The following is a 55,669-nucleotide window of genomic DNA, read 5'->3' on the forward strand; positions in this document are numbered from 1 at the left end:
CGTGTTCCGTCGGGACGCGGGCCAGCCGTTCGACGATCGGTGCTTGTCGTGGCAGGTCGATCGATCGACGGTGTCGATCTGGACGTGCGCGGGCCGGATGCGCGACGTCGGATTCGTGTGCGCACCGGATCAGCTGGTCCCCGCCGACGACCCCACCGGGTGGCTGGGTGTGGACTTGGGGATCGTGAACCTGGCTGTGACCACCGCAGACGATCCGGCCGACCTCGACGTCCGGTGGTCCGGTGGTGCGGTCACCGCCCGCCGGAAAAGGAACGGAGCCGCCACCCCTCTAACAGCCAGTTAGAACGTGAGCAGCAAACCCGCGTCCTTCAGGACCGGGTAGTTGATACCGAAACCCGCCACAACGCTTGTAGGTTCCGAAACGTGAGGCGCGGAACCTACGCATGGCGTTTTCACGAGGGCCCAGAGCGCCGTGGCGGGTTACTTCTGGTTTGTGCGCGGTTGGTGACGAGAATTTCGCGTCCCGCACCGCCTTCCGGGAAGGCGGTAGGTCAACGTGATGCCCGCGGTCAGTGTTTCCTGTTGTCGAGTTCTCGGGCACTGCAAGCTATGCCCGGCCGGAGAATCTCTGGGGGCACGGTGTGTCGGTTAGGTCGTTCGACTTTCTGGTCCCAGAATTGCGGGTATGGCCGAGATCGTTGCGTCCGGCCGCCGAGGGCGGCCCAGTAAGGGAACCCGTGCGGTGGTCAAGGCGCTGGTGCCACCGGAGCTCAAGGAAGCAGCTGCCAGCGCCGCGAAGGCGCACGGCATGACCGCGAACGACTACATCGCGGCGCTGATCGCGGCCGACACCGGCCTGACCGAGCTGATGGCATCGATTCGGGAGAAACAGGACGCCACACAACGATCCGCGGAATCCTGCAGATCAGGACCGTGACAGATCACCGGTCTGGGCAGTGTGTGGCGGCCTGTGTGCTCGTCGCGACAGTGACAGGAGATCGTCCGCCGTCAGCGATGATCGCAGGACTCCGCCGGGAACGAAAACGTCAACGCGACACTGAACCCCCCACGGGTCAGTGCAAGTTACGTCACTATCTTTTTGCACGAAGGGACAGGCCCATGACCCGCACCATCGCGGTGGTCAACCACAAAGGTGGTTCCACCAAAACCACGAGCACCGTCAACCTCGCCCAGGCCCTCGTCGAAGCCGGCTACACCGTCCGCGTCGTCGACCTCGACCCGCAATGCAACGCCACTACCTGGCTCGGCGCCACGCCCGAGGCGGTCGACAACGATGTCCTGTCGGTGTTGATGATGGTGGCGAGCATCGACGATGCCACCACCATCACCGCGTCCGGGATCCACCTCGTTCCTGCCACGAAGGAACTCGATTCGGTCGGGCCGTACTTTCTCAAGAAGCCCGGTGCGCACGGCGTCCTGCGCAAGGCCCTCGCGGGCGCCCCCGACGTCGACTTCAACCTCCTCGACTGCCCCGGAGACTTCGACCACCTGACCATCAGCGCACTCGTCGCCTGCACCGACGTGCTCGCCGCTGTCATGACGGGCGCGATGGAACTCGAAGCGCTCATGCGGATCGAGAACTACATCAGTGAGCAGGTCGAGTTGCTCAACCCCACTGCACGGCTCAATCACATTCTGTGTGGCCGCGTCGAACTCGGCCAGGTCATCGACCAGCAGGTCCTCGCCGCGCTCCGCGAGACCTACCCCGACCAGACGATGCGCACCATCATCCCGAAGTCCGTCCGTGTCAGTGAGAGCTACAGCGCCGAAGAACCCGTCGTCAGGTGGGCACCGTCGTCGTCGGCGGCCCGCGCCTACCGCGATGCCGCCCGAGAACTCGTCGAAAGGATGCCCTGATGACCGCGACACGTAAACCCGGACTTGCCAACAATCCGCTCGACCGCCGTCCCCAGCCTCGCGCAGGTACCCATCAGGTCGGGACGTGCTCGAGAACTCGTCGGAAGGATCTCCTGATCAGCGTGACACGTGAGCCCGGACTCGCCAACAGCCCCGTCGAACGCAAGCGGCGCTTGCCGAACCTCGTCGAACAGGGCGTGGACGTCACACGGGAAGCGGCTACCAAACAGGTCCCGGCGGACGAGACGCTGGAATCGGTCTACATCGACCGCGCCAAGGTCGAAGACGGCAAGAACGCCGTCGCCGCGATCGGCCACATCGCCGGCGCCCCCGACAGTTGGTCCGGCCTCGTCGACGAAGCCGTCGCCCGCTACCTCACCGTTCTCGAACGCGAATACAACAATGGCGAACCCTTCCCGCCGCGCCACGCCGAACGCGTCCGGGGGCCACGCATCAACTAGCCCGCCCAGGCGGTCAGTACACTCAGTTCCACCTGGTCTCGAGCGCATTCGCGAAGCCGAGGGCGTGCCCGCGGGGCGTACCGTTGAAAGGTTCGAATTCGCAGACTCCGCGATTCGATATCGACTAGTTTGCATAATATTCAATATTGAACACATGGAAAGCGTTGGATGCCAGTGAATTTGGCTTGCAGCAGGTCCTGAGTTGATAGCGACTCGCGGCGGTGCGCGGGAACACTGCCGGAATGATCGTGTTCGGCGAGCATCAGCCCGACCTCGGCGGCGACGAGTGGGGTGAACCGGTAGCCGGGTGGGACCGGTCGCTGCACACGCGGTCGTGGACGTTCGAGGTATGGGGTGCTTCTATGCGATCGAACTCGCCACAACCGAGCCGGACGGCGAACGCTTCTCCGACGGAAAGATCGTCATCTGTACGGGGATGCGCAGGCACGGGGTCGACGCCGTCCTCGCCGCAGGCGCCACGGGGCGCATCTTCAACCTCGGGCACGGCGTCCTGCCCGATACCGACCCGGGCGCGCTGACCGCGCTGGTGCACTCGCTGTAACCGATGCATCGCCACACGCGCGTCATTGATCGCTCAATGTCCGAATCGGAGGTTGCGGCGGTGAGGACGACCGAACCCCAGTCGAAGTGGGTTGGTTGGTTCCGGTTTGGTCCTGGGCGGATGCGTGCGCGGTGTAGGGCCGCGGAACCGAGAGATCTTCCTCCCGCGCGAGGGCGAAGCGTATGGTGCCCGCATCCGCGGGGCCTCAGTGCCTTTTCGTTCGAGAGCGGGCCTCGCGCAATGCGGTGCGCAGTCCCGTTCGCCGTCCGGTGCATGCGCCGGAAGGCGCGGTGAGGGGGGTGCGGAATTTCAGTTCGGACGCGGTCTCGGGAGCGTCGTCGGCGGTCGCGGACAGGAACCGGTCCGGGAACGCCAGCTTGTGGATGGTGCGCAGGGTCAGGAAGTATTGCTTCGCAAGCGAACCGGTGGTGTAGGGCAGATCGTATTTCTCGCACAGTGCGCGGACCCTCGTCGCGATTTCCGCGTAGCGGTTGCTGGGAAGGTCGGGGAAGAGGTGATGCTCGATCTGGTAGCAGAGGTTGCCGCTCAGGAATGCCAGCACCGCACCGGCGCGGAAGTTGGCGGTGCCCAGCATCTGGCGTAGATACCACTCCGCTTGGGTCTCGTGTTCCAATTCTGCGGGCGTGAATTTCTCTGCGCCGTCGGGAAAGTGCCCACAGAAGATCACGACGTAAGCCCACAGGTTTCGCAGCAGGTTGGCCGAGAGGTTCGCCGTCAGCGTCCGTCGCCACCGCCGCCCGCTGACGGCGGGGAAGAGCACGTAGTCTTTGCCGGCCTGGCGAACGATCTTGCCGAGCAGTGCCCGGGTGTGGGCGCTCTTCTCGGCGGCGGTGTCGACGCGGTCCCGTTCGGAATACAGTCCGTGCAGGGCGATGCCCCATTCGAATATGAATGCCAACAACAGGTTCCGCAGCGGCTGCAGTAGATGTTCGGGTTTCCACGGCTGGTCGCGGGTGATGCGGATGACGCCGAACCCGAGGTCGTCGTCCATCCCGACCACGTTGCTGAACACGTGGTGACGATAGTTGTGCGAGTACTGCCACTGGGACGACACCCCTGCCATGTCCCACTCCCACGTGCTGGAGTGGATTTCCGGGTCGTTCATCCAGTCCCACTGGCCGTGAGACACGTTGTGCCCGATCTCCATGTTCTCCACGCTCTTGGCCAGGGCCAAGGCCGTCGTCCCGAGGATCCACCCGATTCGAGCCCGGCTGCAGTGGATCACCAGGCGCGCAGCGGCATCCAGCACGCGTTGGAACGCGATCGTGCGACGGATGTACGTGGCGTCGCGCTCACCGAGCGAATCGGTGACGTCCCGCCGGATGGCGTCGAGTTCGGAGTGGAGCGACTCGACATCCTCCTCGGTGAGATGTGCGTATTCCTTGATGTCGGATATCGCCATTCTCGACTCCCGATTTCCCGACCCGCTCCGTGCCTCACTGTGAAGTGAACGCCGCATTCCGCAGACTGTCAACACTGTAGATCTACAGTTCAGGCCTACAGTGTTGGTGGAGGTGTCGTGATGGCCGATGAGCCCGAACGTCGTTCGTCCCACTCCGACGGCGGCCCTATCACCCGGGAGCGGATACTCGAGGCAGCGCTCGCGATCGTCGATCGCGACGGAATCGACGGTCTTTCCATGCGCCGCCTCGGCAAGGCGCTCGGCCGCGACCCGATGACTCTGTACCGCCACGCCCCGAACAAGGCCGCGTTGCTCGACGGTCTCGCCGAGCGGGTACTCGACGACCTGGAGGTCGATACCGGCGACGGCGACTGGGCCACCCAGCTACGGGAGGTCGCGCGGGGCTTTCGCCGACTGGCCCTCGCCCATCCGCAGGTGGTGCCGCTCCTGGTCACCCGGCCGTTGTCGACGCCGCTCGGGCTCAGGCCGCTCGGCACCCTGCGCCCCCTCGAGGACATCCTGACCCTGCTGACCCGCGCGGGTTTCACCGACGCCGACGCCCTGCACGTCTATCGGGCGCTGTTCGGTTTCCTCTACGGCCACATCCTCAACGAATTGCAGGAACTCGTCGAGCGACCCGACGAATCCGACGACCTCCTGCGCCTCGGGCTGCACCGTCTGCCGATCGGTGAATTCCCGCTCCTGCGAGGTCTGGCGCCGGTGCTGGCGTCCTACGACGGCGCCGCCGAACTCGAACGTGGAGTCGACATCCTCCTGGCGGGCCTGACCGCGACGCTGAAGCGCCGGGACGGCTCACCTCCGGAATGAGCGAGCATCGGTGATCGGCTCAGTCGACGCCGACGGTCTGTCGCTCGGGCTCGATCACGCCCACGACGCGCTCTTCCTCTCGGGGGTACGGCGCACCGGTGTACTTCGTGGACAACTCGTCGATGATCTCCCACGCGGCATCGCCGTCGAGCCATTCGACTACCCGCCCGCGGACGACGACGGGCTCGAACGGATTGTCGACGGGCGCGATGGACAGTGCGGCCCGCGGGTCGCGGCGCAGGTTGCGCGCCTTGCGCGAGCCGGGGCCGGTGAGGAAGACGATTCGGTCGCCGTGCGCGCCGATCCAGAGGGGAACGGTATGCGGAGAGCCGTCGGGGAGGGTGGTGGCGAGGTGAGCGATCGAGGTGCCGTCGAGTACGCGGCGCACGTCGGGGTCAAGCATGGATCTGCTCCTTCATCTGAGGGTGCCGGCGCGAGGCCGACGTCGTGGGGTAGGCGGCGAGGGTCATCGGACCACCGCGTAGTGGAGATGGGTCACGCCGGGCGCCGGGACGACCTCCAGCAAACGGAGTTGCACGTGGTCCGGGAGTTCCTGGAAGAAACGGCGACCGGCGCCCAGTAGGACGGGGGCCTGGTGCAGGACCACCTCGTCGACGAGTCCGGCTTTCAAGGCCGCGGCCAGGACTCCGCCGCCCATGAGGCTGACGTCCTTATCGCCGGCGGTCTCGCGCGCCGCCGCGACCGCGTCCTCGATTCCGCCGGTGACGAGTGTCTGCTGCTCGGACAACTCCGGCGCAGGCCGATGGCTGAGGACGAACACGCGAGCCGTCGGGTGTGGGCTGCCGCCGCCGAAACGACCGGAATCCTCATAGGTGTTGCGTCCCGCAACGACCGCACCGACGCGGCCGGCGAGGGTGTCGAAGATCCGGGCGCTGGGCTCGCTCAGGCGGAACCCGTCGAACAGCCGACTGGCGGTGTCGCCGTCGCCGTACCAGTCGAACAGGGAAGTCCCGTCACCGATTCCGCGGCCGGGTCCCGGATTTCGGCCGGTGATGTAACCGTCGACCGAGACCGCGTGGGCGCTGAAGACCTTGCTCATCTTCGTGTTCCTTTCGGGGTTCCTTCAGGAGACTTCATGAGCGTAACAGTCTGAGTTCCTTCAGGGAACCCCGGTTGTTAGACTGGCTCCATGCAACGCACAGATTTCGGTGGGATGGCGTGCTCGATCGCGCGAACGCTCGACGTCATCGGGGAGCCCTGGTCGCCGCTGATCCTGCGTGACGTGTGGGCCGGATTCACCCGATTCGAGCAGATTCAGGCCGACCTCGGCATCTCACGCAAGGTCCTGACCGAACGACTCAACCACCTCGTGGAGCGCGGAGTGCTCGAGCGCCGGCCCTACGACCGACGGCCGCGGTACGAATACGTCCTGACCGAGAAAGGCGTCCAACTCCTCGACGTTCTGATGGCAATGGCCACCTGGGGCGACAACTGGCTCGCGGGGGAGGCGGGCCCGCCCGTCCTCTACCGCCACCACGCATGCGGCGAGATCAGCACGGCCGATCTGCGTTGCGCACACTGCGGCGAGTCGATGCACGCCGGCGACGTCGAGTTGCTTCAAGGGCCCGGCGCCGCCGTGTGAACGGTGCGGCCCTGTCAGATTGTGAGCATTTTCGGCCTAGTAACTATGTGCCGCAGAAGGTTTGGAACGTTTGGCTGAACGAGGGCGGGGCGGGTGTGGTGTAGTCGGACCATGCGTCGCGGCGGTCGAACGGACGGGTGACGACCTCCAGTAGCTTCTCGAATGGGGCGAATTCACCGTCGGTCGCGGCCCGCAAGGCAGCATCGAGTTGATGGTTGCGGGGGATGTAGAGCGGGTTGACGCGGTCCATCGCGTCCGCGGTCTCGGCCGCCCCGCGCCGGTGCTTTGTCAGGGCGCCGCGCCAGCGCTGCAACCACGGCTCGGTGTGCCCGCGCGGTGCGAGGCTGTCGAGAGGTGCCGAATTTCCGCGTAGTTCGTCCGCGAGGGCACGGAAACCGCTGGTCCAGTCGACGCGGTGTTCCTGCATCAGCGTCAGAAGGTTGTCGATCAGTGCTCGGTCGAGGGGGGCGCCGGCCATACCGAGCTTGGCCGCCATGCCGGCAGCGTAGTGGCCGTCGTAACGCTCGTCGAAGGTGTCGAGGACTGCCGATGCCGCGGTGATCGCGCCATCGGGCGCCTGGTCGAACAGCGTGAGCAGCGTTTCGGCAAAGCGCGCCAGGTTCCATTTCAGGACGGCGGGTTGGTTACCGAATGCATAGCGGCCGCCGTGGTCGATCGAACTGAACACTGCTGTCGGGTCGTAGGTGTCGAGGAAGGCGCACGGACCGTAGTCGATGGTCTCCCCGGAGAGGGTCGTGTTGTCGGTGTTCATCACCCCGTGCACGAAACCGGTGAGCATCCACCGTGCCACCAGTGATGCTTGCGCCTCGACCACGGCCTCGAAGAATGTCAGGTAGCGGTTGCCGTCACCGTTCGCCGGCAGTTCGGTCAGCTTCGGGTAGTGGCGGGCGATCGCGTAGTCGGCGAGCGGTTGCAGCAGATCGCCTTGCCGCGCTGCGTATTCGAAGGTGCCGACGCGCAAGTGGCTGGCTGCGACTCGGGCGAGCACGGCGCCGGGTTCGGTGCCGTTTCGGTGAACGGGCCGGCCCGTCGCGATCACCGACAGTGCGCGGGTGGTGGGGATGCCGAGGGCAAACATGGCCTCGCTGACGAGGTATTCACGCAGCATGGGGCCGACGACCGCGAATCCGTCGCCGCCCCGGGAGAACGGCGTTCGCCCCGAGCCCTTGAGGTGCAGATCCACGCGCTGACCGTCACTATTGGTCAGTTCGCCGAGCAGCAATGCCCGACCGTCTCCGAGGAGCGGCACGTATCCGCCGAACTGATGGCCCGCGTATGCCATCGCTACCGGTTTGGCCCCGGTCGGTGCCGTCGATCCGGACAGGACGCCGACCCCGTCCCCGCTGCGCAGTGCGTGGACGTCCAACCTCAGCGACGCCGCGAGCTGCTCGTTGAGCACCAGCATGGTGGGGTCCGGCGCAGGGGTGCCCTGCCACGGCACCGTCAGGGCGCCGAGCTCGTCGGCGAAGTTGTTCGCGAGGCCGGGCAGCGCGGTGTTCGTGCCCACGGTGGAATCGGGGATTGCAGCCATCAGGTCAGGGTAATCGCCGCACGACCGGCGGTTGCCTCGCCTCCTGACCCGGCCGCTGGTGCATGGTAATGCTCGCTCGGGACTGGCTCACGCGGTCGTCTCGGTGAAGCGTTTGTCGATCGTGCTGCGATCGGCTCCGGACGCGAGGAGCAGAGTCAGCAACAGCCGCGCCTTGAACGCGTCGAGGGTCCCAGCACTGACCAGTCCGCGTTCGAGGAGATCGCGTTCGGATCCGGGGAAGGCGTAGGTGGACTCATAGATCTCGCCGGCGCCCGTACGAGTCGCCAGGATCACCGGCTTGGTGGCGGCGATCGATGCCAGGGACTGCACCATCATGCTGGGGACGTGGCCACCGCCGAACGACTGCACGACCAGTCCGTCGTATCCAGCGACGAAACTCGGATCCACAGGTGGCGAACCCAGCCCGATCGAGATGATCCCGACGTTCGGGAGCGTTCGCAGGTGCGCACGCTCGAAGGTGGCGGTGTGGGTGCCCGGGCGCAACACGATCCGCACACGATCTTCGTTGATCCATCCGATGGGACCGGCGTTCGGGGAGTTGAATGCCGCGACGTTCGAACTGTGCATCTTGCGGACGAACCGTGGGAGATGAATCTCGTCGTTGAACACCACCAGCGGGCCGACGCCACGCGCCTGCGGTGCGAGGGCCACCCGCAGCGCGGCGAGCAGATTGGCGGGACCATCCGCGCCGGGCAGGCCGGAGTTGCGCATCGCCCCGGTCAGCACGACCGGCCGATCGGTGTCGAGCAGAAGGTCCAACAGGAACGAGGTTTCCTCGAGGGTGTCGGTGCCCTGGGTGATGACGAAGCCGTCGATCTCGGGGCCGGTCGAGTCGATGCGCCCGGCCAGTTCGATGATGTCCTCGGGTGTCAGGTCCCCCGAGGGGTACTGGCGAAACGAGGTCAGTTCCAGCTCGGCGAGATTGCGGGCCTGGGGGATGGCCGCGATCAGCTCTTCCGCGCTCAGCTTGGGGACGGCGTCGGCGACGCCGGACTGCGGCACCGAAGCGATCGTCCCCCCGAGGGTGAAAACGGCGATACGCGGGAGACGGGCAGACATGTGGGAGATATCCATTCTTCTACAGTTCCCTAGTGGGTCAGGGGAGTTCGCGGTCGAAGGGGTAGCGGGAGTTGCTGGTGAAGGGGTAGCGGGTGCGGAAGTCTTCGGCGATGTTTTCGAAGGTGTCGACGCTGACGCCGGGGTGGCGGAGCATGTGTTCGAGGAGGCGTTCGAGCATGAGCAGGACCTGGGGGCGGCCGGAGACGTCGGGGTGGATGGTGATGGGGAAGATGGCGTAGTCGTACTCGCGGTAGACCCAGTCGAACTGGTCGCGCCAGAGTTCTTCGATGTCGCGGGGGTTGGTGAAGCCGTGACTGTTGGGGCTGGACTTGATGAACATCATCGGGGGCAGGTCGTCGATGTACCAGCTGAAGTTGATTTCGACGAGGTCGATCTCTTGGCCGCGTTCGAGGGGCTTCATCCAGTGGTCGGCGGACTTGGAGTAGTCGATCTTGGTCCAGCTGTCGCCGGTGCGGGCGTAGAACGGCTGGAAGTCGTGGAAGGCCTGGCTGTGGTCGTAGCGGAAACCGTTTTTGAGCAGCAGGTCGGTGGTGATGGGGGACAGCTCGCACCAGGGGGCGATGTAGCCGCGGGGGCGTTGGCCGGAGTACTTCTCGATCAGCTCGATGGATTTGTTGAGTACGTCTTCTTCCTGCTGGGGGCTCATCAGGATGGGGTTTTCGTGGGAGTAGCCGTGGGCGCCGATTTCGTGGCCGGCGGCGACGATCTGCTCGATGCGGTGCGGGAACGTCTCGATGGAGTGGCCGGGGGCGAACCAGGTGGTGGTCAGGTCGTACTTGCGGAACAGGTTCAGCAGCCGGGGGATGCCGACCTCGCCGGCGAACATGCCGCGCTGGATGTCGGCGGGGGAGTCCTCGCCGCCGTAGGAGCCGAGCCAGCCACCGACCGCGTCGATGTCGGTGCCGATGCAGATCTTGATGTCCTTCATGGGTTTCTTCCTGTTCTTGTCTGTCGGGGGCCACCGACGGCGGCGGTCCGGTGTCGGTGCGGATCTCCGGTGCCGGGCTTGCGCCATCGGACACTTGCGGATTCTGCGGTGACTCACATCACGCATTCGATTGCGCAAAGCGTACGTCCATTCTTGGCCGTCAGTCAACATGAGAACGATTAATGCGCTATTAGCTGCATGTCTACCCTTGCGCATGGGCACCCTGGTGATGAACAATCGGTTGCACAAAGAGATGGTTGTTGCGCACCCGACGGCAGAGGAGACCCGGATGTGTGGTGGATGCCGATCCGCGGAAGTCGATATCGACTGGTACTCGGTCGGTGCCGGCGAGGAACTCGGCGACCGGCGTCGTGCACGGCTCGACCTTGCACGGGCGGCCACTCGGATGTTCGCGTTGTCGGGGATGACAGTCACCGCCGATCCCGGCATGCCCATGCTGGCAGTGAAGACTCGGACCGGAGCCACCCAGATGATCACCAGATTCAACGCCCTGGCGCGAACGACCGAAAGGGCCGGGAAGGTCGTGGATCCGCTGTCGGACGCGGCGATCGACGCCGTCCAGCGATGGGACGCCACCCATGGTTGACGTGTTGATCGTCGGTGGGTTCCTCGGTGCCGGCAAAACCACGTGGTTGGCCAATTATCTTGCCCGGCAGTCCCAACGCAGTACCACGGTCATCGTGAACGAGTTCGCGAGCACGGATGTTGATGGCACCACACTCGGCGACATCGATGTCACCGCGCAACTGCGGGAGTCGGTCTCGATCGTGGGTGGATGCATCTGCTGCGAAAGACTCGACGAGCTCCGCCTGGCACTGCACGCGGTGGTCACCACAATCCACCGACTCGGCGCCGACGCCGACCACGGAAGTGGTGATCTCGTCGTCATCGAGACCACGGGTTTGGCCGATCCCGCACCCCTGATCGAACTCCTCAATTCCGACCGGCTACTTGCGGTGAACATGGTTCTGCGTGAGGTCGTGGTGGTCGTCGATGCCATCGACGGCATCCGGCACCTTCAGCACCGTCGGCTGGCCCGTCGGCAGGTCCAGGCGGCAGGTCGGGTCGTCGTGGCCAAGGCGGATCTGGTCGATGCCGAGCAACTCGACGTCGTGGCCGGGACGGTGCTGCGCATCAATCCGGGCGTGCCGGTCACCGCCGCCGCCGACGGTATCGAATCCGACCTCGTCGTGACCGACCCCGGGCCGGGCCTGCTCGCCGTCGATGACGAAGATCGGGACAGCGGCGCCGCGCCGGCCGCGGTCACTGTGCGCATCGACCCGGAGGTTTCCTGGGCGGAGTACGCGTTGTGGCTCGAAGCCGTCACACGCCTGCACCCGGAGAAGTTCCTGCGCACCAAGGGGACAGTCCGAACACCGTCCGGCCCGTTGATTGTGCAGTCCGTCGGGTCGACCATCGCCCGACCACAGCACACCACCACGGCCACCGACACCACCATGGTGCTGATCTATTGTGGGATCGAACGTGAGCGGGTACTTCGTTCCCTGCAGACGTTCGTTGCCGGCGTCAGTGTCGTGGACCGGGTCGAACTCACCCCGTGTTAGACAAGTAGGTATTCGAGGCAGCACGGAGGAGGACCATGGTCCGGCGAGCACATGTCACCATCGCGGAGATCGCCAAACGCGCCGGTGTGCATCCGTCCACGGTCTCACGCGCTCTTACGCCTGCGCCGGGTACTCGCCTGAGCAACGCCACCACCGAGCGCATCGTCGCGATCGCCGCCGAGCTGGGATACCAGCCCGACCAGGCCGCCGCCGCATTGCGCACCGGCCGCAGCGGCGCCCTGGGGGTCATCGTGCCGCGTCTGACCGACTACGTGCTCGCCCGCATCTACGAGGGAATCGACGAAGCCGCCCAGCGGGCCGGGTACCAGACCGTCGTCACCAACAGCAATGACGACGCCGCCCTGCGGCTGACCAAACTCGACGAACTCCTCGCCCGGCGCATCGAAGGCGTCATCGTCGGCGACGCCCGGCTCGACGGGGACGACCTCGCCCAGACCCTGGACCGCAAGTTCATCCCCCACGTACTGGTCAACCGGCGCCTGCGTGGACATCTGTCGGTGACCACCGATGACGTCCTCGGTGGCAAGCTCGCGGCCCGCCATTTACTCGACCTCGGCATCACCAAACCGGCAGTGCTCGCCGGCCCCAGCTATGTGAGTACCTGTGTCGAACGCACCCACGGGTTCGTCGGCAGGTTCCTGTCCTCGGGTGTGGATGTCGATGACGACTGCGTCGTCGAGTCGGCGCCCGACGCCGAGGGCGGCTACGTCGCCGCCGGGCAATTGCTCGATACGCATCCGGAGATCGAGGCGATCTTCGCCATCAACGACTTCGCCGCGATCGGGGCGATGGGTGCCGCACGCGAGCACGGCCGCACCCCGGGCCGGGACATCGCGGTCATCGGGTACAACGATATTCCCCTCGCCCGGCACCTGCCCGTTCCATTGACGTCGGTCACCTCGCCGATGCTGCAGATGGGGATCGAAGGAGCCAACCGGCTTTGCCAGCTGCTCGCCGGTGAGCACGTTGAATCCGTCCGTCTGCCACCAACATTGAGTGTTCGCGAGTCCACCGAAGGCTTGCGGCACCCGAACGAAAGCCCTGTCCAGCAGTTCGGCTGATCCCTCACCGAGGAGCGAACGCACATCTGGGCGGCACGTGCCACCCCGTTCAGTGCAGCAGCGAGGGCCTGCCCGGATCGTCGCGACCGGGCAGGCCCTCGTTCAAGACATCGTTGGTCCTAGAACCGTTGGTCTTAGAACTGTCGCTGCAACTCCCAGTCCTTGATGTCCGCCAGCGGACCCAGCGGAGACGGGTGCAATTCCTTCGCCAAGGGCTGGGCGGCGCGCACCCGGGCCGGCCAGTCCCGGTTCGCCAGCGCGGGCTTGCCCAACGCGACCACGTCGGCCGACTCGGTGGTCAGCACCGTCGACGCATCGGCCGGCTCGTCCAACTGTCCGTTCGCGATGACCGCCACTCCCGCATACTTCTTCGCCAATGTTGCCAATGACCGTGGTGAATCCGCGAATGCGGGCTCCAACGCTCGATACTCGGTGGTGTGGATGTAGTCGACACCGGCCGCAGCGACCTCCCCGAAGATGATTTCGGCGTCGGCTTCGCCACCGGTCCAGCGGTGGTGCGGATCGCTGACCTTCGCCTGCGAAATTCGCACTCCCACGGTCAGGGTCGAGCCCACCGCCGCCCGCACCTCGGTGAGGATTTCGCGGATCAACCGCACCCGGTTGGTCACCGATCCGCCGTACTCGTCGGTGCGCGCATTCAGATAGTCGGTGAGGAATTCGTCGAGCAGATACCCGTTGGCACTGTGGATTTCGATGCCATCGAACCCGGCGTCGCGGGCCAACAGCGCGGACTGCACGAACCCGCGCCGTACCTCGGCGATCTCCTCGGCGGTGATCTCCCGCGGCTGCGGGTATGGGCCGTCACCCCGATACATCGCCAGCTGGCTGCCCTTCGGGGCAATCGCCGAGGGTCCTACGGTGACGTCGGTGTAGCGGTTGCCCTGGGACTGTGCACCGGCATGCATCAGTTGTGCAACCACTTTCGCACCCTGCGCATGGATACGGTCGACGACCGGTGTCCAGGACGCCGCGTGCTCGGCGGTCGCCAGGCCGGGCTGATACTCATAGCCCTGACTGAACCGGGTATCGGTGTAGAGACCTTCGGTGATCACCAGCCCGAACCCGCCGGCCGCGAACACCTCGTAATACGCGGCCATGGTGTCGGTGGCAGAACCGTCCTCCGCGCCGCTCACCCGCGTCATCGGGGCCAGCGCGACCCTGTTGGGGAGCGTGGTCGGGCCCATCTGAAGCTGATCGAACAGGTGAGAGTAGGCGTGGTCGGTCTGGGGGTCGGACATGGTGGAGCCTTTCGCTGTCGAGACATCGGGGTATAGCGGGTGCAGCACTCAGAATCCGCGCGCCGGAACATGAGGGGCAGACCGACAGTGGCCTGCCCGTCACGCTCGGTCACGGCATCACATCACCACTATTGGGGCCAACGGTTTGCCCGACGTAGAGATTCCCGCCCGGATCCGACGCCAGCAGTACCGCGGTCGGAGCCACCTCCTCCGGTAACCCGAACCGACCCAACGGAAGCTCGGCGCACTTGGCCCTCTTCCATTCCTCACTGACCCTCCCCACGAGAGGGGTCTCGATCGGGCCGGGCGCGATGGCGTTTACCAGGACGTTGTCCTTCGACACCTCGAGTGCCAGCGACTTGGTGAACGCAATCACACCGGCCTTGGCCGCCGCGTAGTGTGACAGCTCCACGCCGCCCTTGATCGCCAACTGGGAGGCGATGTTGATCACCCGCCCGGACCGGGCCTGCACCATGTGCGGCACCACACCCCGGCACACCAGGAACACCCCGGTCAGGTCGATCTCGATGGTGCGCCGCCACTCGTTCAGCGACATTTCACACAGCGGTGCCTGTTCGAGGATCCCGGCCGAGTTCACCAGGACATCGATGCCACCGAGAGTGCGGCGGGCCGCATCGCAGCCGGTAGCGACCGATTCCTCGTCCGTGACATCCATGCCCACCGAGGAGGTGGCACCGATATCGGCCGCGGACTGCTTCGCCAGGATCTCGTTGCGGTCGGCGATCACCACCGAGGCGCCCTCGGTGACGAACGCCTGCGCGATCGCCCTACCGATACCGCTGGCACCCCCGACGACCATCGCTCGCCGTGATTCGAGTGCTCCCATAGCCGGTCAATCCTTCATGTAGGTGGTCAGGCCGCCGTCGACGACGAGTGCCTGACCAGTGATGTACCGAGACTGGTCGCTGAGCAGGAACCGGATCACCGATGCCACCTCGGAGGCGGTGCCCACCCGGCCGAACGGAATCTCCTTACCGGCCTCGGTCAGGCCGTCCGGTCCGAGGGAGTTGACGGGATCCGAGGACTGCGGTGTTTCGATGATGCCGGGAATGATGGCGTTCGAGCGGACGCCGCGGGGCGCGAGCTCCACGGCCACCGCCCGGCTCAAACCGAGCACGCCAGCCTTCGCGGCGGAGTAGTGCGCATACTCGGCCCACCCGTAGATGGGACCGATGAAGGACGAGACCGACACCAGGGAGCCAGGGCCCTCGACCCGCTTCGCGGCGGCCCGCAGGGTGCGCATCACCCCCGTGAGGTCGACGTCGACGGTGCCGTCCCAGGCCTCGTCGGTCAGCTCGGACAATGCATGTCGACGTAGTACTCCGGCGTTGGCGACTCCGTAGTCCAAGCGGCCCCACTGCGACAGCGCGGTCTCGGCGAAGGCTTCGACGGAGTCCGTGGAGCGGACATCGACTTCGGCGATGACCGCTGTTCCACCAACCTGGTGCACGGCTTTGAGGGTCTGCTCCGGATCGTGCGGATCCCCCGCATAGGTGCCGATGACGGATTTGGTGCCGGCTTCGGCCAAGGCGACTGCGGTGGCGCGTCCGATGCCGCTCGCGGCGCCGGTGACGATGGCGACCTTGTCCTGCAACTCATTCAAGGCGAACACGATAGTAGGTTCCTTCGTGAGGGGTGACAGAGGCTGAGATCTCAGGCTTTGGCGGCGATCTTCCTGGTTCCGAGCATCAGCAGGCCGGAAGCGAGGATTCCGATGCACCCCACGAACAGCGCGGCACTGCCGAATCCGATGTTGATTGCCACGAGCCAGGTCAGCAGGAAACCGCCGATGATCGCCCCGGGCTGACTCATCGCGCCGATGAACGTGGCTCCAGTCGCGCGGCAATCGGTCGGGTAGCACTCGGCCATGAAGAAGTTCAGTGCCGCGTACGGACCCATGAGGAAGAACAGGGCGAACATGTACACCGGGAGCACGAATCCGGCAGTGGACGGGCCGAGCAGAAGCACGACGAACAACAGCGCCGAGATGGTCCACGACACGATGATGGTGTTCCTTCGGCCGAAGCGGTCTCCCGCCCACCCACAGAACAGATATCCCAGGGCGCCGACCGCATTGGCGAGAACGACCAGAACCAGTGTCGAGTTGCTCGAGAAACCCTTTGCCTCTTCGAGCACGGTGGTTCCGAGCACACTGAAAACCTGGATGCCAAACCAGTTCATCGTCCACACCAGCGACAGCACGATCGTGTTGCGGCGGTTCGACGAATCGAAGATCCGCTTGAACGACGACGACCGGTGCACGTCCAGCCCGTACGCCCGGGCGAGGACATCGGCTTCATCATTCTTACCGCTCTTCTGCAGGCGACGGATCCGGTCCTGCAACTCGAACTGCGGGGACTCCTCGAGGCGGCTGCAGATCACCGCGATGACAGCGGCCGGGATGGTGGCGATCAAGAACGCGATACGCCAGTTCTCCGGACCGAAGAGACTGCCCACGACCGCAACGAACCCGGCGGCAAGGAGTGCACCGATCGGCCACCCGGACTGCACCAGCGAGTAGATGAAACCCCGGTTCCGGCGAACCTTCTCACTCTCGGAAACGTCATAGATCTCGTTCAGATAGGTGGCGTTGACGGCTTGCTCGGACAAGCCGAGACCGCCGATGGATTTGGTCAGAACCAGGCTCAGAGCACCGCCGGAGGCCGCTGTCGCAACGGACGACAGTGCGGTACCGCCGACAGTGAACATCATGCCCTTACGTCGACCGAGCTTGTCGACGAGCGGCCCGACACCGAGGACGACGACCGCCGTTCCAATGCTGACGAACGTCGAGATGAGTAGAGCCTGGGAACTGCTCCAGCCGAAATCCTCGCGGATGCGGGGCAGCATGGTTCCGAACAGGATGTAGTCGTACACGGCCACGGTCCACGCGAGGAAGGCGACGATCGTCGACTTGCGGGTCTCACGGACCGAGAAGCGGGGAAACGTCTGCAATGTCGTACCGGTCTTCGAAACCGGATCCGGCACGTTTTCGGTGATCTGAGTCATCATGGTGGCTTTCTGAGTCCATCGGCGACCGCGACGGGGCATCGGGGGAGCGCCGCCGTCGTTGTCGTCGAAAAGTGCGCTAGGTCAGGGGAGTTCGCGGTCGAAGGGGTAGCGGGAGTTGCTGGTGAAGGGGTAGCGGGTGCGGAAGTCTTCGGCGATGTTTTCGAAGGTGTCGACGCTGACGCCGGGGTGGCGGAGCATGTGTTCGAGGAGGCGTTCGAGCATGAGCAGGACCTGGGGGCGGCCGGAGACGTCGGGGTGGATGGTGATGGGGAAGATGGCGTAGTCGTACTCGCGGTAGACCCAGTCGAACTGGTCGCGCCAGAGTTCTTCGATGTCGCGGGGGTTGGTGAAGCCGTGACTGTTGGGGCTGGACTTGATGAACATCATCGGGGGCAGGTCGTCGATGTACCAGCTGAAGTTGATTTCGACGAGGTCGATCTCTTGGCCGCGTTCGAGGGGCTTCATCCAGTGGTCGGCGGACTTGGAGTAGTCGATCTTGGTCCAGCTGTCGCCGGTGCGGGCGTAGAACGGCTGGAAGTCGTGGAAGGCCTGGCTGTGGTCGTAGCGGAAACCGTTTTTGAGCAGCAGGTCGGTGGTGATGGGGGACAGCTCGCACCAGGGGGCGATGTAGCCGCGGGGGCGTTGGCCGGAGTACTTCTCGATCAGCTCGATGGATTTGTTGAGTACGTCTTCTTCCTGCTGGGGGCTCATCAGGATGGGGTTTTCGTGGGAGTAGCCGTGGGCGCCGATTTCGTGGCCGGCGGCGACGATCTGCTCGATGCGGTGCGGGAACGTCTCGATGGAGTGGCCGGGGGCGAACCAGGTGGTGGTCAGGTCGTACTTGCGGAACAGGTTCAGCAGCCGGGGGATGCCGACCTCGCCGGCGAACATGCCGCGCTGGATGTCGGCGGGGGAGTCCTCGCCGCCGTAGGAGCCGAGCCAGCCACCGACCGCGTCGATGTCGGTGCCGATGCAGATCTTGATGTCCTTCATGGGTTTCTTCCTGTTCTTGTCTGTCGGGGGCCACCGACGGCGGCGGTCCGGTGTCGGTGCGGATCTCCGGTGCCGGGCTTGCGCCATCGGACACTTGCGGATTCTGCGGTGACTCACATCACGCATTCGATTGCGCAAAGATTAGGTCGAGATGCCGCCGCTAGTCAACAGCCGGTGTGTGTCGATGCTGTTAACCCGGATTCCCAACAGGAAAATTGTGGAAATCGATTGCGCAAATGCGGCGTGTGGTGCGAGGCTGGGACCTCGCCCCGGAAAAGTTTCCCCGGGGCATCGAGCCGAGACACGCAGGCCAGTGCGCGACGACCGGGGCGCATGCAGGCGTGAACGAGCCAGCAGCACCCCCGGAGGGCTTGCCCCGCGGCCACCGCTCGGACGGCGTCGCGGCCAGGCGCCACCTCCGCGTAGTGCGGATAACCTGCAATAACCGATCTGGCCTGTCGCGAACCAATCTCAGGAGAATACTGATGCAGATCGATCACCTCGATCACCTCGTGCTGACCGTCGCAGACCCCGAGACCACTATCGAGTTCTATACGACGGTCCTCGGAATGACCGCACATACCTTCGGGAACAACCGGCGCGCTTTGCTGTTCGGAGTCAGCAAGATCAACCTGCACGAAGCCGGGCGTGAAATCGACCCGAAGGCACAGCACCCCGCACCGGGAAGCGCGGATCTCTGCCTCATCGTCAAAGACCCCATCGACGAGGTTCTCCGGCAACTCACCGACCATCAGGTGCCGGTCGAGTTGGGGCCGGTCACGCGAACCGGAGCCCAAGGCCCCATCGACAGCATCTACATCCGCGATCCCGACCGGAACCTGATCGAACTATCGAACTACATAGCGCCGCCATCGGCCGACCGAATCGAAACGCCTGCATCGCTATGACGTGGGATTTCGCGGCTCCAGCGTGTCGAGAACAAACCGGTGAAAGCCCTCCGCGGCCATGGACGTGAAGTGTCGATCGGCCCGAATCACACCGATCGATCGCCACGCATCACGATCGCGAAGGTCGACCAGCACGGTCCCCTCGGGAGCGCCGGCGGCCGCGGGAGGGGCCGGCACCACCGCGACACCAACTCCCGCGGCAACCATCGCGGACATCGTGCCGACCTCGGTGACCGAGAACGCGATGCGCGGAGTAAATCCGGCGGCTCGGGCGAGCCGATCGCTGAGCTGGCGCAGCCCGTACTCCGGCGTGAGCGCCACGAAATCGTCCTCCGCCACCTCGGCAAACCCAACCGATTTGCGGCGGGCAAGGCGGTGCCCGGCAGGAACGAGCAAGCGAACCGGCTCGGCGGCGACCGGCGTCCACACCAGATCGTGGACAGGCGGCTCGGGCGCTACAAAACCAAGATCGGACCGGCCGGCCCGAACATCGTCGATGACCGAATCGGCGGCAGCACCACGCAGTTCGAACCGGACCTTCGGATGTTCGTCGCGGAACCGGCTGATCAGATTCGGCACCAGCCATTCCCCCAGGCTGTGTAAAAAACAGACAGACACGGTGCCCTCGCTCGGGTCCGCGAGGGTGGTGATCCGACGTTGCGCCGTGTCCACCTCGCTCAATGCGCGCAGCGCATGCGCGCGCAGAATCTCGCCGTATCGGTTGAGATGAAGCCGATTCTGCCGACGATCGAACAGCTTCACTCCGACGCTAACTTCTAGCCGGGATATGGCACGAGACAACGTCGGTTGCGTGACATGCATCTCCGCGGCGACTGCAGTGATGTTCTCCGATTCGGTGATCGCGACGAACCACCGCAGCTCTTGCAAGTTCATCACCACAGCTTATGCGCCGCATGTATGAAGACCCGACAACATCGGAATTTCACAAACTCCCGTCGAGACGCGACAGTGAGTATGAACCAGCGCGACCTACCAGCAAGGAGAATGACGTGACCACCGAGAATATGGATTTCGCCTCGGTACCTCCGCATCGGCCATTGGCTGGTGTCGTAGTGGTCTCTCTCGAGCAGGCGATCGCTGCACCCTTTGCGACCCGACAACTCGCCGACCTCGGTGCGCGGGTGATCAAGATTGAGCGTCCGGGCGTCGGAGACCTTGCCCGCGGATACGACCGGACAGTCCAGGGCATGGCGAGCCACTTCGTGTGGACGAACCGCGGAAAGGAGAGCATCGAGCTCGACGTCCGGTCCGAGGACGGAAATCGGATCCTGCACCAGCTCGTCGACCGCGCTGACGTCCTCGTTCAGAATTTAGCCCCTGGCGCGGCAGGACGGTTGGGTATCGGAGCCGAGCGACTGCGGGAAACCCACCCACGCCTGATCACCTGTGACATCTCCGGATACGGCCGCGGGGGCCCCTACGAGGCACGCAAAGCCTACGACCTGTTGATCCAGTGCGAGGCCGGGCTGGTCTCGATCACCGGAACCGAGAACGAGCCCTCGAAGGTCGGACTTTCCATCGCGGACATCTGCGCCGGCATGTACGCCTACTCCGGGATTCTCACCGCCTTGCTCGATCGTGAGCACACGGGCCGCGGCGCCAACCTGGAGATCTCGATGCTCGAAGCCCTCGGCGAATGGATGGGGTACGCCGACTACTACACCCGCTACGGCGGATCGGCGCCGAAGCGGGCGGGAGCGAGCCACGCGACCATCGCACCGTACGGGCCGTTCACTGCCGCCGACGGAGAGGTCGTCAACCTCGGGCTGCAGAACGAACGCGAATGGGCCGTCTTCTGCCGCGTCGTGCTCGAGGCACCGGAACTGATCGACGACCCCCGGTTCGTCACCAACGCTGACCGGGTCGCACACCGCGCCGACCTCGACCGCATCATCGACACCGTTGCCGCCGGCCTGACCGGTGCAGGGCTGGTCAACAGGCTGGAAGCGGCGCACATCGCCTACGCCCGCCAGCGCACGACGAACGAATTTGCCGAGCACCCGCAGCTCGTAGCCCGCTCCCGATGGGCGCAATTCGACTCCCCCGTCGGCCAGCTCGAAGGGCTACTCCCACCGGTGACGGTGATGGGCTCCGAACCTGAGATGCGCCCCGTTCCCGGCTTGGGAGAACACACCGACAGCATCTTGGAGTGGCTCGACAAGCAACCAGCGCTCAGGACCTGACGCACACCTTTCCCCAACCCGGCGGCTGACCGGCGCCGCCCCGCATGAACTACTGAAGGAGCGAATTAACATGAGCAGCACTGAAATTGAGGTAGAAACCCCGGCGCCGCCGGTGACCGGCTGGCCCGGCCGCTACTTCGAAGACTTCGAGATTGGAGACGTGTACCGGCACCCCCTCGGTCGCACGGTGCTGCCCGTCGACAACTCGTGGATGACTCTCCTCACCCAGAACACGGCCCCGATCCACTTCGATGCGCACTACTCGAGTCAGACGACATGGGGCAAACCGCTCGTCGACTCCACCTTCACCCTTGCCCTCGTCACCGGACAGAGCGTCAGCGACATTTCCCAGCACGTGCACGCCAACCTCGGCTGGGACCGAGTTCGCCTGCCCAATCCGGTCTTCGAGGGCGACACCATCTACTCCCAATCGGAAGTGCTCACCAAGCGCGAATCCGCATCCCACAAGGACATCGGCATCGTCACCGTGCGCACCATCGGTTACAACCAGGACGGCACCATCGTCATCACCTTCGAGCGAACCCTCATGGTGTATCGAAAAGGACACGGACCGCACACGGCGGGTGTCGACCCGAAGTGGGATGACCGGTCACGACGCGCGGCCGGAATCGAGTAACAGGTCGCGCGGAGCACCGCTTCTCGCACTCCTTGCTGGTCGGCAACCCCGTGCGGCGGAGTGCGCCAAGTGATGACTCGGCGAAATTGGCAATTGATTTCGCAAGCGCGCAAGGCCTTTCGCCGTGGTTCGAGCGCTCACACCTGACAGTCGAGATGGGCTCTCTGTACGAGAATTGCCGATGGACCGCTACGGAGATCGCCGCGCTGTCCGCGTCGCGGTCTCGGCCCTCGACCACGAAGCGGACTGGTCGGGCCTCCCACCGAGCGAATCTCCTGTGCAGGAGAGAATGTCAGTGCACGATCCGAAACCGCTGTTCCGCCCCGCGCAACATCCAGAGGAGAGTTCATGAGCGTCCACAACTTCACCGTCGCTACTGCCGACGGCACCACGGAGGAGCTGAGCACCTACGCCGGCAACTACCTGCTCGTCGTCAACGTCGCCAGCAAGTGCGGCCTGACCCGCCAGTACGAGGGTCTCGAGGAACTGAACCGCAAGTTCGACGATCTCGGCCTGCGCATCATCGGGTTCCCGTGCAACCAGTTCGCAGGCCAGGAACCCGGCACCGACGCCGAGATCCAGGAATTCTGCCGCATCAACTACGACGTCACCTTCCCGGTGTACGGCAAGATCGACGTCAACGGTGACGACGCGCACCCGCTGTACCAGCACCTGCGCGCCGAGGCGCCCGGCGACTTCGGCCCCGACAACGGTCCCCTGTTCGAGCACGTCAGCAAGACGATGCCCGAGTCGATCGGCACCGACGCGGTCAAGTGGAACTTCACCAAGTTTCTTGTCGACCCCGAGGGCAAGGTTGTGCGGCGCTTCGAGCCGACCGCCCTTCCCTCGGAGATCGAAACGGCTCTCGCCGACCTGACGTAGAAGAACTTCCGCGTCCAGCTCACCCGCTCCCGGGAAACCGGTCCACACCGGTTTTCCGGGGGCATCCTGTAGGTAATCTGCCCATAACAGCGCGCCGGGGACGTGAGCATTTATCAGTTTCGGCGGCACCCGCACCACCCGTTCACCTGCGGCCAACAGGTCCCGCTCCACGTGGCGGCTCATCGAAGCACGACAGAGGGCGGAGGATTTTGGAGTGCTGGCCACCCTGCTACACGATCGAGATGCACTCGTGCGTGGGTTCCCCTGATGGTGATCGCCGGTCTGGCCACCCACTTCAACGCGCGGGCGCCGCTGGCGAGACAGAGCCCGGACGCAGCCGCGAACAGTTACCCGTCGAAATCGCTGAAGAGGTAGTTGTCGATGTTCGGCCCCACTCGCCGAGCGAGGATTTCGATGGGGGCATTGGCGACGTCGGGGAGCAGGAGGATGTATTTCGATATCGCCAGCCCGGCGGTTTGGCGGACGACCAGAGCGTAGCGCTCGTCCTGGTGATCGCTGCGGACGACATCGCCGAGTGCGCGTCGGACGAAGATCTCACCGGGCGCGTCGGTGTCGGGGGTGATTCCGGAGAATACGGTCTTCGCGTCGACCTCCGGCTGCAGGGCGGCTACCAGCAGCGCATCCTTGTTGCCGAAGTAGTGATGGATGAGCGCCGGGTCGACTCCGGCCTCTTTGGCGATGGCGCGCATGGTCGTTCGATCGAATCCTCGATCGGAGAACAGCTCTCGTGCCGACCGCAGGATGGTGTCGCGCTTGTCGGCGGAGTCGGCGAAGACCTTCGGCCGGCCGGGCGCGCGACTATCCATGTGCTCCGGCACGCGCGAGCACCAGCATGCGCTCTTCGATGGTGGCGCGCACGGGCCGGATGTCGGCCGCGAGGCCGGCGGAGTCCAGTACGGAATCGATCGTCGCCGGATCGGTGTCCGGAACTCGGATCGCACGGCCGTCCAGGATCACGGGGATTCCGGCATCGTTCAGTGCCGCGAATGCCTGCGCCCATTCCGGAGTGTGCACCGCGACCGCGCGGGTGTCGCCGATGATGTCGTCCTCGCTGCCGGCTCCGACGAGTTGCCCGGAGGACATCAGCAACAGGCGATCACATTGCTGTGCTTCTTCCATGTAGTGGGTGGTCACCAGGACGCCGACGCCGTTGTCGGCCTGCTGCCGGATCGTGTCCCACAGTCGTGCCCGGGACAGTGCGTCCACGCCGGAGGTCGGCTCGTCCAACACCAACACGTCGGGTTCGTGTGCCAGGGCCACGACGAACGCCACCTGTCGTTGCGAGCCCAGGGCCAGTTCGCGGACGAGGGTGCTGCGCGCGTCGTGGAGTTCGGCGGGAACCCCGGGCGCGGGGACACCGTAGGCCTCCGCGCTGAAGGCCAGGTTCTCTTCGACGGTCAGATCGCGGTAGAGGCCGAGGTTCTGGGGCACGTAACCCATGTGCGCCCGGCGCGTTCGGTCCGGCGGGCCGCCGAGCAACTCGACCGCACCCTCCGTCGCCGCGAGCAGACCCAGGAGCATACGGATCAGCGTGGTCTTCCCGGCCCCGTTGGCCCCGAGAAGACCGACCACCTCGCCGGGGGCGACGGTCATCGACATCGAGTCGACGGCCGTGAAGTCCCCGAACTTCCGGGTCACCGAGCGTGCGCGTAGTACGTCACCGGTCATGATGCCCCGACCTCCCGCCGACGGGTCAGCGACAACGCGATGACGATGTCTTCGAGGTCCGGCGTGATGGTCGCGGCGTCGGTGCCGGGATATCCGTCCTCCCAGTACTCGTGACGTTCCCGGCCGCGTCGCCACGACCACTCCGGTCGCACCGGATCCGCTGCCGAGGTGATGGTGCCGGTGAACCCGGCGCGCACCTCGTCGTAGGAGCCCTGGGTCAGGATTCGGCCGGAGTCCAGGACGACGAGGTGCCCGGCCCGCTCGGCCTCGTCGAGGTAGGTCGTCGACATCACCACGGCCGCCCCGTCCGCGGCGGCCTCCGAGATCAATCGCCACAGGTCGATGCGGCTCACGGGGTCGACGCCGGTGCTCGGTTCGTCCAGGATCAGCATCGTGGGTCGGTGCAGCATCGCCATCGCCGTGCCCAGCTTGCGCCGCATCCCTCCCGACAGCGCCGAGGCGAGTCGGTCCGCCGCATCACTCAACCCGGCCCGGTCGATGAGTTCCTCGCGCCGCTCGGCCAATTCGTTGCCGCTCAGGCCATAGATGCCGCCGACGAAATCCATGTTCTGCCGAACCGTCAGGGCCGCCCAGCTCCCCGGGCCCGCGCAGAGGAACCCGATTTCGTGTTTACCCGGGGCGTGAACGGTCCCACTGTCGGGCAGGACCTCTCCCACGAACGTCCGCAACAGGGTCGACTTTCCCGCCCCGTCTCCGCCGACCAGGGCCACCACCTGACCGGCAGGCACGTCGATGCTCACTCCGTCGAGGGCTGTCCGGTCGCCGAACCGGACGACGACGGACTCGGTCGCGGCGATCACGAGGCGTCCGCACCGGTCGGATCGACCGATTTCGACGCCGCCGGCTTGCTCGCCTTCGAGACGTCGGGCGCGAGATCTCGGCGGAAACGAAGCGTCGACCCGGTGAAGACCACGATCGCCATCACGGCCAACACGACCAACGGCAACCACAACGACGAGATCGGCGCGTCACGCAACATCACGCCCTGCGAGATCATCGTGAAATAGGTCAGCGGAAGCAGGTAACCGATCCAGCGAACCCCCGCCGCCATCGCATCGAGCGGAAAAATCATGCCGGACAACAAAATCTGTGGCATCAGGAACAGGAATGCCGTTTGGATCGCCTGTCCGGTGGTCTGCGAGATCGTCGATATCAGCACACCGAGGCCGAGGACGACGAACAGGAAGAGCGCGGCGCCGAGCGCGAACACCAGCACGTTGCCGTTGAACGGCACCCCGAACAGCACCATGCCCAGCACCGTCACGACGGTCATGTCCAGTGCGGCGAGCAGGTAATAGGGCACGATCTTGCCCAGAATCACCTGACTCGGCCGGATCGGCATGACCGCGAGTTGTTCGAGGGTCCCGGCCTCGCGTTCCCGGACCAGACCGATGCTGGTGACGATCGTGCCGATGAAGGTGAGGATCAGGCCGATGATCGCGGGCACCATCACCCACGACGTCTTCAGGTCGGGATTGAACAACACCTCGGTGCGGACCCGGTCGCCGAGTTTGTTCAGGATCGACACCGTCGACTGGGCAGCGAACAGATTCGAGCCGTCGACCAGTGCCGTCGACTGCTCGGCCGGGGTCGACCCGGTCACCACCACGACGTCGACCTTGTTCTCCCGCAACAGATCCGTCGCCTGGGCGGTCGAGCCGTCGACGTCTGTCTGCGTCACCTCGAAGAACGGCGGCAACGACGTGCTCACCTGCTGAGCCGAGGGGCCCATGACCGCCGTTTCGACCGAGGAGACATAGAAATTGGCCGCGTAGCCGAAGATGACGAGCAGGAGAAGCGGCAGCGCGATCAACATCGCCAATGTGCGGGGGTCCCGCCGAAGTTCGCGAAATTCCTTGAGAATCATGGCGCGCATATTCGATGCTAGGCACGCCGAGTAGCCAGGGTCAACGGTTGATGAATTAACCGCTTTGTCGGCGATCCGCAGCGTCTGTCACTGCCGAAGGGTGGCGTCCAGCATGCGGATCAACTCGCCGACCCGTCCGCCGCCACTCGGTGCCGGCGGGAAGCGTCCGAGTACGTCGACGACGACGGGTGTCGCACGCTGAGCCGCTTGCTCGACGTGTTCGGCGCCGACGGTCCGATCGTCACCGGCGGCGAGTTCGGCCGCTCTGGCGGCGTACGCGGCCGCTCCGAGAATGTGCTTGACCTGGGTGGCCTTCGCCAAGGGATGTAGGTAAGCGGCGCCCGCCGCAGCCATCGCCGCCCACGCCGCCTCGCGCGCGGCCTCGGTTGCGGTGCCCTTGGCGGCCGCGAGCGCCGCCCACGCTGCGTCGCGCAGAGGTTTCCCGCGCTCACCACCTCGAGCGAACTCTCGCGCGGTAGCGATTGCGTCGCGAGGGCGTGCGTCGTCCGGCTGATCGGCCTCGAATATCTCCAGTACCCCCTCCGCGCACCCCGCGGCGAACGCGGTGACCTCGCGAAGGTCTTGGTTGCTCAGAACGATTTCCGTTGCTTCCCCGGCCATGGATCCATTTTCGACCACCGGACGACCGGGCATCGGAGACTGTCCCCCAAAGTGGACTGTGGCGCACGACACAGCCGCTCGTAGCCTTCCTGGCACCGACGAAAGTGCGTGTTCAAGACGATCCCACGCCCACGAATGGGCCGAACGGAGTATGTGATGAGCGGAGACCTGAACGAGGTCGGGACCGGTGTCAACCTATTCACCGCAGGGGGGGTTCGAGGTACCGCGAGGTGGTTCAACGACACGGCCGACGTGCTGTCGATCGACGACGACGATCTCGAGGACACGATCGCGTTCGTCAGCAAGGGTGGGATGACCTTCCTGTCGCCGATCCTGCCTGATCTGCGCGCGATCGTCTGTACAGCCGGGAGCCGGGAATCGCACCTCGCGATCCTGTCGCGAGAGTCCGACGTGCCCTGCGTGCTCGCCGCGGAACTGACCGGAACCGTCGCAGACGGCGACACCGTGGTGCTGGACCTGTCCGATACCGAGACCGCACGCGTGGCCGTCGCGGCGGGGGCGGTGACGGCGTGACCGCGCAACTGACCACTCCCGTGAACGTGGAGGCTCTGTACACAGACCCGGCCTACGAGCCCACACTCGAGGAGTGGAACTGGCTAGTGCACGCCGCGGGTGCGGCCTACAAGTCCGAACTGTCGGCGCGGACCGTGTTCGAGTCGGAACTGTTCGGCATGAACACCTACATCCTGATGTCGATGATGGAGGACTACCTCAGGGTGCCGGAGCGCATCCGTACCATCCGGCAGCACGCCACCCCCACCGAGCTGGTGCGCAAGGCTCTGCCCATCGGCAACAAGCGCAGCTTCATCAACCTCGCTGCCACCCCGCTGCACTACCTCACCGGACGTGAGCTGTTCGTCGACCTCGGAGAGAGCACCCTGTCGGACGGTCTGGAGGATCAGCTCGAGGTGCTCCGCTTCTGGCGCGAGGCGACCATCGCCATGCGCACCGACAACGTCCTGTTCAACATGGACGCGGAGCCGGAGAACAGTTCCCATGTCATCGACGACGACGTGCTCGCGCAGATCCGCTCCCACCTCGTCCCCGCCGACGACGAGGTCAAGGCGGGGATTCGGAAATTCGGTGCGCGGCTGACCGCGTACGCGTTCCTGGAGAACTGCGACGCGCGGACCGCGGTGTGCGACACCGGGCCCTATCAGCTCGAGGACGGCACGTTCCTCGCGCTGCGCGAGACCTGCACGGACGGCGACGGAGACTTCCCCTGGGTCGACGGCATCCGGGAAACGCTGCCCTACCATCATTTCGTCATCGTGTACCGGCTGCCCGCCACGGTGAAGATGGACAACAACGTCTGGGGCACTGCCTGGTTCACACCCAGCGACTACCAGGCCGACATCATCGAAACCCGGGTGTTCTGCACCGACGACGGCACCCTCCGCCCGCTCGGTGCCGACGAGGTCGAGGAGGCCACCAAGGCGATCCGCAAGGCGCATCGAGCACTGTACCAGCGGTTGGCCGAAACCGATGCCGAGGAACGCAACCTGTACGCCACCGAGATGTACGCGTGGAAGCTCAAGGCGTGGGCGCGACTCGCCGGCTGCTACGACGAGATCGATTGGGCCATAACGCCGCGGATCGCCGAATCCTTTCAGAAGTTCAGCGACCCCGACCTCGCGCTGCAGTTGATCGGCGGCGTCTTCGTTCCGCAGGACCGCGACGGTTGTTTCCGACCGCTGGGAGGTTAGACCATGTCGATTCTCGGGAAGGGACATCCGTCGTACGCCTTTGCACCGGTCACCGGAACAGTGCGCCATTTCCGGTCGCCGGACGACGTGATCGCCTCGCTCGACAGCGACCTCGAGTCCACGATCGCGCTGGTCGCGTCGGGCGGCACAACATTCCTGTCACCGATCCTGGGCCGGCTCGGGGGAATCGTCTGTCTGGATGGAACACTCCGCTCGCACCTGGCGATCGTGTCGCGAGAGTTCGAGGTCCCGTGTCTGGTCGGTACCGAACTGTCCGAGGACATCCCCGACGGCACCGAAATCACGCTCCGTATCGACGAGCAGACGGGGGTCGTTGCTTCCCCGGAGCCTGACACCGCACCGGACCCGCCCGCGGATGTGAGCGCCGCGTGGTGGGACTACATCCGGCGCGTGGGAGACGAGATCGCAGTCAAGGACTTCACGGTCGACGTCTCGGGCGCTGCGCTCGAGGCACTCCTCTCCGAGGAACTCACCGACGACCGCCTCGACGACCTCGTCCAGCACATGGGCAGGGCCATGAAACCCGAATTGACGCGCCGATCCGGGTTTACCTCCGAACTGTTCCCGATGCTGCCCTACATGACGCTGTCGGTCATCGAGGATTTCCACAGCTACGTGGATCGGATACGCGTGATCGACGCGGCTGTGCCGGCGGAAGAGCTGGGTCGCCGGTTGCGTGAGGGGCCGAACAAGGTCAGCCCGCTGTGGATCTGGATGATCGGCTACCACTTCCTCTGCGGTCGAGAGTGCATGATTCAGATGGGCGCCATCGAGCCCGCTGACCATCGCGACGACATTCGCACCGTCGTGGACTTCTGGCGCCGGCTCACCCTGGCGCATCGTGGTGACGGCACACTCGACTACAAGGACGCCGGATTCACCAACCGGTACCTGTCGACGGCCGTTGTCGACGAGCTGGTCGGCGCGGCAACGGCGTTGGATGCGACCACCGCGAAGAGCCTCAAGCGGCTGAACGCCACGGTCTCGGGATACTCGTTCCTGTACTTCTGTGATTCACGGGTCGGCATCTGCGACTCCGGTCCGTATCCGCGGCCGACGGGAAACCGGCAGACGATCGTGCGCGACTATCTCTCTCTCGGCCCCAGTGCATGGGCGTATCCGTGGGCGGACGATCTGGACCCGCCCTACACGGGATTGACGATGGTCCTGACGTTCGACCGCTCGAAGTTCACCGAGTTCGAAATCAACGACTGGGGAACGACGTTCACCGAACCGGATCAACTTCTCGCCGTCGTCGACGAAGCTGCCGTGTACGGGTATCGGGCCGACGGCACCCGTGAGCTGCTCGCGCCGGAAGACTGGCCGAATGTTGCGGCGGATCTCAGCCGATGCCACATGGGCCTGTATCAGAAATTCGCCACCATGGACCGGAGCGACCGAATCATGGCCGCCACCACCATGTACACCTCAGGGCTTCGCCCCTTTGCCGCCCAGGCCGGGGTGACGGATCGGGTCGACTGGGCGATGTCGCCGAAGACCCTTGCGCTCTATCCCGATCCATTCGACGACGACGACCGGGCCGCGGCCGTATTCGGAGGTGCCCTGGTGGCACACGACATGCCCGGATCCTTCTCACCCATTCGCTGAACCACTCGAGAGGAGGCGCTCACATGCGCCAATCGATGCAGAAACTCATCCACGCCGACGAGCTGTTGTGTCATCAGACGCCCGAAACCTTCGCGACGATCAGCCATGCCGACACGTCCTGGACGGAGAAGCTGTGGTCTTCGCTCTTCGCTCGTGACGGGTCCATCCAGGTCGACATAGGTCTCGGGAAATACCACAACCGGAACGTGATGGACATGTTCGCCGGCGTCTCGCGGGGGAAGGAGCAGTTGACGGTCCGGGCCAGTCGCCAACTCGATCTCGACGGCGAGCGGATCGGTGTCGGACCTCTGGACTACGAAGTCGTCGAACCGCTCCGGAAGGTGCGCTGGGTCCTGCAGGAGAACGACGTGGTCCCACTGCGATTCGACCTCACCGTCACCGGAGTGCTGCCGCCGTTCCTCGAACAGAAGGATGCCCAGCGCGAGCCGCAGGGATTCCGGGTGCAGTCCGACCTGCTCCGGTACCACCAGGCGTCGACAGTCAGCGGTGAGATCTGGCTCGACGGCGAGCGCATCGAGGTGCGCGACGAGGAGTGGTTCGGCTTCCGCGACCACTCCTGGGGAGTGCGGATGGACGTCGGCGAGCCCGCACCGGATGTCTTCAAACCTCAGCGGCTCGATGGCGACTTCATTCTCACCTGGAGTCCGATGTGGATGCAGCGTCCCGACGGGTCCAGCTACGAGATCCACCACTATCTGCAATGGGTCGACGGTGCGGTGACCTACTTCTCGGGCTTCGAAAATCTTCCCGACGGAACCCAGCGCCCGCTGCAAGGGTTGAGAGACGACCTCAAGTACGACCCCGACAACAGGCGACTCCTCGGTGGGACGCTGACCTTCGATGCGGGGTGGGGCGAGACGCGCACCCTCGAGATCGAACCGGTCAGTGACACCGGGTTCCACCTCGGCACGGGACTGTACTTCGGGTTCAAGGGCCAGCGGCACGGGCAATGGCAGGGGCCCGAACACCTCGACGGTGAACGGTACGCGGACGTCTCCGATTCCGATACCGCGCGAGAGGTACACCAGTTGCGGGACTGCGTGATCCGCTGCCGCGAAGGCGACGCCGTCGGGTACGGCATCTTCGAATCGATGGTGATCGGTGAACATCCCCGCTACGGGCTGACGAAGGAGACGTCCTTCCTCTGACCGGAGCGTGACGGGGCCGCGGACGAATAGTCCGCGGCCCCTTTCTCATATCCGCTGCGCCCGCGCCAGCAGCGCCAGTTCCATCCGTGACTGGCAACCGGTGGTCGTGAGGATTCGGGTGACGTACTTCTTCACACTGTCCTCGGCCAGGGAGAGGATCTCGGCGATCTGCGCATTCGACAATCCGTCCGCGACGAGCCGGACGACCTGCCGCTGCCGCACGGAGAGCCGTGCAAGGGCGGCCTGCGACTTCGACGCGGGCAGGCCGCGAGCCATGGCGGACATCTGCTGGCTCAGCAGGCGTAGCGTGGCCGCCTCGGAGGCGCCGATCTTGCCGGGCTCCGGGTCGAACATCCCCAGCAGTGCCGTGTGTCCGGCGCTCAACTCCAGGCGCAATGCGGCAGCGGTCTGCATGCGCCACGTGGAGGACAGGAAGTATCTGACGTAGGCGTCGGCCGCCGCCGGCAACTGGCCCATCGACTGCAGTTCGTCCAATGACGACACCCCGCTGGAGACGAGTTGCCGCATCGCCGCCGGCGTGCCGAAGATGTCGTAGCGGGCCCACCGGTCTTGGTACTCGGGCAGCATCTTGGCGGTTTTGCCCGCCGTCAGGGGCGCTGAGTCCTCGAAGACGGTGTGGAAGGTCGCGCCGGCGAAGAACGAGACGTGTTTCAGGGCGAAGTGCTCACTGATCGCCTCGACGGCCCGTTCCTTGAAGTCGGGAAGGCAGGCCGCGCCGGAGCACTGTTCGAGGATGTCGAAGGCGCGCTCGTAGTCGGCCTTGCTCAGGTTGGCTCGGAACGGGGAGCGGTTTCGGGACGAGGACTTTGCACTCGGCGTTGTCCCGGAAGTGTCCCCCAACGTGGACTGGATCACACCACGGAGCGTAACTAGTTTTAGGTCACAACGCCAAGAAGCCGGAGAAAAAAATACCAGGTAGCCACCTGTTTCCGGCCGCGTCGGCGGCTGCGTCCGTCCCGAGGAAACGTGAGGTGACATGTCCGACTCCGTGGTTACGCCCCCGAAATGGGGATCGACCGAAATGCTCCCATTGCCGGGCCGCTTCAACACCGCTGTGCGGTCGTTGGCGGCGCAACGATTCTCCGCCACCGGCGGGCGGTGGAAAGACACCGTGTTCGAACGCCAGTTCGAGATCTTCTCGATGGAGGATGCGCGAGCGATCGAGCAGGAGGCCCTGGATTCCGGGTACCGGTTCGAGTACTCCGCGACGGTCTCGCTCGAATCCGAGCCGCACAAGTACAAGCGAACCGACCGAGAGGCGCGGGAGTTCTCGGAAGACCGGGACTCGGACGGTCGCCGTCACGTGGGTATCGGCGACAACGTGATCAAGAAGCCCCAGACGGTCATCGGACCGGTGGCGTTGATCTCCGCCGTCGAGCAGGTCATGGAATTCCTCACCGACGGCATCCCGCCCGGCACGATCGCCGTGATCGACGACTCGGGCGGCACCTTGACCGCACCGATCATCGAAGGGTTCGCCGGCGTCATCTGCCTCGGCGGCACCGTGCGCTCGCACCTGGGCATCCTCGCCCGGGAGTACGACGTCCCCACGCTGATGAACTGCAAGATCAACGACCTGAAGAACGGCGACCTGGTCGAACTCGAAGTGACCGCGGCGCCCCCGGCAGCGGATGCCTACGAGACGGGTGACACCGGGCATGCCCGGATCTGGCTGATCGAAAGCGAGAGCTGAGACCATGGCGAATCTGAACTACCGGACCCTGCTGGAGACCAACAATTACCTCCGGAGTCTGTCCGACACCACCTACTGGCTGTGCATCACGCGGACGGTGCAGGAGTCGAAGCTGTTCCCGATGAACCCGTACATGCTGGTGAGCTATCTCAACAGCTTCTACCGGTTGCCGACCCTGCTGCGCGAGATCGACGCGGCGACGCCCGCCGAGGAACTCGGAGACCGCGCCCGCGAGGTCAGCCTCAAGGTGGACACGGTCAACGCGGCGTGGGGCATGCCCGCGTTCTACCTCATCGGCCGGGAGATGCTGATGAACTGGGGTCTCCTGCGGCCCACCGACGCGGTCGACGACGTCGTCGACGTGCTCGACTTCTCCCGGCGGTTCAATCTGGCCTACCACCGCAACGACGGACACCTGACGAACAAGGAATTCGGCGACCGCAGCCAGTTCCTGCCCGAACGAACCCTGCAGGTGTTCGAGTCCGACCTGCACGGTGTCGTGCCCGGTGACCGGCTGCACACCGCCGCAACCAAACTCGTCGCCCAACTGTCGCAGTACGCGTTCCTCGCGCACTGCGAGTGCCGCATCGGCCTGCACAACAGCGGCCCCTACGACTTTGGCAACAACCGGCAGATGATCATGCGGGACTTCTTCGACCTCACCGAAGGCGACTATCCGTGGTTGGACGGCATCGCCACCCAGTTGCCGTTCAACAATCTCACGATCCCGATCGTCTTCAAGGGCACCAATTTCCACTTGATGGACGACTGGGCGTCCTTCGAAGCCGAGCCCGGATACAACGCCGCCAACATCGAGGCGGTCGGGATGTACACCTCGGATGCGTTGACCGACGGATACATTCCGGTCGGCATGGACGACGCCGACACCCTGGCCGACACCATGGAGCAGTACCGCGAGATCCTCAACGAGGCGACCACCGACCTGTGGAAGCGGATCGCGACCTGGTCACGCGAGCAGATGATCGACGCCGGCGCCCTGGTCTACTCCTCGGTCGGCAAGGACTTCGCTCATCTCGCCGGAACCTACCGGCAGGACGACTGGTTCCAGGTCGACGAACGAGTGCAGCGGTTCAAGCCCCTGCTCAACGACGAATACGGACGCGACAACCTCGGCGAGATGGTGGGCCTGCTGGGATTGCCCCACCAGACGAGCAACGAGTACACCATGGCCCGCTACTCCGACCTGAACCGCAACATGCTCACCGGCATCCCCTACTCGGTGCTCACCGACGACGACTACGCACCTACCGCCGGTGACCGGTTCACCGGCTCGTCGAGCCTGCCCGGCAAGACCGGTGTGTGGACCACCAGCGCCGGACGCATCGACATCGACGACTACAACACGCGCGCACAGGGATTCACCCCCGCCGTGCTCGACGGCGGCAACCGCTACCTCGACGAGGAATGGGTGAAGTGGAACCACGGGACCCCGCAGGCGGACGAGCTGTACCGCCTCACACAGCGAGGCTCACGGAACCTGGAAGGCCGCGGATCCGGGCTGCGTCGCGCCGACCTGCCCGCCACCGACGACACGAAGGGAACCGGCGATGCAGATCGGTGACCTGATCCGCCGCGCCGGGCGGCAGTACGGTGCCGCCCCCGCGCTGATCGACGGCGACCGGGTGGTCAGCTTCGCCGAGTTCGACGAACTCACCGACCGGCTCGGCCACGCACTGCTGGCCCGCGGCCTCGATGCCGGTGACCGTGTCGCGGTGCTCATGCCGAACGGGATCGACGGCGTCGTCGTCTATTACGCACTCGCGAAGGCCGGGCTGGTCCGGGTTCCGCTCAACGTGCGCGAGACGGCCCGCGAGCACGCCTACAAGGTCGAGGATTCGCAGGCGCGAGCCCTGGTCTACGCAGGGGATCCCCCTGCCCGCGTCGAGGTGATGATCACCGCCGACGAGCTGCCCGGACTCGTCGCCGGCGCGCCCGACGGCCCGTGCGACGTCCGGCGCGACCAGGACGAACCGCTGCGCTTGGCCTATACCGGCGGCACGACCGGCAAGCCCAAGGCGGTGGTCCTCACCACGCGCAGCGAGCTCGCCGAAGTGGCGAACTTCCTGGTCGACCTGCTGCCCAACCTGCGACCGGACTCGGTGATGCTGCACGCCGCACCGATCACCCACGGCAGCGGCGCGTTCTTCCTGCCGCACCTGGTCAAGGGCGCCCCGAACGTCATCGTGTCGAAGTTCTCGCCCGGCGCGTTCCTCGAGGCCGCGCGGAAGTACCGGGCCACGTCGACGTTCATGGTGCCGACGATGATCGCGATGCTGCTCGAGGATCCCACCACGGCAACAGCGGATCTCGCCCTCGAGCGCTTGTGCTACGGAGGAGCCCCGATCGCGACCAGTGTGCTCCGACGCGGAATCGATATCCTCGGACCGGTTTTCGCGCAGCTCTACGGTCAGGCGGAGGCGCCGCTGGCGATCACCTGCCTGCAGCCGTGGGAGCACACACCGGAACGACTGACCTCCGCCGGTAAGCCCTACACATTCGTCGAGGTGCAGGTCCGGGCCGCCGACGGCACCGTCCTCGGACCGGACGAGGTCGGGGAGGTCCTGACCCGGGGGCCGCACACGATGAGCCGGTACTGGCGTCGCCCGGACGCCACCGCCGAGACGATCGAACCGGACGGCTGGTTGCACACCGGCGACATCGGACGCTGGGACGACGACGGCTACCTGCACCTGCTCGACCGCAGGCACGACGTCATCATCTCGGGCGGCTTCAACGTCTACCCGCGCGAGGTCGAAGACGCCCTGCTGACACACCCCGCGGTCGTCGAGGCCGCGGTGGTGGGCCTGCCCGACGAGAAGTGGGGCGAACGGGTCGCCGCCGCTGTCGTCACCCGCTCCACCGCCGAGCCCGACGAGATCCTCGAGTTCTGCGCCGATCGACTCGCCGGTTTCAAACGGCCTCGTTCCCTGGAGATCTGGCCGAACATCCCCACCAGTCCGGTCGGGAAATCCCTGCGCCGCGAAGTGCGCGACCGCATGGTCGCCGCGCAGGTGTGACCCCGACACCGAAAGGACCCATCATGCTCGACCCCAACGAACTCACCGTTCACACCCTGACCCTGCGTCAGCTCGGATCCGCCGAGCAACTCGCCGAGATCAACGCCCTGCCGATCGCCGACGTCGAGGCGGCGCTGGAGAAGGCCGTCGCGGATGGCGCGGTGATGGCCGCGCGCGGCAACTACATGATCACCCCGGTCGGCCGCGAATTCCTCGACGACGTGTACGCCCGCGCCTTCGCCGGTCTGCGGGCGGACCCGGCCGTCACCGACGCGATGGACTCCTTCGAGACCGGCGTCAACAAGCAGGTCCTCACCCTGACCACCGACTGGCAGACCATCGAGGTCGACGGCGCCCGCGTCGGCAACGATCACGCCGACGCCGACTACGACGCCAAGATCGTCGACAAACTCGGCCGCGTGCACGAGAAGACCCAGAAGGTCCTGCAGCCCCTGGTCCAGCAGAACCCGCTGATCGATCGATTCCTCGACCGGATCGGCGCGGCGCTGATCCGCGCAGAGGGCGGCGAGACCGACTACGTCAGCGGTGTCCGCGTCGACTCCGTCCACACCGTGTGGTTCCAGATGCACGAACACATCCTCCGCCTCACCGGACGGGAGCGCCCCGAATGAGCACCGCAACGGGTCTTCGCTGGCTGGTCGTCCCCGACGAGAACGCCGCCGAGCCGAGCCGCGATCTGGTCGGCGGGAAGGCATGGAGCCTGTGGCGGATGCGGTCACTGGGCCTGCGGGTGCCACCGGCGTTCGTCGTCACCACCGCGGCCTGCGAGGCCTACTTCGCCGACGGCGGTCTGCCCGAGGGCCTGGCCGACGAACTGATCACCGGAATCCGCTTGCTGGAGAAGCAACTCGGCCGCACGTTCGGCGGCACCGAACGCCCGCTGCTGGTGTCGGTGCGCTCCGGCGCCGCGATCAGCATGCCCGGCATGATGGACACCATCCTCGACCTCGGCTGCAACGATGAGGTCGAGGCCGCCCTGGCCGCCGAAAGCGGCGACCGCGACTTCGCCGCCGAGGTGCATCGCCGCTTCACCGGCTTCTACGGCCGTCTCGTCCTCGGCTGCACCGAGGAACTCGAAGACCTGCCCGATACCGCGTCGGTCCGGGCGGCGATCTCCTCCGACGTCGGTGACGCCGTGCCGGCCGACCCGTGGGAGCAGCTACGCGCCGCGGTGGCCGCGGTGTTCGCATCGAGTCGATCCCGGCGTGCCCTCGCCTACCGCAAGCACTACGGCATCCCGGACGACCTCGGCACCGCGGTCACCGTGCAGGCGATGGTGTTCGGCAACCTCGACGACGATTCCGGCACCGGGGTGCTGTTCACCCGCAACCCGGTCGACGGCGCCCGCGAACCGTACGGCGAGTATCTGCAGCGCGGGCAGGGCGAGGACGTCGTGTCCGGCCGGGTCACCCCGAAACCCCTGACCGACCTGGAAGAGCGCTGGCCGGCCGTGCACGCCGAATTGCTCGACGCCGCCGAGCAACTCGACCGTGAAGGCCGCGACGCGCAGGACGTCGAGTTCACCGTGCAGAGCGGCGAGCTGTTCCTGCTGCAGTCCCGGCCGGCGAAGCGCACCGCCCGCGCCGCCGTGCGGATCGCCGTCGAACTCGTCGACGAGGGTGTTCTCGAACCCGGAGAGGCCCTGTCCCGGGTCACCGCAGAGCAGATCCGCACTCTGCTGCGCCCGGAGATCGCACCTGGCGCCGCCGGCACCGCAGAGGTACTGGTGACCGGGGTGGCCGCCAGCCCGGGCGTCGCCACCGGTGTGGTCGTGGACACTCCCGAAGCGGCACAGGCGAACCCGGGAAGCATCCTGGTCCGCAAATCGACCAGCCCGGACGACGTCCACGGCATGATCGCGGCCGCCGCGGTGGTCACCGAGCAGGGCGGCGCAACCTCACACGCCGCCGTCGTCAGCCGCGCCCTCGACACCCCCTGCGTCGTCGGCTGCGGCACCGACACCGTGGCAAACCTGGTCGGCCGCACCGTCACGGTCGATGCGACCACCGGCCGGGTCTACGCCGGCGTACTGCCGACCTCGGCGGTCGACGAGAGCGAGGACGAGGATCTGCGCCGCCTCACCGAGTGGGCAAGCGGTGCCACGTCTTTGCGAGTGGGTCCCGACGTGGTGGCGGAGCCGGTGTTCGATGCCGACTCCCTTGCAGCCGAAGAGATCGGTGAGCAATTACCCGACATCCCACCGGGAACCAAAGCCGTTCGTGGAGCGGTGTTCTGCGCTCCGGACGGAGTCCGGGCAGCCCTCGACGCCGGGGTCGAAGCAATTGTCACTACCCACCGGCTGCCGGTGCTTCTTGCAGCCATCGCACACCAGAGGAGCACGTCATGACCACGGCGGATCGTGTGACCCATCGCGAGGTGCAGGAGATTCTCCGTACCTTCCAAGAGTCGGGATGGGCTTCGATGACCCTCGAACTCGACGGTATTCGCGTCACCGTCGGCAAGGACGGCCCGCCGGCCCCGGCTCCGACCGCTGTGGCTCCGACGGCTGTGGCTCCGACGGCAGTGGCTCCGACGGCAGTGGCTCCGACGGCTGTGACTCCATCCGCGCCGGCGGCTGGCCCTGCCCCTGCGGCAGCGTCGTCTGCGGCCGCGCCCGACCCGGCGGCGCCGCCTGCCGTCGACACCACCGGCTGCATCGAGGTGCGAGCCCAGACCGTCGGCGCCTTCTGGGTGGCCCCCGGACCCGGCGAGCCGCCGTTCGTGCAGGTCGGGCAGACCGTCGAGGCCGGGCAGCAGATCGCCATCGTCGAGGTCATGAAGTTGATGAACCCGGTGGTCACCCCGCACGGCGGAGAGATCGTGCAGATCTGCGCCACCAATGCGGACCTGGTCGAATTCGACCAGCCGCTGTTCCTGATCAGGCCGACCGATGGCTAGCCCGTCGACCCTGTCCACCGAGTCACCGCGCCGCACCCCGCTGCGGCGGGTCCTGGTCGCCAACCGCGGGGAGATCGCGGTCCGCGTGATCAAGGCCTGCCGCGCCCTCGGCATCGAAACGGTCGCGGTGACCTCGACCGTGGATCGCGACGGGCTCGCCGCCCGGATGGCCGACCGCGCCGTGTGCATCGGCCCCGCCCCGGCAGCGCAGAGCTACCTGGCGATCCCCGCGGTGCTCAGCGCCGCGCTCGGCGCCGGGTGCGACGCCGTGCATCCCGGCTACGGGTTCTTGTCGGAGAATCCGGAATTCGCCGCCTCCTGCGTCGGCGAGGGACTCACTTTCGTCGGCCCGCGGCCGGAAGCGGTCGCGCAGGCCGGCGACAAGGCCCGCGCCCGTGAGCTCGCCCGCTCGGCCGGCATCCCCGTGCTGTCGGGGTCGCCGGTGATCGACTCGACCGAGGCGGCGGTCGCCGCGGCCGCCGAGCTCGGCTACCCGGTACTGGTCAAGGCCGCCGCCGGCGGTGGCGGGCGGGGAATGTCGGTGGTCGAGAACGAATCCGAGCTGAGGGCCCGCTGGTCGTCGGCCGCGGCGGAGGCCCAATCGGCGTTCGGCGACGGACGTCTGTACGTCGAACGATTCATCCGCAACGCCCGCCACATCGAAGTCCAGGTGCTCGGGGACAAACACGGCAACGTCATCCACCTCGGCGAACGCGACTGCACCCTGCAACGGCGTCACCAGAAGGTCGTCGAGGAATCGCCGGCACCCAACCTGCCCGAGAAGATTCGTCAGGACATCCGACGCAGCGGGGTTCTGTTCGCCGAGGCGCTCGGGCTCGACAGCGCCGGAACCGTCGAATTCATCTACGACGCAGACTCCCACGAGTTCGCGTTCCTCGAGTTCAACGCCCGAATCCAGGTCGAACACCCGGTGACCGAGATGGTCACCGGCGTGGACCTGGTCGCCGAGCAGCTGCGCTCGGCGGCCGGTGAACCGCTCCGGTTCACCCAGGCCGACATCGACCTGACCGGGCACGCCATCGAGGTCCGCATCACCACCGAGGACCCGGCCCGCGGCTTCATCCCCAACCCCGGCACGGTGCAGAGCTGGAATCCCCCGGAGGGGGACGGCATTCGTGTCGACAGCCATTGCGAACCTGGCTACGTCGTCACCCCCTACTACGACTCCCTGCTCGCCAAGATCGTGGCACACGGGCCCGACCGGGACGTCGCAGCGGACCGGATGGTCGCAGCCCTGGGTCGGCTGGGGGTGACCGGAGTTCCCACCACCGCCGATTTCGCGCGGGTGGCGCTGGATCATCCGGACTTCCGGGCCGGCACCGTCACCACCGACTGGATTGCCTCTCGGGGCCTCCCCGATTACATGGAGAAGATCTCATGAGTTACCTCGACTGCGCCCCGCGCAACGCCGACGGCAGCCGGCGCAAGATCGACATCGTCGACCAGACGCTGCGCGACGGCCCCCAGAGTTGGTGGGGCATGCGGCTGCGCAAGGACATGGGCCTGCCCATGGCGTCCGAGCTGGACCGCACCGGTTTTCACACCATCGACCTCGCCGGCAGTTCGATCTTCGAGGTGCTCGTGCGGCACTGCAAGGAAGATCCGTGGGAGCAGTTGATCGCGCTGTCGAAGTCGATGCCCGAGACGACGGTTCGAGCAGGAACTCGCAGCAACGGCATCGTCACGTTCGGCCTCACCGCCGACAGCGTGATGGACCTGTGGGTGCAGCGGCTCAGCGCTCACGGCGTCGGCAGCTTCTGGATCTACGACGGACTGTTCAACATCGACAAGATCGGCCGCCTCGTCAAGACCGTGCAGGCCGAGGGTGGTCAGGCGCTGCCGTGCATCCTCTACGCCGACACGCCCTACCACACCGACGAGTACTACGCCGCCCGCACCCGGGAGCTGGTCGCGACCGGTGCGGACGGTATCGAACTCGAGGATGCCGCCGGCCTGCTGACCCCCGAGCGCACCCGCTCGCTCATTGCGGCCATCAAAGGTGCGGCCGGAAATCTGCCGGTGGAGGTCCATTTTCACAGCAACAACGCGCTCGCGCCGCTGAACTACCTCGAAGCCGTCCTCGCCGGCGCTGATCGTGTGCACACGGCAAGCCGCCCGCTCGCGGCGGGGGTGTCGCTGCCCTCGACCGAGAACACGGTGGCGAACCTGCGCTACGCCGGCTTCGACGTCGACGTCGACGAGTCCCGTTTCGCCGCAGTCGAACAGCACCTGCTGCGCGTCGCGGAGTACGAGGACCTGCCGGTCGGCCAGCCGGCCGAGTACTCCCTGTTCCAGTACCGGCACCAGCTTCCGGGCGGAATGGCGGGCACCTTCAAGGCGCAGCTGCGCGACCGCGGCATGGAAGATCGATTCGAAGAGGTTCTCGACGAGATGTCCCGGGTGCGAGAAGAACTCGGCTACCCCGTCATGGCCACCCCGTTCTCGCAGCTGGTCGGCACGCAGGCGGTGCTGAACGTGGTGACGGGATCCCGGTATTCCGTGGTTCCGGACGAGGTGATGATCTATTCGCAAGGCTTCTACGGCAAACCCGTCGCCCCGATGGATCCGAACGTGTACGACACCATCATGAGCTCGCCCAAGGCGAAGAGCTACGAGAACTGGGAACCTCCGCAGCCGAGCCTGGGCGAACTGCGGAAGAAGTTCGGCGAATCGATCAGCGACGACGAGTTGCTCCTGCGACTGCTCGTCCCGGCGAACGACATCGACGTCATGCGCGCGACCCCGCAACGCAACCGCGACTTCGCCCCGACCAGCAAGCAGATGAAGTACATCCGTGAACTCGTCGAGACGTCCGTGGGTGCCTACCTGCACATCGAGGCCGACGACTTCTCGCTGACGCTGGAAGGCGATCACCGATGAGCGAGCTGGGTGTGGGGCGGCCGACCAAGCGCCGCGCCGGCTCCGCCGTCGGGGGCCTTCCGGTCGCCGACTCGCGGCCGGTTCTCGACGGCGATGCCGTGCTCGGCTCCCGGTGCACGGTGTGCCGGTACCCGACCGCACAACAGCATCTGCCGTGGTGCCCGGTGTGCTACGCCGCCACCGAACCGGCCCGCTTCGCCCGCACGGGTAAGACCTGGTCCTCCACCGTCGTTGCGATCCCCGTGGGCACCCGCCGGCCACCGTTCGGGCTGGCGTACGTCGACCTCGACGACGGCCCACGGGTACTCGTTCACCTCGGCGAACCCGCGATACTCGAGATCGGTACACGCCTCGAGATCACCGGAACAGACGACGGCGACCTCGTCGCCACTTCGGAGGTGCTGCGATGAACCAGGCCATGTTGTGGGGCGTCGGAACCTCGTCCTACGGCCGATTCCCCGACCAGCGAGTCGAGTCACTCGCCTGGACCGCAGTCGCCGAGGCGGTCCGGGACGCCGGCATCCGGCCCGACGCGATCGACGCCATCATCGTCGGATCCGTGTTCGGCCCGCCCGGGGTGGCCACCCGCATCCAACGCGGACTCGGCATTCCTTCCGTGCCCATGTGGACCGTCGAGAATGCCTGCGCCAGCGGCACTGCCGCCTATCACGAAGCGGTGGAGGCCGTGCGGCACGGGCGATTCACGTGCGTTCTGGTTCTCGGGGTCGATCAGATGTCGACCCTGTTCTCCGGGGCCATCGTGCCGGAGGCGACCGACCCCGAAGGCGCTGCGTCGCTGCCGTTGCCGGGGCTCTACGCCCTGCAGGCGCAGCGGTACGTCGGCGAATTCGGCGTCACCCCGGAACAACTCGCGGCCATCGCGGTCAAGAACAAGACCAACGGGATGGACAACCCCCGCGCCCAACTGCGCGACACGGTGCCCACGGTTGAGGAGGTGCTCGACTCCCGCATGATCGCCGAACCGCTGACGTTCCTGCAGTGCTGCCCGACCAGCGACGGGGCCGGCGCCGCCATCGTCGGCGGCGACCGCGGCAACCGCGACGACCTGCGGATCGAGGCCTCCGCGATGGTCTCCGGTGCCTTGTGGGACCAGCGCAGCGAGGACGTCTGGGGCTTCGCCAGCGTCGCCCGCGCCGCCGAGAAGGCCTTCGCCCAGGCCGGCCGCACCCCGCAGGAGATCGACGTGCTCGAGGTGCACGACGCCTTCACCATCGGTGAGATCATCACCCTCGAGGCGCTCGGCATCGCGCCCCGCGGCAAGGGCGCCGAACTCGCCCCCTCCGGCCACACCACCCGCGATGGGGCGCAACCGGTCAACCCGAGCGGAGGGCTGCTCTCACGCGGGCATCCCCTCGGCGCCACCGGAATGGCGCAGCTCGCCGAAATCGCATGGCAATTGCGCGGACAGGCCGGACCGCGGCAGGTCGCCCGGCACCGTGTCGGGCTCGTCGAGACGATGGGTGGGGGAGCGGCCGGAATGGACGGCAACGCCTGCGTGGTCACCATTCTGTCCACACAGTCATGACCGCGGCCTACGCAGGGCTTCTCGGGTTTCGCGACGTCGGCGGACTGCGAACCCGGGACGGCGGGCACGTACGATCCGGAGTGCTCTTCCGCAGCGGGACACCCCAATTCCTGGACGAGCAGTCGGGGCGGGCACTGATCGCAGACACCGGGATCCGGGCAACCATCGATCTGCGGCTGCCCCACGAGGTCACGGTGGAGGGGCGAGGACCTCTCGACGAGTTGGGGGTTCGCCATTTCCGCCACCCGTTCAGCATCGGCGACCGCGTGGCCGAGGACTCGGCGGTTGCCCCGATGGACGGCGACGATCCGCTGGTCACCCGCTACATGAAATACCTGGCCGAGGACGCCGCCGGGGTCGTCTCCCTCGCCACGCGGCTTCTCGAACCCGCCGTTCTCCCGGTCCTGGTGCACTGCACCGTCGGCAAGGACCGGACCGGGGTGGCCATTGCACTGCTCCTCGACGCCATCGGGGTGCTCCGCGAGGACATCGCCGCCGACTACGCGGCCGCCCCCGGCGACATCGCCGTATCCATGCGGCGTCTGCGGCAGATGACGTCGTACGGCCCCGCAGCCGACCTCTACCCGCCGGAAGCATGGACGGCGCCTGCGGATGCGATGGAGCGATTCCTCGACAACGTCGACCGGCGGTACGGCGGTGTCCATGCTCTGCTGCGGGACAACGGGATAGGGCCCGGCGATGTGCGCCGACTGACGGAACTGCTCATTACATACGACCGTAAGGACACCTCATGCGAGTAGTCGAGACCCGAATCATCGGAGCACCACCGGACGCCGTGTGGAAGGTCGGCGGCGACACCGCCAACGTCGCGAACTGGATCCCTGCGCTGGAGAAGTCCCGCCAGCAGGACGATCTGAGGTACGCCACGTTTGCCAACGGAGGAGGCGAGGCGACGGAGCGGATCGTCGCACACGACGACGCACAGCGAAGCTACACCTACGAGTACTTCGCCGGGCCCCTGCCGCTGTCGTTCTATTCCTCGACCTTCACCGTCAACCCCCATCCCGACGGCGCCGAAGTCGTGTGGAGTGCCGAGTTCGCCTCCACTTCACCCGAGAGTGAACCCGAACTCGCAGAGGCGATCACAGACATCTACCGGTCCGCGTTGATCGAATTGGCCAACCACGCGGGAGCACACTGAATAGTCGGGTTCGATCCCACGACGCCGGCGGACCTCCGTGCACGCGGAGAACTACGGTGCGGTACGGGCATTCGCTCCCCGGGTTGCCGCAGGAACGTGGTGGAGAGGCGGCCCGGGGACCATGGTGTTGTGGATGCTGCCGATGCCTTCCACCGTCATGGTGACGGTGTCGCCGATGCGCAGCGGCGGTGGTTGCTGTTCGCCGCGCCATCCCCAGAGTTCGGCGAGGCACCCGCTGCCGCAGGTTCAGGAGCCGAGCACGTCACCGGGGCGTACCCAGGTGCCGCGGCTGGCGTAGGAGATCAGCTCGGCGAACGTCCACGCCATGTTCGCCAGGGTGTCGCCGCCGATGCGGGTGTCGTTGACGAAGACGTCCATGGCGAGGTCGAAGCGACCCTCGTCCTCGTAGTCGACGAACTCGTCCACACTGACCAGCACCGGTCCGAGGGTGGTGGCGGTGTCCTTGCCTTTTGCGGGGCCCAGGCCGACCCGCATCTCACGGCCCTGCAGATCCCGGGCGGACCAGTCGTTGAGGATGGTGAACCCGGCAACATGATCGAAGGCCTCGTCGACGGACAGGTTGTACCCGGCTTTCCCGATCACGACCGCGACTTCCAGTTCGAAGTCGAGCACTTCGCAGCCCGGGGGCATCCGAACGGCTGCGCCGGAGCCGATCGCGGCGTGCGGGTTGGTGAAGTAGAAGGTGGGCGCGTCGTACCAGACCTGCGGCACGTCGGCGGCACCGGTGACCGCGCGCAGCGAACCGGCGGTGTGTTGCTCGAACGTGATGAAGTCGCGGATGCTGGCGACCGGAACCGGCACCGCCAGTTCGGTTGCCGGATCCCAGGGCAGCCGGTGCCCGTCCAGCGCCCCGCTCGGGTCTTCGGCCGCGAGGACGGCGAAGACGTCGGCGGACTCCGACAGCAGGGTGATGTGATCGTCGTCGACGACGCCGTGACGCCGGATGCCGTCGACGAGCAGGGACCCGATTCTCATGCGTGCTCCTCGTCGAAGATCGCGACGGTGCGGGTCCACCCGGCCGACGCCTGATGGATCTTGACGGGAAAGCACGCCACCTGGAACCCGGAGGAGGGGAGCGCGTCGAGGTTGCCGAGTTTCTCGATGTGGCAGTATCCGATCTCCCGTCCGGCGTGGTGACCCTCCCAGATGATGCCGGCGTCGCGGGTTTCGGCGTACCGGCGGGCGGTGAACGCGAATGGTGTGTCCCAGCTCCAGGCGTCGGTGCCGGTTACCTTCACCCCTTGGCGGAGCAGATGCAGGGTCGCCTCACGGCTCATTCCGCAGCCGGAGTTCACGTAGTCCTCCCGGCCGTACCGTTCTCCGGCGCGGGTGTTGACCAGCACGATGTCGAACGGGGCGAGGGTGTGACCGATTCGGTCCAGTTCGTGATCGACGTCCTCGGCGGTGACGACGTAGCCGTCGTCGAAGTGCCGGAAGTCGAGTTTGACGCCGCGCCCGAAGCACCACTCGAGGGGGACTTCGTCGATGGTGATGGCCTTCTGGCCGCCGTCCATGGTGGAACTGTTGTGGTAGGGGGCGTCGAGGTGGGTGCCGTTGTGGGTGGACAGCCGGACTTTTTCGATCGCCCACCCTTCCCCGTCGGGTAGGTCCTCGGCGCCGGCGCTGGGAAGAACTGCAGCAGGTCGTCGCGGGTGTGAGCGTGGTCCAGGTAGTCGATTTCGGGCAGGTGGCCGGGTGGGTCGGAGGCGATGCCTGCTTGCAGTGACACGGAGAGGTCGACGATGCGTCGCATGATGTGGATTTCCTCAGTTGTTCGGGGATGGATGCGGTCGGCTCATTCCTGCGCGGGTATCACCGGCAGCAGTATCGAGGTTCCCGAGGCGGGGCCGGTGTGCACGGTGGTGACCCCGTCGAAGATTCCGGCCGGGCGGTAGTGCGGGTCGTCGTGCACGAAGACCCCGTTGCCGCGTTGCTCGATGCCGTAGGCCACCGGCCACGGGCCGTCGCCCGGCATCTGGAAATCACTGCCCGACAGGGTGACACCGAGGCGGTAGCCGGGTGGGACGACGAGGGAGGTGGGCCAGATCTCGACGTCCAGGTCGACCGGCCGGCTCGGGGTGAGGGGCAGGGTGCGGGTGTGCGGGTGCCACGGCTGGTGGGGGAGGCTGCGCCCGTGGTCGAGTTCGCGGTGGGAGGCACGCAGCCACCCCACCGCCAGCACACCGTGTTCGTCGATCGCGGACACCAGCGAGACCTCGTTGCCGTCCGGGTCCTGCACGCGCAGGGTGACGAACAGGTCGGCGTCGGTGGTCGTGGACGTCAGCCGCACCCGCGCCGACGCGGGCCCGGTGATCTTCAGTACTTCGGTCAGCGGCTCGGTCCAGAAATCGGCTCCCGGTCCCAGCGCCGGAAAGTCGACACTGTGCTCGCCGGCCGGACCGGTGGTACTCAACGATCCGGAGGCGGCGTCGAGGTGAAAGCGGGTCCACCGGGTGCGGGCCAGCGGCCACTCCTGCTCGTCGCGGCCCTCGAACGTCCCGTCGACGTGGCGCACGTTCAATCGCACCGGCGGCTGGTCTTCCCACCCGGTGTCCTCGCCTTTGAGGAAGTGGCCGAAGAACCGTTTCTGCAGCCCACACCGTAATCGGTGTAGAACTCGGTGTAGTGCCCGTGACCGTGCACTTCGAGCCACTTCTGCGGTGACGCCACGTGGGTGTAGCCGTCGAAGTTGCCGCGGGTGTGCAGGTGGTGCGCCCAGTTCGCGGCCGACAGCACCGGTACCTCAATGCGGGACAGGTCCGGGGTGCGGGCGAGGCTGAACTCGTCGAGGACGTGCCGGTTCCGGGCCTCCGGTCGGACGGAGATCGCCGAGTGCCGCTGGGACCACCGCGGACCGGCGCCAATGCGCTTTTCGAGGTTAGTGGATCAGTTGACAGAATTGGTCGATCCAATTATGTTCGGCGTCGGTCGCAATGCGGCCCGAATGTGACTGCTGACACTGCAGGGCGGTTCTCCCGGTTCGGTGGGGCCAGAACCTCTCGATAGACAGGGTGACTCTTGCCAAGACAGTCAGTCTAGTTTACGGTCTGTGACCGACGGCACAGCCAGGTGTGCCGATCGGAATGCTGTTCGACGACGAAGGAACGCCCCTCCGGCGGTGGAGTCTTCGGCTCGAGTGGCACCAATTTGAGTGGAAATGCGATAACTGGCAGTAAGTGAGGTGATGGCCATGCAACAGCAGTCGACCGGAAGCAGGCCGTATCGCGGCGTTTGGGATTGAGCCGCTGCTGACGGACTTCGAGTGACTGTGTGCGTGGCCTCGTGTGGCGCCACAAATGGCGAAGAACATCGCCAGGTGATCTCTCCAGACTTCCCTACCCTCGGAGATGTCAACTCTCTCCATTTCCCTCTTTTCAGAATCCAAATCGTCTCTCGCAGATCGGGATCGCACCTGCATCCCGTTGACAGCCCGCGCAATCACAAGGAGAACTCGAGTGATCATCGTCGAACAGAAGCAAAGAATCCACCGGGCCGCGCGGATTGCAGGCCTGGCTGCTGTGCTTATTGCGCTCTGCGTCACGTCCAACGGTGTAGCGAGTGCGGACACCCTTATCCCTCTACCGGATGGGTCGAAGGCAGGACCGCATGTGACCGTGACGCGTACGGCGGAGAGTGCGCTGGTGTCGCCGTCGTTGGCGGCCAACGGTACTGGTCGTACTGCGTGGGTGTCGGGCACCGTGACCGCAGATGTCAAGGGCATCAAAGAGGTTGCCGAGGTTGCCGGCGCAAATGGGACGCCTAACACAGCGGGAACGTATAACGGCACGAACGGATCGACCACGCACGGTGTTTCGCGAGTCTCGACCGGCTACATAGTGGGTTGTCAGGTGGATGTCACTGGGCTGTCCGCGAACCCATCGCTCAGCTTGGGAATGGATTCGCTCGCGACGTCGTTGGGTCTGACAGTTCCGCTGAGCTCCGGTGAGGTGAAGTACGTCCCGGTCACCGCCAAGGACATTCCGAAGGACGGTGTGTACACGTTGCAATACCACGACGCCGAACTTCAGGTCCAGAACTGTGGCGGCTTCGCGCAGGCTCGCGCGTACACGGTCATGGAAGTCGTGGGCAACGACTACTCGAAGACCGTTCTGTACGGAGCCCCATTCAGCATCGGCTGATTCCTACGGCACTTCCTATTCATCTTCTCGCGTGCGCGAGGCTTCTATCCCTGAGAGGGAACAATGATCATCAATCGTAAGAACGTCGCGCGCCTGACCGCGGCGAGCGCCGCTGCCGCCGCGACCATGTGCTTCATCTCAGTTGGTGCTGCGAACGCCGACACTTTCGTTCCACTGCCCGGTGGATCGGTCACGCAGACGTTGGCCGACGGAACCGTCGTCACAGTGAACTTGACGGACGAAAGCGCAAACGTTTCCCCGTCCATGGGCTCGACCCCCTTACACCGCAACGTCTGGGTGTCGGGGAAGGCCTCGGTGAACCTTCAGGGCAACACGGCGAAGACCTCCTACATTTACCCGGGATACATCTTGGCTTGTCAGGTTGACTTCGGCGCCGGCGTCAGTGGCAACGCGGGAGCTTCTGTCACCCCGAGCCAACTGGCCACCGGAACTGCCTCGATCCCGGTCTCCGGCGGCACCAACGGTGGAGTGACGCTCGGGCCAGGGCAGGCGGTCGACGCAGCCATCCTCGACAACGAAATGGCTGACGCATACGGATCGGAAATTCACTGGGGAGCTCACTACTTCCAGGGTGAAACAGGCTCGGTCGCATGGTCCGATTCCTCTCTCGGTGTCAGTGGCTGCGCCGGCTACGCCCAGGCTCGCTCGTACGTCAAGGTTGAGGTAGAAACCGAGAACGTCAAGAGCACCGTCACCCTGTGGGGACAGCCCTTCAGCATCGGATAGCCGACTGCCGATCGATCCCCTCACCCGCAGCCTGGTGCGGGACTGGGAGGGAGTACGCATGGGCACGTGCCGTCGTGCAACGTCCTGAACGTGGCGCTCATTGTGACCAAAGGCAACATTCGGGGGCGAGCGCGGTGGGCACCTTGTCCAGCCTCCGTGGGGGCCACCGAGCTATGTCACCATCTCGATGCCGGCCGCGGTGTCGGTGTTGGACGCGCGGGCTCTAGAAACCATCCGAATGCTGAGCGGACTGATGATCATTCAGCGAGGGCCGAAGCTGTCCGTTCCTCGAGTTCGGGCGCGGAGGGCGTCGAGTGCAACGATGCGTCTGACGGCGCCGGCGACGAGGCCGTCGATGGGGCTCTAGCAGGTGGGAAGGTCATCGAGGGAGTTCCACGACCTGACCGGACGCGAGTGCACCGGCGTGGGTGTTGCCCTCGACCAGAACGGCCGTCGGGATGAGCGAGCAGGAGTGGGACGCCCGGGGGGATCGCGGAGTTGACCATCCAGGCGGCCGCGGAACTGGGGAACTGGGGCGTTACGGTCAACGCAATCGCACCACCCGCCGCCGGCACCCGGATGACGGTCGGCGCCGGCGGCAAGATCACCGTCGCCGAGGGCCGGCGGCACGGCCCTGCCCAGGACAAGGGCGATCGCTGGGAGCCGAAGGAGATCGGGCCGGGAGCCCCCGGTCCTCCATCGCTTCGGCTATTGTGGAACCGGTTCGGGTACAAGGACTAGGCGAGCCGAAGCTGTAGTCTTTCGGGCCCCTGGGTTGCCGCCGACGATCCGGAGAATGCCGTTGACGTGACCAGGTGTGTCTCAGGAAACCGGGTGGCCAACACTTGCAGAGCTTCGGTCATTTCAGTTCGTGCCAGTACGTGCCCGAGGCATAGCCGGTGTCCGCGCCCGAAGGTGAGATGCTTGGTCGCGTTCGCCCGGGTCAGATCAAAGACGTCGGGGTCGGGGAACATCGCAGGATCACGGTTCGCAGCAAAGATGTTGAGCGCGATCGGTGTGCCCGTGGAAAAGTGGATGTCGTTGATGACCAGGTCTTTGGTTACCGTCCGCAAGATGGTGTGCAGGGACGGCTGCAGGCGCATCGATTCGTCGATCGCTGCTGTTGCCAGGTCCGGGTTCTCGACGAGTGCATCCCATTGACTCCGGTTCTGCATGAGAAGTGCCACCGCGGAACCCAACTGCAGCCTGGTGGTGTCATGTCCCGCAAAGAGAAGATTGACAAGAGCGCCAAACATTTCCCCCTCGGAGAGGCGGTCCTCGTTGCCCGGGTCGGATTCCGCTTCGATGATCGCTGTGACGAAGTCGTCAGCCGGTTTCGCGCGGCGAAGAGTGACCAGATCCCGGAAGTACTCGTATAGCCCGAGCAACGCGCGATCGATTTCGGCCCTGTATGGGTCGATGGGGTGGTGGGAGAGTCGTGCAAGACTGACCGTCCACTCCTTGAAGAGAGGAATATCTGCGACGGGCACGCCGAGTAGACGACAGACGACTTCGATGGGATACGCATCGTTGAAATCAGCGACGAAATCCAGCTCACCACCGAGAGAGTGTGCGTACAGAAGTTCCTCGGCGACCGCACGCATGACCGGACGAAGTTGCCTCACCCGGGAGGCCGAGAATGCCAACTGCAGTACGCGCCGGATCGGATCGTGACGGACCCAGGGCATTAGCGGAAGCATGCCTTCTGACGCGTACCGAATAATGAGGTCCGAAGCGTTCTGCTGTCGGTAATACTCGCTGCCTGCTCCGTCAAGGTGCTCTTTATCCAGAGTGAGTTGGGAACAGGTTTTGTATGACAGGACCTCATAGCCACGAACAGACCTAGCCAGCCATATTTGCTCGCGTGCCGTGCGCACTACCGACGCTGGATCTAATTGGTATTCGGGACTTTCGTATTCAAGATATGGAATTTCCAGGTCTTCCAGGGCGCGTATCGGCGTCGTCATTGTGAATATCCCTGCGGTCCGGAATGGCCGTTTATGCCAGCGCGCGCAGGCGCGGAGCGAGATCGCGTTCGAAGAGTTGGAGGAAGCGTTTCTGGTCATGTCCGGGGGCGTGGAATACCAGGTGATTGAGCCCCGCCTCGGCATATTGTTTGATCTGCTCGACTGCATGGTCGGGATCCGATGCAACGATCCACCGCTTGGTGACCTGTTCGATGGGTAACGCGTCCGCCGCCGCCTCCATCTCGATCGGATCCTCGATGCTGTGCTTCTGCTCCGCAGTCAGCGATAGCGGAGCCCAGAAACGTGTGTTCTCTCGTGCGCTCGCGGGATCGGTGTCGTAGGAAAGCTTGATTTCGATCATGCGATCGATGTCGGAGATATCGCGGTCGAGCTTCTGGGCGCCTTCCCTGACCGCAGGAAGCAGCTTCTCGGTGTAGAGGTCCATCCCCTTACCGGAAGTGCAGATGAAGCCGTCGCCTGCCCGGCCCGCGTACCGCGCGACGACTGGGCCGCCGGCGGCGATGTAGATGGGGATGCCGCCCTTGGGTACGTCGTAGATGCAGGCTCCTTTTGTGCGGTAGTACGAGCCCTCGAAGTCCACCCGTTCACCGCTCCATAATGCGCGTATCAGATCTACCGACTCGCGGAGTCGGCCAAAGCGTTCCTTGAACTCGGGCCACTCGCCCTCGAATCCGGTGGCGATCTCGTTCAGTGCCTCGCCCGAGCCAACGCCGAGCATGATGCGGTCGGGGTACAAGCACCCCATCGTGGCGAAGGCCTGCGCGATGACCGCCGGGTTGTACCTGAATGTCGGTGTCAGCACTGATGTCCCGAGCTGCACTCGCTTCGTCCGCTCGCCGACGGCAGTCATCCACGCGATCGAGAATGGAGCGTGGCCCCCGGTGTGACGCCACGGCTGGAAATGGTCGGAGACGGTGACGCTGTCGAACCCGTGCTCTTCCGCTGCGACACCGATTTCGACAAGTTCGCGGGGGCCGAACTGCTCCGCTGATGCCTTGAGACCGAGCTTCAGGTCCATTTCTCTCCGATCGAGTCGTCTGGAAGGCCGAGGCCGCAGCCTCGGCTGTGATGTGCGACATACCCTAGCACTTGAACCAAGCGCATGCTTGGTTCATTGGGGAGTGATCTGAGGATGTGGGGATTCCCCCGGGGATGGTCCGTTGCTGCGCGACTCCATCGGTTGTTCATCGCCCGAACGTGGTTCGACCACCTGTGCGTTGAGAATCTTCTCGACTACCGGATCGGAGCGGCGCGGCTCTACTTGACACATGTGATGCACCTCATAACAATAGACCGCAGCAAGCGCATGCTTGGTTGTGCTGTCCGGGAATGAAGAGCACCACCCGTGTTTGCCGACGAGATGCCGGTCCAGCGCATCCGTAGGCGCACAAATCGGGCTTACCTCCGAACTCACCGGGGTGCAGAGATTCCAAAATCCACCGAGCGGTTTCAGAGAAGTCCTGCGCCGCTGTGCTGGGTCGGCAACACGCGGTTCCTCGACCGCTCCGAGAAAGCAAGGGAGATTCGTATATGAGGCTGCGAAGGTCGGCTGCCATGTCGGCATCGGTTCTCGTGGTGCTCGCCGCCGGATGCGGCAGCGCCGGTGGCGAAAGCACAGCGGTTGCCAGCGGCTCCTGCACCGCTGATCGGATCGGTGGATCAGTCACGCAAGGAACGCTTCTGACACCGCGCGGTCTCGATCCGGTCGGACAGCCCGGAGCGGCGGGAAGCGGTGGGACCGAGGTCCAAGCGCTGTTCGACACACTGATGACCTACAACACCGAGTCCCAGGTCTACGAACCACAGGTCGCCGAATCGCTGACTCCAAATGCGGATTTCACCGTGTGGACGATGACGCTTCGCGAGGGCATCCGATACGGCAACGGCGACATACTGGTTGCCGACGACGTCAAACGGAACGTCGAGCGACACCAGTCACCGGCCAACACCCAGGTCTCGCGCGGTGAAGCGCTGACCATCGCGTCGATGGATGTACCCGATCCTCGGACGATCCGATTCACCCTCGACAGTGCATATCCGAACTTCCCGCACGTGCTGGCAACGGATGTCGGAATGGTTACCAATCCACGTGTCGTCGATGCGTTGGGCCCGGAGCAATTCGCTCTGAACCCCCGAGGCGCAGGGGTCGGTCCCTACGAGCTGGCGAAGTACGCACCGGGCGAAGAAATCGTCATGACCGCCAAACCAGACTACTGGGGTGGTCCCGTCTGCATTCAGGCCCTCCGATTCATCAGTATCCCGGGCGCAGAGGGCACCCTCGATGCGCTCCGTACCGGCGAACTTGATGTGGCACTGCTGCGGGAACCCCCCGCGATCGCCGAAGCACGTGGCGAAGGTTTTGCCAGTCTGCCGACGCTGTTCAACTACGGCGAAGGAATCGTCATGAATTCGGCCCCCAGCCGACCTGCCGCAGACGTCCGGTTACGTAGGGCGATCGTCGCCGCCGTCGATCCCGACGCAGTCAATACCCGAGTGTTCAACGGCACCGCACTCGCGACCTCCGCGCTGATCCACAAGGACACCCCCGGCCTGTACTCCGGAGCAACGGGGCCGTCCTATGACCCCGACCTGGCGAAGGAACTCGTCAGCGAGGCGAAGCGCTCGGGTTGGGACGGCACCATTCGCCTACTGGCGGACAACAGCCCTATACGCATCAACGAGGCTATCGCGGTCAAGGCGCTGCTCGAGAATGTCGGTTTCACCGTCCAGCTCGAGAATGACAAGTCATTGGCCGAGGTGGTCGGCAAGGTCGCCTCGGATCGCGATTACGACCTCGTCATCTGGGGTCCGAACTACACGAACGAGGGTCTCTGGGCGCTGATGAACCGCCAGCTGAACAGTCAGAGCAAATCGAATTACTACGGGTACGCGGACCCGCGAATGGATGACGCCCTGGCGGCTCTGCGAACTGCGACGTCACCCGAGCAGGAACAGGAGATCGTCGCGCGCATGCAGGAAATCCTCGACGACTCCCCGGTCATCGCGAACTTCGCGGCCTACGAGGAGGACAACGTTCACTCATCCCGGGTGGGTGGACTGATCCTCACCCGAGGAAGCGTTCTGCGTTACGACAAGGCGTTCGTTGCGGGGGCGTAGGTGCGGTGCCGGGGAGGTGACACGATGACGCGCAGGATCGTGGCTGTGTTCGGCAGGGTCATTCCAGTGCTGATCCTCGTGAGCTTGGGTACGGCCTTCCTGATCGAATTGGTGCCTGGCGATCCCGCCGTCGCGGTCGTGGGAGCCGAAGGGGCCCCCGAACAGTACGCAGCGGCGCGCGAGGCGCTCGGTCTCGACCGACCTTTGTTCGTGCGGTACTTCGACTGGGTGGGTGGACTCCTGCACGGCGATCTCGGTCGTACCCTCGTGCCACCCGTTCAGGACGTCGCGAGTCTGATCGCAGCCCGGCTACCCGTCACACTCGAGATCGCCGTTCTGTCGGTCGGTCTGGCCTTGGCGATCTCCATCCCCGCCGGCACCTGGTCGGCATACCGCTACGGCCGAACCTTCGACCGACTGACATCCGCAATGTCCTTCGGGTTGATCTCGATTCCGAGTTTCCTGCTGGCGCTGATCGTGATCTATCTCGTCGTGTTCAGGCCTGAGATCGTCACTGCTTTGATCATCGCGGTCACCGCAACGACGGCCGCAATACTGATTCTCGCGGCGGGGCGGAGCCGATCGACGAAGACCGCGCGGGAACGCCGACACGTGACGCTCGCGGCAATCGGGATTCTGGCGGTCGGGATTCTCCTAGTAATCTTCCTTCCCGACTTCCCCCGTCAAGGGTTCGTACGCATCGGCGACGGCGGGCTCGGCGAGAACCTGCGCACGGTCGCACTTCCGGTACTCGTCCTCGGGCTTGCCGAAAG

55 protein-coding genes and 3 pseudogenes (1 of these 58 cut by a window edge) are annotated in these 55,669 nt (G+C 65.4%); 35 read left to right on the plus strand and 23 right to left on the minus strand.

From position 1 onward, the window contains the following. The 5 genes and pseudogenes from P3H15_RS24250 to P3H15_RS24270 all read left to right on the plus strand — a co-directional run. A pseudogene (locus P3H15_RS24250) lies at positions 1-274 on the plus strand (RNA-guided endonuclease TnpB family protein); the annotation flags it as partial. Between the two features lie 372 nt (positions 275-646). Beyond that, a complete protein-coding gene (locus P3H15_RS24255) occupies positions 647-898 on the plus strand; it encodes a hypothetical protein (protein ID WP_276139547.1) in 252 nt (83 codons plus the stop codon). 182 nt (positions 899-1,080) lie between these two features. Next, on the plus strand, positions 1,081-1,839 hold the full coding sequence (locus P3H15_RS24260) for a ParA family protein (RefSeq protein ID WP_276139548.1): 759 nt from the start codon (positions 1,081-1,083) through the stop codon (positions 1,837-1,839). Further along, positions 1,839-2,300 (plus strand): hypothetical protein, encoded by a 462-nt coding sequence (locus P3H15_RS24265; protein ID WP_276139549.1) that lies wholly within the window; start codon positions 1,839-1,841, stop codon positions 2,298-2,300. The genes P3H15_RS24260 and P3H15_RS24265 overlap by 1 nt, the downstream gene beginning before the upstream one ends. Before the next feature lie 349 nt (positions 2,301-2,649). After that, positions 2,650-2,862, plus strand: a complete 213-nt coding sequence (locus P3H15_RS24270) for a hypothetical protein (protein ID WP_276139649.1) — start codon at positions 2,650-2,652, stop codon at positions 2,860-2,862. Positions 2,863-3,067: 205 nt separating this feature from the next. On the opposite strand, the gene P3H15_RS24275 is transcribed toward P3H15_RS24270, so the two are convergent. Further along, complete coding sequence (locus P3H15_RS24275; RefSeq protein ID WP_276139550.1) at positions 3,068-4,285, minus strand: acyl-CoA desaturase; 1,218 nt, start codon at positions 4,283-4,285, stop codon at positions 3,068-3,070. Positions 4,286-4,405: 120 nt separating this feature from the next. On the opposite strand from P3H15_RS24275, the gene P3H15_RS24280 reads away from it, so the two are divergent. Continuing rightward, the gene (locus tag P3H15_RS24280) at positions 4,406-5,113 is read left to right on the plus strand and encodes a TetR/AcrR family transcriptional regulator C-terminal domain-containing protein (protein ID WP_276139551.1); all 708 of its coding nucleotides are present in this window, start codon (positions 4,406-4,408) and stop codon (positions 5,111-5,113) included. A gap of 19 nt (positions 5,114-5,132) precedes the next feature. On the opposite strand, the gene P3H15_RS24285 is transcribed toward P3H15_RS24280, so the two are convergent. Together P3H15_RS24285 and P3H15_RS24290 are read right to left on the minus strand one after the other, a co-directional pair. Further along, positions 5,133-5,516 (minus strand): PPOX class F420-dependent oxidoreductase, encoded by a 384-nt coding sequence (locus P3H15_RS24285; protein ID WP_276139552.1) that lies wholly within the window; start codon positions 5,514-5,516, stop codon positions 5,133-5,135. A gap of 63 nt (positions 5,517-5,579) precedes the next feature. After that, on the minus strand, positions 5,580-6,173 hold the full coding sequence (locus tag P3H15_RS24290) for a dihydrofolate reductase family protein (protein WP_276139553.1): 594 nt from the start codon (positions 6,171-6,173) through the stop codon (positions 5,580-5,582). Positions 6,174-6,263: 90 nt separating this feature from the next. Here P3H15_RS24290 and P3H15_RS24295 point away from each other — a divergent pair, with 90 nt between their 5' ends. After that, complete coding sequence (locus P3H15_RS24295) at positions 6,264-6,716, plus strand: helix-turn-helix domain-containing protein (RefSeq protein WP_276139554.1); 453 nt, start codon at positions 6,264-6,266, stop codon at positions 6,714-6,716. Between the two features lie 43 nt (positions 6,717-6,759). Here the strand turns inward: P3H15_RS24295 and P3H15_RS24300 are convergent, their stop codons facing one another. From P3H15_RS24300 to P3H15_RS24310, 3 genes are all read right to left on the minus strand, one after another. Next, the gene (locus tag P3H15_RS24300; RefSeq protein WP_276139555.1) at positions 6,760-8,268 is read right to left on the minus strand and encodes a YdiU family protein; all 1,509 of its coding nucleotides are present in this window, start codon (positions 8,266-8,268) and stop codon (positions 6,760-6,762) included. Between the two features lie 87 nt (positions 8,269-8,355). Next, positions 8,356-9,348: an asparaginase gene (locus P3H15_RS24305; RefSeq protein WP_276139556.1), complete on the minus strand. Its 993-nt coding sequence runs from the start codon at positions 9,346-9,348 to the stop codon at positions 8,356-8,358. Between the two features lie 37 nt (positions 9,349-9,385). Continuing rightward, on the minus strand, positions 9,386-10,297 hold the full coding sequence (locus P3H15_RS24310; protein WP_276139557.1) for a polysaccharide deacetylase: 912 nt from the start codon (positions 10,295-10,297) through the stop codon (positions 9,386-9,388). A gap of 214 nt (positions 10,298-10,511) precedes the next feature. On the opposite strand from P3H15_RS24310, the gene P3H15_RS24315 reads away from it, so the two are divergent. Genes P3H15_RS24315 through P3H15_RS24325 form a run of 3 tightly spaced genes read left to right on the plus strand, consistent with a single transcriptional unit; the run spans position 10,512 to position 12,965 of the window. Next, entirely contained in the window at positions 10,512-10,904 is a 393-nt protein-coding gene (locus tag P3H15_RS24315; protein ID WP_276139558.1) for a hypothetical protein, read from the plus strand. After that, positions 10,897-11,883, plus strand: a complete 987-nt coding sequence (locus P3H15_RS24320) for a GTP-binding protein (protein WP_276139559.1) — start codon at positions 10,897-10,899, stop codon at positions 11,881-11,883. The genes P3H15_RS24315 and P3H15_RS24320 overlap by 8 nt, the downstream gene beginning before the upstream one ends. A gap of 35 nt (positions 11,884-11,918) precedes the next feature. Further along, the gene (locus tag P3H15_RS24325; protein ID WP_276139560.1) at positions 11,919-12,965 is read left to right on the plus strand and encodes a LacI family DNA-binding transcriptional regulator; all 1,047 of its coding nucleotides are present in this window, start codon (positions 11,919-11,921) and stop codon (positions 12,963-12,965) included. A gap of 134 nt (positions 12,966-13,099) precedes the next feature. Here P3H15_RS24325 and P3H15_RS24330 read toward each other — a convergent pair whose 3' ends face one another. The 5 genes from P3H15_RS24330 to P3H15_RS24350 all read right to left on the minus strand — a co-directional run bounded on the left by P3H15_RS24330 (position 13,100) and on the right by P3H15_RS24350 (position 18,250). After that, complete coding sequence (locus P3H15_RS24330; protein WP_276139561.1) at positions 13,100-14,224, minus strand: NADH:flavin oxidoreductase; 1,125 nt, start codon at positions 14,222-14,224, stop codon at positions 13,100-13,102. 109 nt (positions 14,225-14,333) lie between these two features. Then, positions 14,334-15,071: an SDR family NAD(P)-dependent oxidoreductase gene (locus tag P3H15_RS24335; RefSeq protein WP_276139563.1), complete on the minus strand. Its 738-nt coding sequence runs from the start codon at positions 15,069-15,071 to the stop codon at positions 14,334-14,336. Between the two features lie 6 nt (positions 15,072-15,077). After that, positions 15,078-15,857: an SDR family NAD(P)-dependent oxidoreductase gene (locus P3H15_RS24340; protein WP_276139564.1), complete on the minus strand. Its 780-nt coding sequence runs from the start codon at positions 15,855-15,857 to the stop codon at positions 15,078-15,080. A 41-nt stretch (positions 15,858-15,898) separates the two neighbouring features. After that, complete coding sequence (locus P3H15_RS24345; protein WP_276139565.1) at positions 15,899-17,257, minus strand: MFS transporter; 1,359 nt, start codon at positions 17,255-17,257, stop codon at positions 15,899-15,901. A gap of 81 nt (positions 17,258-17,338) precedes the next feature. Continuing rightward, positions 17,339-18,250: a polysaccharide deacetylase gene (locus P3H15_RS24350; RefSeq protein WP_276139557.1), complete on the minus strand. Its 912-nt coding sequence runs from the start codon at positions 18,248-18,250 to the stop codon at positions 17,339-17,341. 236 nt (positions 18,251-18,486) lie between these two features. On the opposite strand from P3H15_RS24350, the gene P3H15_RS24355 reads away from it, so the two are divergent. Beyond that, on the plus strand, positions 18,487-19,158 hold the full coding sequence (locus tag P3H15_RS24355; protein ID WP_276139566.1) for a VOC family protein: 672 nt from the start codon (positions 18,487-18,489) through the stop codon (positions 19,156-19,158). Here P3H15_RS24355 and P3H15_RS24360 read toward each other — a convergent pair. Beyond that, positions 19,153-20,052 (minus strand): LysR family transcriptional regulator, encoded by a 900-nt coding sequence (locus P3H15_RS24360; protein WP_276139567.1) that lies wholly within the window; start codon positions 20,050-20,052, stop codon positions 19,153-19,155. The two genes, P3H15_RS24355 and P3H15_RS24360, sit on opposite strands and share 6 nt — an antisense overlap. Before the next feature lie 131 nt (positions 20,053-20,183). On the opposite strand from P3H15_RS24360, the gene P3H15_RS24365 reads away from it, so the two are divergent. From P3H15_RS24365 to P3H15_RS24375, 3 genes are all read left to right on the plus strand, one after another. Next, positions 20,184-21,362, plus strand: coding sequence for a CaiB/BaiF CoA-transferase family protein (locus P3H15_RS24365; RefSeq protein WP_276139644.1), 1,179 nt, complete (start codon positions 20,184-20,186; stop codon positions 21,360-21,362). A gap of 70 nt (positions 21,363-21,432) precedes the next feature. Further along, on the plus strand, positions 21,433-21,999 hold the full coding sequence (locus tag P3H15_RS24370) for a MaoC family dehydratase (protein ID WP_276139568.1): 567 nt from the start codon (positions 21,433-21,435) through the stop codon (positions 21,997-21,999). A gap of 348 nt (positions 22,000-22,347) precedes the next feature. Further along, positions 22,348-22,881, plus strand: a complete 534-nt coding sequence (locus tag P3H15_RS24375; protein WP_276139569.1) for a glutathione peroxidase — start codon at positions 22,348-22,350, stop codon at positions 22,879-22,881. A 347-nt stretch (positions 22,882-23,228) separates the two neighbouring features. On the opposite strand, the gene P3H15_RS24380 is transcribed toward P3H15_RS24375, so the two are convergent. The 5 genes from P3H15_RS24380 to P3H15_RS24400 form a co-directional block, all read right to left on the minus strand. Next, positions 23,229-23,708, minus strand: coding sequence for a TetR/AcrR family transcriptional regulator (locus tag P3H15_RS24380; RefSeq protein ID WP_276139570.1), 480 nt, complete (start codon positions 23,706-23,708; stop codon positions 23,229-23,231). Further along, positions 23,701-24,570: an ABC transporter ATP-binding protein gene (locus tag P3H15_RS24385; protein WP_276139571.1), complete on the minus strand. Its 870-nt coding sequence runs from the start codon at positions 24,568-24,570 to the stop codon at positions 23,701-23,703. The genes P3H15_RS24380 and P3H15_RS24385 overlap by 8 nt, the downstream gene beginning before the upstream one ends. Next, a complete protein-coding gene (locus P3H15_RS24390; RefSeq protein WP_276139572.1) occupies positions 24,567-25,391 on the minus strand; it encodes an ABC transporter ATP-binding protein in 825 nt (274 codons plus the stop codon). Before P3H15_RS24390 ends, P3H15_RS24385 begins: the two co-directional genes overlap by 4 nt. Continuing rightward, positions 25,388-26,467, minus strand: a complete 1,080-nt coding sequence (locus P3H15_RS24395) for an ABC transporter permease (protein WP_276139573.1) — start codon at positions 26,465-26,467, stop codon at positions 25,388-25,390. The genes P3H15_RS24390 and P3H15_RS24395 overlap by 4 nt, the downstream gene beginning before the upstream one ends. Before the next feature lie 78 nt (positions 26,468-26,545). Beyond that, positions 26,546-27,079 carry a putative immunity protein gene (locus P3H15_RS24400; protein WP_276139574.1) on the minus strand — a complete coding sequence of 178 codons (534 nt, stop codon included), beginning with the start codon at positions 27,077-27,079 and terminating at the stop codon, positions 26,546-26,548. Between the two features lie 156 nt (positions 27,080-27,235). Between P3H15_RS24400 and P3H15_RS24405 the strand changes: the two genes are divergently transcribed. Genes P3H15_RS24405 through P3H15_RS24420 form a run of 4 tightly spaced genes read left to right on the plus strand, consistent with a single transcriptional unit; the run spans position 27,236 to position 31,604 of the window. Continuing rightward, complete coding sequence (locus P3H15_RS24405) at positions 27,236-27,613, plus strand: PEP-utilizing enzyme (RefSeq protein WP_276139575.1); 378 nt, start codon at positions 27,236-27,238, stop codon at positions 27,611-27,613. Continuing rightward, positions 27,610-28,806, plus strand: a complete 1,197-nt coding sequence (locus P3H15_RS24410; RefSeq protein ID WP_276139577.1) for a hypothetical protein — start codon at positions 27,610-27,612, stop codon at positions 28,804-28,806. Before P3H15_RS24405 ends, P3H15_RS24410 begins: the two co-directional genes overlap by 4 nt. 3 nt (positions 28,807-28,809) lie before the next feature. Continuing rightward, on the plus strand, positions 28,810-30,435 hold the full coding sequence (locus tag P3H15_RS24415) for a PEP-utilizing enzyme (RefSeq protein WP_276139578.1): 1,626 nt from the start codon (positions 28,810-28,812) through the stop codon (positions 30,433-30,435). 23 nt (positions 30,436-30,458) lie between these two features. Continuing rightward, complete coding sequence (locus tag P3H15_RS24420) at positions 30,459-31,604, plus strand: hypothetical protein (protein ID WP_276139579.1); 1,146 nt, start codon at positions 30,459-30,461, stop codon at positions 31,602-31,604. 45 nt (positions 31,605-31,649) lie between these two features. Here P3H15_RS24420 and P3H15_RS24425 read toward each other — a convergent pair whose 3' ends face one another. Continuing rightward, complete coding sequence (locus P3H15_RS24425) at positions 31,650-32,480, minus strand: LuxR C-terminal-related transcriptional regulator (protein ID WP_276139580.1); 831 nt, start codon at positions 32,478-32,480, stop codon at positions 31,650-31,652. A gap of 121 nt (positions 32,481-32,601) precedes the next feature. Here P3H15_RS24425 and P3H15_RS24430 point away from each other — a divergent pair, with 121 nt between their 5' ends. Genes P3H15_RS24430 through P3H15_RS24485 form a run of 12 tightly spaced genes read left to right on the plus strand, consistent with a single transcriptional unit; the run spans position 32,602 to position 44,884 of the window. Then, positions 32,602-33,318 (plus strand): PEP-utilizing enzyme, encoded by a 717-nt coding sequence (locus P3H15_RS24430; RefSeq protein WP_276139581.1) that lies wholly within the window; start codon positions 32,602-32,604, stop codon positions 33,316-33,318. 4 nt (positions 33,319-33,322) lie between these two features. Further along, positions 33,323-34,900, plus strand: coding sequence for a hypothetical protein (locus P3H15_RS24435; RefSeq protein ID WP_276139582.1), 1,578 nt, complete (start codon positions 33,323-33,325; stop codon positions 34,898-34,900). Beyond that, positions 34,887-36,356 (plus strand): AMP-binding protein, encoded by a 1,470-nt coding sequence (locus P3H15_RS24440; protein ID WP_276139583.1) that lies wholly within the window; start codon positions 34,887-34,889, stop codon positions 36,354-36,356. Before P3H15_RS24435 ends, P3H15_RS24440 begins: the two co-directional genes overlap by 14 nt. Before the next feature lie 23 nt (positions 36,357-36,379). After that, a complete protein-coding gene (locus tag P3H15_RS24445; protein WP_276139584.1) occupies positions 36,380-36,988 on the plus strand; it encodes a hypothetical protein in 609 nt (202 codons plus the stop codon). Next, positions 36,985-38,724: a pyruvate, phosphate dikinase gene (locus P3H15_RS24450; protein WP_276139585.1), complete on the plus strand. Its 1,740-nt coding sequence runs from the start codon at positions 36,985-36,987 to the stop codon at positions 38,722-38,724. Before P3H15_RS24445 ends, P3H15_RS24450 begins: the two co-directional genes overlap by 4 nt. Further along, positions 38,721-39,275, plus strand: a complete 555-nt coding sequence (locus P3H15_RS24455; protein WP_276139586.1) for a biotin/lipoyl-containing protein — start codon at positions 38,721-38,723, stop codon at positions 39,273-39,275. The genes P3H15_RS24450 and P3H15_RS24455 overlap by 4 nt, the downstream gene beginning before the upstream one ends. Then, positions 39,268-40,677, plus strand: coding sequence for an acetyl/propionyl/methylcrotonyl-CoA carboxylase subunit alpha (locus tag P3H15_RS24460; RefSeq protein ID WP_276139587.1), 1,410 nt, complete (start codon positions 39,268-39,270; stop codon positions 40,675-40,677). Before P3H15_RS24455 ends, P3H15_RS24460 begins: the two co-directional genes overlap by 8 nt. After that, positions 40,674-42,176 (plus strand): carboxyltransferase, encoded by a 1,503-nt coding sequence (locus P3H15_RS24465; protein WP_276139588.1) that lies wholly within the window; start codon positions 40,674-40,676, stop codon positions 42,174-42,176. The genes P3H15_RS24460 and P3H15_RS24465 overlap by 4 nt, the downstream gene beginning before the upstream one ends. Next, positions 42,173-42,586, plus strand: coding sequence for a Zn-ribbon domain-containing OB-fold protein (locus P3H15_RS24470; RefSeq protein WP_276139589.1), 414 nt, complete (start codon positions 42,173-42,175; stop codon positions 42,584-42,586). Before P3H15_RS24465 ends, P3H15_RS24470 begins: the two co-directional genes overlap by 4 nt. After that, positions 42,583-43,722 (plus strand): thiolase family protein, encoded by a 1,140-nt coding sequence (locus P3H15_RS24475; protein ID WP_276139590.1) that lies wholly within the window; start codon positions 42,583-42,585, stop codon positions 43,720-43,722. Before P3H15_RS24470 ends, P3H15_RS24475 begins: the two co-directional genes overlap by 4 nt. Beyond that, positions 43,719-44,483, plus strand: coding sequence for a tyrosine-protein phosphatase (locus tag P3H15_RS24480; protein WP_276139591.1), 765 nt, complete (start codon positions 43,719-43,721; stop codon positions 44,481-44,483). The genes P3H15_RS24475 and P3H15_RS24480 overlap by 4 nt, the downstream gene beginning before the upstream one ends. Next, a complete protein-coding gene (locus P3H15_RS24485; RefSeq protein WP_276139592.1) occupies positions 44,474-44,884 on the plus strand; it encodes an SRPBCC family protein in 411 nt (136 codons plus the stop codon). The genes P3H15_RS24480 and P3H15_RS24485 overlap by 10 nt, the downstream gene beginning before the upstream one ends. Positions 44,885-45,130: 246 nt before the next feature. Here P3H15_RS24485 and P3H15_RS24490 read toward each other — a convergent pair whose 3' ends face one another. The 3 genes and pseudogenes from P3H15_RS24490 to P3H15_RS24500 form a co-directional block, all read right to left on the minus strand. Beyond that, positions 45,131-45,880: a fumarylacetoacetate hydrolase family protein gene (locus P3H15_RS24490; protein ID WP_276139593.1), complete on the minus strand. Its 750-nt coding sequence runs from the start codon at positions 45,878-45,880 to the stop codon at positions 45,131-45,133. After that, positions 45,877-46,658 (minus strand): annotated as a pseudogene (locus P3H15_RS24495) (cyclase family protein). Before P3H15_RS24495 ends, P3H15_RS24490 begins: the two are co-directional and overlap by 4 nt. A gap of 42 nt (positions 46,659-46,700) precedes the next feature. Beyond that, positions 46,701-47,432 (minus strand): CocE/NonD family hydrolase C-terminal non-catalytic domain-containing protein, encoded by a 732-nt coding sequence (locus P3H15_RS24500; RefSeq protein ID WP_276139594.1) that lies wholly within the window; start codon positions 47,430-47,432, stop codon positions 46,701-46,703. A 931-nt stretch (positions 47,433-48,363) separates the two neighbouring features. On the opposite strand from P3H15_RS24500, the gene P3H15_RS24505 reads away from it, so the two are divergent. From P3H15_RS24505 to P3H15_RS24515, 3 genes and pseudogenes are all read left to right on the plus strand, one after another. Further along, on the plus strand, positions 48,364-49,044 hold the full coding sequence (locus tag P3H15_RS24505; protein ID WP_276139646.1) for an MspA family porin: 681 nt from the start codon (positions 48,364-48,366) through the stop codon (positions 49,042-49,044). 63 nt (positions 49,045-49,107) lie between these two features. After that, entirely contained in the window at positions 49,108-49,791 is a 684-nt protein-coding gene (locus P3H15_RS24510; RefSeq protein WP_276139595.1) for an MspA family porin, read from the plus strand. Positions 49,792-50,277: 486 nt separating this feature from the next. After that, positions 50,278-50,532, plus strand: a pseudogene (locus tag P3H15_RS24515) (hypothetical protein); the annotation flags it as partial. Here the strand turns inward: P3H15_RS24515 and P3H15_RS24520 are convergent. Together P3H15_RS24520 and fgd are read right to left on the minus strand one after the other, a co-directional pair. Further along, on the minus strand, positions 50,529-51,758 hold the full coding sequence (locus tag P3H15_RS24520; protein ID WP_276139596.1) for a cytochrome P450: 1,230 nt from the start codon (positions 51,756-51,758) through the stop codon (positions 50,529-50,531). The pseudogene P3H15_RS24515 and the gene P3H15_RS24520 overlap by 4 nt on opposite strands. Before the next feature lie 31 nt (positions 51,759-51,789). Next, positions 51,790-52,797: a glucose-6-phosphate dehydrogenase (coenzyme-F420) gene (gene fgd, locus P3H15_RS24525; RefSeq protein ID WP_276139597.1), complete on the minus strand. Its 1,008-nt coding sequence runs from the start codon at positions 52,795-52,797 to the stop codon at positions 51,790-51,792. A gap of 536 nt (positions 52,798-53,333) precedes the next feature. On the opposite strand from fgd, the gene P3H15_RS24530 reads away from it, so the two are divergent. Then, positions 53,334-54,896: an ABC transporter substrate-binding protein gene (locus tag P3H15_RS24530; protein ID WP_276139598.1), complete on the plus strand. Its 1,563-nt coding sequence runs from the start codon at positions 53,334-53,336 to the stop codon at positions 54,894-54,896. Between the two features lie 24 nt (positions 54,897-54,920). Next, a protein-coding gene (locus tag P3H15_RS24535) for an ABC transporter permease (protein ID WP_276139599.1) crosses the window boundary here: on the plus strand, positions 54,921-55,669 show its 5' portion. The gene runs 373 nt beyond the window's last position; 749 of the gene's 1,122 nt are visible here — the first part of the coding sequence; the start codon lies at positions 54,921-54,923; the stop codon falls past the right edge of the window.

It is taken from the genome of Rhodococcus sp. T2V (assembly GCF_029269925.1).
Taxonomy (GTDB): domain Bacteria; phylum Actinomycetota; class Actinomycetes; order Mycobacteriales; family Mycobacteriaceae; genus Rhodococcus_F; species Rhodococcus_F koreensis.

Excerpts from the sequence above, each read along its gene's own strand:
- P3H15_RS24255 (WP_276139547.1), top strand. The coding sequence starts at position 647 with ATGGCCGAGATCGTTGCGTCCGGCCGCCGAGGGCGGCCCAGTAAGGGA.
- P3H15_RS24260 (WP_276139548.1), top strand. The coding sequence starts at position 1,081 with ATGACCCGCACCATCGCGGTGGTCAACCACAAAGGTGGTTCCACCAAA.
- P3H15_RS24265 (WP_276139549.1), top strand. The coding sequence starts at position 1,839 with ATGACCGCGACACGTAAACCCGGACTTGCCAACAATCCGCTCGACCGC.
- P3H15_RS24270 (WP_276139649.1), top strand. The coding sequence starts at position 2,650 with ATGGGGTGCTTCTATGCGATCGAACTCGCCACAACCGAGCCGGACGGC.
- P3H15_RS24275 (WP_276139550.1), bottom strand. The coding sequence starts at position 4,285 with ATGGCGATATCCGACATCAAGGAATACGCACATCTCACCGAGGAGGAT.
- P3H15_RS24280 (WP_276139551.1), top strand. The coding sequence starts at position 4,406 with ATGGCCGATGAGCCCGAACGTCGTTCGTCCCACTCCGACGGCGGCCCT.
- P3H15_RS24285 (WP_276139552.1), bottom strand. The coding sequence starts at position 5,516 with ATGCTTGACCCCGACGTGCGCCGCGTACTCGACGGCACCTCGATCGCT.
- P3H15_RS24290 (WP_276139553.1), bottom strand. The coding sequence starts at position 6,173 with ATGAGCAAGGTCTTCAGCGCCCACGCGGTCTCGGTCGACGGTTACATC.
- P3H15_RS24295 (WP_276139554.1), top strand. The coding sequence starts at position 6,264 with ATGCAACGCACAGATTTCGGTGGGATGGCGTGCTCGATCGCGCGAACG.
- P3H15_RS24300 (WP_276139555.1), bottom strand. The coding sequence starts at position 8,268 with ATGGCTGCAATCCCCGATTCCACCGTGGGCACGAACACCGCGCTGCCC.
- P3H15_RS24305 (WP_276139556.1), bottom strand. The coding sequence starts at position 9,348 with ATGTCTGCCCGTCTCCCGCGTATCGCCGTTTTCACCCTCGGGGGGACG.
- P3H15_RS24310 (WP_276139557.1), bottom strand. The coding sequence starts at position 10,297 with ATGAAGGACATCAAGATCTGCATCGGCACCGACATCGACGCGGTCGGT.
- P3H15_RS24315 (WP_276139558.1), top strand. The coding sequence starts at position 10,512 with ATGGGCACCCTGGTGATGAACAATCGGTTGCACAAAGAGATGGTTGTT.
- P3H15_RS24320 (WP_276139559.1), top strand. The coding sequence starts at position 10,897 with ATGGTTGACGTGTTGATCGTCGGTGGGTTCCTCGGTGCCGGCAAAACC.
- P3H15_RS24325 (WP_276139560.1), top strand. The coding sequence starts at position 11,919 with ATGGTCCGGCGAGCACATGTCACCATCGCGGAGATCGCCAAACGCGCC.
- P3H15_RS24330 (WP_276139561.1), bottom strand. The coding sequence starts at position 14,224 with ATGTCCGACCCCCAGACCGACCACGCCTACTCTCACCTGTTCGATCAG.
- P3H15_RS24335 (WP_276139563.1), bottom strand. The coding sequence starts at position 15,071 with ATGGGAGCACTCGAATCACGGCGAGCGATGGTCGTCGGGGGTGCCAGC.
- P3H15_RS24345 (WP_276139565.1), bottom strand. The coding sequence starts at position 17,257 with ATGATGACTCAGATCACCGAAAACGTGCCGGATCCGGTTTCGAAGACC.
- P3H15_RS24350 (WP_276139557.1), bottom strand. The coding sequence starts at position 18,250 with ATGAAGGACATCAAGATCTGCATCGGCACCGACATCGACGCGGTCGGT.
- P3H15_RS24355 (WP_276139566.1), top strand. The coding sequence starts at position 18,487 with ATGCGGCGTGTGGTGCGAGGCTGGGACCTCGCCCCGGAAAAGTTTCCC.
- P3H15_RS24360 (WP_276139567.1), bottom strand. The coding sequence starts at position 20,052 with ATGAACTTGCAAGAGCTGCGGTGGTTCGTCGCGATCACCGAATCGGAG.
- P3H15_RS24365 (WP_276139644.1), top strand. The coding sequence starts at position 20,184 with ATGGATTTCGCCTCGGTACCTCCGCATCGGCCATTGGCTGGTGTCGTA.
- P3H15_RS24370 (WP_276139568.1), top strand. The coding sequence starts at position 21,433 with ATGAGCAGCACTGAAATTGAGGTAGAAACCCCGGCGCCGCCGGTGACC.
- P3H15_RS24375 (WP_276139569.1), top strand. The coding sequence starts at position 22,348 with ATGAGCGTCCACAACTTCACCGTCGCTACTGCCGACGGCACCACGGAG.
- P3H15_RS24380 (WP_276139570.1), bottom strand. The coding sequence starts at position 23,708 with ATGGATAGTCGCGCGCCCGGCCGGCCGAAGGTCTTCGCCGACTCCGCC.
- P3H15_RS24385 (WP_276139571.1), bottom strand. The coding sequence starts at position 24,570 with ATGACCGGTGACGTACTACGCGCACGCTCGGTGACCCGGAAGTTCGGG.
- P3H15_RS24395 (WP_276139573.1), bottom strand. The coding sequence starts at position 26,467 with ATGCGCGCCATGATTCTCAAGGAATTTCGCGAACTTCGGCGGGACCCC.
- P3H15_RS24400 (WP_276139574.1), bottom strand. The coding sequence starts at position 27,079 with ATGGCCGGGGAAGCAACGGAAATCGTTCTGAGCAACCAAGACCTTCGC.
- P3H15_RS24405 (WP_276139575.1), top strand. The coding sequence starts at position 27,236 with ATGAGCGGAGACCTGAACGAGGTCGGGACCGGTGTCAACCTATTCACC.
- P3H15_RS24415 (WP_276139578.1), top strand. The coding sequence starts at position 28,810 with ATGTCGATTCTCGGGAAGGGACATCCGTCGTACGCCTTTGCACCGGTC.
- P3H15_RS24420 (WP_276139579.1), top strand. The coding sequence starts at position 30,459 with ATGCGCCAATCGATGCAGAAACTCATCCACGCCGACGAGCTGTTGTGT.
- P3H15_RS24430 (WP_276139581.1), top strand. The coding sequence starts at position 32,602 with ATGTCCGACTCCGTGGTTACGCCCCCGAAATGGGGATCGACCGAAATG.
- P3H15_RS24435 (WP_276139582.1), top strand. The coding sequence starts at position 33,323 with ATGGCGAATCTGAACTACCGGACCCTGCTGGAGACCAACAATTACCTC.
- P3H15_RS24440 (WP_276139583.1), top strand. The coding sequence starts at position 34,887 with ATGCAGATCGGTGACCTGATCCGCCGCGCCGGGCGGCAGTACGGTGCC.
- P3H15_RS24445 (WP_276139584.1), top strand. The coding sequence starts at position 36,380 with ATGCTCGACCCCAACGAACTCACCGTTCACACCCTGACCCTGCGTCAG.
- P3H15_RS24450 (WP_276139585.1), top strand. The coding sequence starts at position 36,985 with ATGAGCACCGCAACGGGTCTTCGCTGGCTGGTCGTCCCCGACGAGAAC.
- P3H15_RS24455 (WP_276139586.1), top strand. The coding sequence starts at position 38,721 with ATGACCACGGCGGATCGTGTGACCCATCGCGAGGTGCAGGAGATTCTC.
- P3H15_RS24460 (WP_276139587.1), top strand. The coding sequence starts at position 39,268 with ATGGCTAGCCCGTCGACCCTGTCCACCGAGTCACCGCGCCGCACCCCG.
- P3H15_RS24465 (WP_276139588.1), top strand. The coding sequence starts at position 40,674 with ATGAGTTACCTCGACTGCGCCCCGCGCAACGCCGACGGCAGCCGGCGC.
- P3H15_RS24470 (WP_276139589.1), top strand. The coding sequence starts at position 42,173 with ATGAGCGAGCTGGGTGTGGGGCGGCCGACCAAGCGCCGCGCCGGCTCC.
- P3H15_RS24475 (WP_276139590.1), top strand. The coding sequence starts at position 42,583 with ATGAACCAGGCCATGTTGTGGGGCGTCGGAACCTCGTCCTACGGCCGA.
- P3H15_RS24480 (WP_276139591.1), top strand. The coding sequence starts at position 43,719 with ATGACCGCGGCCTACGCAGGGCTTCTCGGGTTTCGCGACGTCGGCGGA.
- P3H15_RS24485 (WP_276139592.1), top strand. The coding sequence starts at position 44,474 with ATGCGAGTAGTCGAGACCCGAATCATCGGAGCACCACCGGACGCCGTG.
- P3H15_RS24490 (WP_276139593.1), bottom strand. The coding sequence starts at position 45,880 with ATGAGAATCGGGTCCCTGCTCGTCGACGGCATCCGGCGTCACGGCGTC.
- P3H15_RS24510 (WP_276139595.1), top strand. The coding sequence starts at position 49,108 with ATGATCATCAATCGTAAGAACGTCGCGCGCCTGACCGCGGCGAGCGCC.
- P3H15_RS24520 (WP_276139596.1), bottom strand. The coding sequence starts at position 51,758 with ATGACGACGCCGATACGCGCCCTGGAAGACCTGGAAATTCCATATCTT.
- fgd (WP_276139597.1), bottom strand. The coding sequence starts at position 52,797 with ATGGACCTGAAGCTCGGTCTCAAGGCATCAGCGGAGCAGTTCGGCCCC.
- P3H15_RS24530 (WP_276139598.1), top strand. The coding sequence starts at position 53,334 with ATGTCGGCATCGGTTCTCGTGGTGCTCGCCGCCGGATGCGGCAGCGCC.